This is a genomic window from Clostridium sp. AM43-3BH, assembly GCF_003479985.1.
In the GTDB taxonomy this organism is placed as follows: domain Bacteria; phylum Bacillota; class Clostridia; order Lachnospirales; family Lachnospiraceae; genus Otoolea; species Otoolea fessa.
In genome coordinates, this window is sequence record NZ_QUIH01000002.1 from 403,548 (window position 1) to 461,218 (window position 57,671).

Genomic DNA, 57,671 nt, shown 5'->3' on the forward strand with positions numbered 1-57,671 from the left:
CCTGTTCATCCAAATCATGTAGATACATCCAGAGCGCCATGCATAGAATCCTCGCCTCGGCTTTCGCCCGCACTTCCTTCGCTTTCTGTACCTGTCCGGACATGATCGGGATCGAAACTGCAACGAGAATCGCCACAATCCCGGTCACGATCAGCAGCTCTGCCAGCGTAAAGCCTGACCGTGCCCTAGCGGAACTGGTTCTTTTCTCTGTCATAGGTATATCCCACCGCCTGCAGCTTCTTCTCAAGCTCCGACCGTTCTGTATCAAACGCACTGCATAATTCATCTAAATCCGGGTAAAAATCTCTGAGCTGTGTGTTCACAAAGCTCAGGCACATAATCGGATCGTTCGGTATTTTTCCTGCCATCTTTTTCCCTTTCTGTCCTTTTATTCATACTCAAACGTAACCGTCACATAGTAACCGCGGTCATTTTCCTCGATCGCCTTTACCACGCCGTGATCGGCGGGAATCCGGTCATTCAGCTTAAAAAGCCCCGACATCGCCACCGCCGGTTCAATCATATAATTGACATTAAACGGCGTCACCGACTCCGTCACCTCTACTGTCTGTCCGACTTCTACCAGTCCCGGACGTTCCATTTTAAATACAACATCTCTTGTCACGCCGTTTTTCCTCTTCTTTCTGGTCTGATCCCCAATTCTGGCTGCCGGCATATCCTCACGCCGTGCCTCTGATTTCAAATTTTTTTTACACGAACCATAACCGCCAGCTTACCAGTTTTCTAGTATACGGCACTTTTTTCCTTTTATCAACTGCACCCACATAACCTACCGTTCGTTTTTTTCACGCGCCATCCGCCGCAGCTGCCGAAATCCAAGCCATGCCAGTAAAAGCAGCAGCAGACTTACACTGATCGTCAGTCCGTAGTGAATCCACCGTCTCCAGAACGGAAGCGGGAGGTTTTCCACCGGCGCAGTCTCTGTTTCCACCAGAGTTCCCGGATCCACTTCTATTTCTGTCATCTCTTCCACATCCAGTTCCGCTTTTTCATACTCCATCCGCCTCCGGTAACGCTCATATTCCGGAAGTCTGACCGTTCCCCCGTACACTGCCCGGCAATCCCATACGCGGCGTTTTGCCTGTACCGCCGCATTGCGGCACCAGATGCCAGCCTCATCCTGATAAGCATCTCCCTCCCAGCTTGCCGACTCAATCTGCACCTCATCCTCCGATAGCCCTGCACTTGCAAGCAGGTCTTCCCTGCACACCTCCAATGGCAGCACTTTCTCATCATGCATCACGGCAGTTCCACCCAGCCGGTATGTGTCCGCCCCGTATTCGTGAAATACGACCGAAATCTCAAATCCATCCTGCCAGTGTTCGTTCTCATAAGAGGTTCTTTTCAGATCCAGCATAACCGATACCGTCTTCCGGCTCTCCCGATCCTCCACCTCCATCGGCGCTCTCGCCGGGATCTCCTGTTCCCGCGTCACGGATGGATAGACCATCTCCCCCGAAACCTCCCGCGTTCTGCCGCGCACCGGCACCGCCTCTATCTCTGTCCCCACAAGCCGGTAGGTAATTTCCCCCTCTTCCAGATATTCTTCCGGCGCTTCTGGTATCTCAGCCTCTTTCAAATAGGAAGAAGAATAACGGATCCGCCGTTCTCCCGCCTTATCTTCCTGTGCGTAAGCCTGTCCGCCGGTGCCCTGCAGGCACAGCACAAATGTCAGCACTGCCAGCCTCCAGCCATATCTTCTGTCTTCTCTTTTCCCCATACATTCTCCCTTTCTGCCATTCCCCGGCAAATGTCTCCTGCCAGCCGAACCGCATTCTTTCGTAAGCACGTTCTAAATTTCCGTACTCCTCTCTCAACCTTCTCCATCCTTTCTAAAATTGTTATTGTTCACGCATACGTGCCCCGTAACGGAATTTGCCGTGGCTTCGCATTTAAATACGGCAAATTCCTGCTGCCACCACGTTTTCTTACGGCACTTTCGGTTCCAAAAGTGCCTACCTGTGAACAGTAACGATATGATACTTATATTCAGCACTGCTCAATCATATGACTGCTATTTTTTTGTTTCATAGGACGCAGTTTCCCCTGAAACAAAAAATGCATTATGAAATTTCATAAATACCCGGATATTTCTGTGAATCACAGATGCCCTCTTTGCGGGCAGAATCATCGAATGCCGTCCGGAACCGGACTTTGAACTGCATTGTACCTTTATTATAGTCTGCCCTATCTCAAAATACAATTTATAAATCGCTCCCGCGGCATTTTCTACAAAAACACCTTTTTATCCATCATTTACTTATAAGTGTTATACAAAAAATCGAATACGACTTTCTGTTTGGTACGGCAAAATGACTTGACTGGACAGCAGATTTTAGGTATACTTGCATATAGGTACATTTTACAAAATAAGAGCGGAGGAAATTAAACTATGAAGTGTCTTATCATTGACAAAGTATACGCTGGTATTGCTGAAGAACTCAGCAAATACATGGAAGTTAAAACTGCAGAGAATCTGCCGTCCACCAAGGATCAGTTATTAGCTGAAATCGGTGACGTAGACGTTCTGATCATGCGTGTAGATCCGAAGATCGATCAGGAGATCATCGACGCTGCTAAGAACCTGAAGGTTATCGGCGTTTGCTCCGTTGGTCTGAACCACATTGATATGGACTATGCAAAATCCAAAGGAATCCAGATCTTCAACGCACCGGGCTTAAACGCTAACGCAGTTGCAGAGCTGACCATTTCCAAGATGTTAGATATCTCCCGTGGTACTTTCACAGCTAACTACGATGTAAAAGTAAAACACGAGTGGAACAAATATAAATTCGAAGGTCGTGAGCTTCGCGGCAAGACTCTGGGTGTTATGGGCTTCGGTCGTATCGGTAAGAGAGTCGGCGAACTTGGTCGTGCATTTGGTATGACTGTCGTTGCTTACGATCCATTCCTGAAACCGGAAGATTTCGAGAAAGAGCATGCAACTGGCATGTCCGTAGACGAGATGTTAAAGGTAGCTGATTTCGTATCTATCCACGTACCGCTGACACCAGAGACAAAGGATCTGTTCAACGCTAAGTCCATCGCTGAGATGAAGGATGATGCAGTTGTTCTGAACATGAGCCGTGGTGGTATCGTAAACGAGAAAGACATGTACGAGGCTCTGAAAGCTGGCAAGATCGGCGGCTACGCAGCAGACGTTATGGAGAACGAGCTGGCTGGCAGCGGTCTGACAGGTGATGATACATTCGCAAGCCCGCTGTTCGAGTGCGACAACTTCATCGTTTCCCCGCACATCGGCGCTCAGTCCGTAGATGCTTCCAGAGACATCGGACTTCACATCATTTCCAAGGTAAAAGAGGCTCTTTCCCTGTAATCAGGAAACCAGTCTTATACTCATATAGGAAATCCTGCGGAAATCGTTCTGCAGAAACTGCATAAAGACAGGAACCGGATGATACTCTCGCCGGTTCCTGTTTTTTTGTTTCATAGGAAACTACTGGAATACCACTGGTTCCTCCAGCAGTTCCGTCCGCAGCACAATATACGGATACGACGGCTCTTCCCCGGTCGGCTCGCTTCTCTCCGGTCCTTTTAACTCGGTCTTGACGATGATCGAATTGTCCGTCAGGTACAACTCCGGAACCGTAATGCTGTAACCGCCGGTCTCCTGCTTGCCGTACCCGGCAGCTATGTAGAGGTCATTTCCGCTTGTGTAAGTCAGGCGGAAGGAATCGTTCTTCTTTTCTTCTATGATCTGCGCCAGCTCCTGCGGCGTCTCATCGGGACCTATGACGGCAAATTCCAGATCCCGCAATTTTTCTGCCTGTTTTTCACCGCCGCATGCAACCGCATAGACCCCCGCCAGAAAGATTCCCATCACAACCATAAGGCTTAGAAGCCATTTTTTCCTGCTTTTCTTACTTTTCATCAAATAAAAAACCTCCCGCTCCCCTGCACGCAGCCACGCGGCAAAATGCTTTGATTTACTGCATTTTATGAAGCGGAAGGTTGTGATATTCAATCTTTTTTCCTTTTTCCCTGGCATACGCCAGCAACCGGTCGTTCGCCGCCGCCCAGCCCCCATACTGCCTGCGGCACGCAATCACGCACTGGCACGCATCCAGACATTCTCTGGCTTCTTGTTCCTTTTCCTCTGATATTTCTTCAAATGCGGGGACTGCAATCAATCTGGACGCCAATGTACAAGCCGCCGGATAATCTAAGTCGGCTTCCGATACGATCCCTGCCGCAAACGTGGTTCCAGCTCTCTGAAGCTGCCAGAAGACAGCGCGCCCGCTTCCTCCTCCTGCCAGCACAAACACCTCTGGTGCCCCCTCCGGACGCGGAAGCTCCATACTGCCGCCTGTCTGACGGAAGCGCCCTTCCTCGACCTGGAAAAGCTCGGAAAGATGTTCTGGAGTCAGCATCTCTTCCGGGCGTCCAAACCGGCTTTCCTGCCCCGGGCTGACGCACAGCACCCAGTCAGAGACGCGCTCCGCCAGATCAAGTTCATGAATGGATAAAATGACTGCCACCTTCTTGCGGCGCGCCAGCTCCTGCAAGACCGACATAAATTCCAGCTTATAACGGATATCCAGATAGGAAGTCGGCTCATCGAGAAGCAGCAGTTCCGGCTCCTGACAGAGCGCCCGCGCCAGCATCACCCGCTGCCGCTGACCGTCGCTGAGCGTCTGGAAGTCCCGCTCCCGAAGCTCTGATACCTGCACTGCCTCCATCGCCTCATCAACTGCCTTCCAGTCCTCCTCCGAGAGGACACCAAACCGCCCCGTGTACGGATAACGCCCGGCTGCCACAACATCCCGGCAGGTCATCCACTCTGCATGAACCTTTTCCGTAAACATGACCGCCATCCTCCGTGCGCGCTCCGTTCCCTTCATTCCCAGAAGGTCCGCGCCGTCCAGGTAAACCGCGCCTCCCAGAGGGGGAAGCTGCGCGGCGACACTCTTTAAAATGGTCGATTTTCCGGCTCCATTCGGTCCGACTAAAGTCAGGATCTCACCCTTCTTTATCCCGATCCGGACTGGATTTAAGATCTGTTTTCCACCGTATCCAACCTGTAAGTCCTCTGTATAAAAGTAGATCTTCTCCTCATTTTCTGGATTCATGGTATTTTCTCCTCCGCTGCTCTATGCTTCAGGTGCTCTTTCGATGTTTCCGCATCATCACAAAAATCACGACCGGCGCACCGAAGACAGCTGTTACCGTGCTGATGCTCAATTCCGTCGGGGCAAAGACCGTCCGCGCCAGCCAGTCGCTGAACAGGCAGAACACGCTTCCGCCCAGGAAACAGCCCGGAATCAGCACCAGCGGTCTTGTATCGGCAAACAGCCAGCGGATCAGATGCGGAACCGCGATTCCAACAAAGGAAACCGGACCGGCAAATGCCGCTACGCAGCCAGATAAGATGCTGGACAAAATCACCATAAAGAAACGCAGATGTGCGACATTGACTCCCATGCTTTTCGCATACGTCTCCCCCATCTGGTATGCGCCGATCGGTTTGGATAACAGAAACACCGCTGCCGCTGAGACAAAGGTCACGCCCGCCATGACTGCCACATTTTCCCAGGTCATACCAGAAAAACTTCCGCGCGACCAGTTATGCAGGTTGACAATATCCGCATCGCTGGCGAAGGTCACAACAAAATCCGTGATTGCCGAGCAAATATAGCCGATCATCACGCCCCCGACGATCAGCATTGCCATCTGTTCCATTTTCCGCGCGACCAGGAGCACAAACAGCATAGAGAGAAGCGCTCCGGCAAATGCCGCTGCCACCAGCATCCCCGAATTGATCGTAATATTCCATTCCAGAAATCCGACCATCACAAGTGCTACCAAAAGCTTTGAACCAGAAGAAATTCCCAGCACAAAGGGACCCGCGATCGGATTGTGGAAAAAGGTCTGTAACAGATACCCTGACAGTGCCAGCGCCCCGCCAAGGATCAGCGCCGCCAGCGCGCGCGGCAGACGGATCTCCCAGATGATCGTCCACGCCATTCCACGCAGCTTAGGCTCCCGCAGTTCCTGTAAAAATTCCATGATCGGAACCGATACACTGCCTGAACAGACACTCCAGATAAGCGACAGGAGCAGCAGCATAATCAGAAGCAGAAATGCGCCTGCGATCCGCACCTGTCTGCCTGCCTGCGCCAGGTTTCTTTGTTTTTTTTCCTGTTTTTGTCTGTTTGCTTCTGATACTGAACGCATCGTTTCTCCTATCTATCTTTATTACACTTTCCATCCTCACGACTGCAATTTATACAGATATGTCCCATCTTCCTGGCTTCCGCTGAAAATCGCATGGATATCTTCCAGCATCGCTCCAACTGACATAGATTCCTGATAGAGATTCTTCGTCGTACACCAGACATTTCCCGCCTGTACCGCCTTGAAATCCTTGAGAACCGGCGCTTTTGCCAAAAGCTCCGAAATTGAGTGAATCTCCCCGTCGATTGTACTGTTATAAATCAGATAATCGGATTCTTTCGCAGCTGCATAAAATTCTTCCATCTGCATATTGACGGTCGAAGACCTCTTTCCGTCATCCCCCAGATGCCCGAATATGTATCTGCCGCCCGCTAATTCTATCATTTTCGGTATATAATCAGAGGAACGGCGCACGTTCACGCTGCCCTGGTTCGTAATATAGAAAAATGCCGCCGACGGCTTTTCCGCCTGTGCCGTCTGTTCTGTTTTTACGCTCCCGCCTGCGTTCTCCGCATCCGAACCTTCTTCTGTAACACGCTGCAAAGCTGCTTCCTGCTTTGCAAATGCCGCTTCCGCCTCTTTTTCTTTACCGGTCAGCACTCCATACAGGCGGATCCATTCCGTCCGCCCCAGCGGATGTGCTTCGTAGCTGGAATGATCCACAAGCACCGGGATTCCGAAACTTTCCAGCTTTTCTTTTACCTCCGGCGAATGGAGAATCATCGTATTTTCTATTGCCAGACCGCAGCCCTCCGAGACAATCCGCTCATAATCCGGTTCGCTGTACTTGCCTGCGTAGAGAATTGACCCATTCTCCATCGCCTCCTTTGCCTCCGGGATGTACCAGCCCGACGCATCGGTTCCCGAAAACCGGATATCCGGGAGCGCTCCCAGCATCCGGAACATATCCATGGTCGCGGTCGCTACCAGATAAATCTGTTTGACCGGGCGCTTAAGCACCTGGATCGAATCCGGAAGATCTTCCGGCACCTTTCCGCCCTCTGGAATCAGAAGAAAACGGCTTCCATCCGCAACCGAAACTGCTTCGTACTGCATCCCGTCCGCATCCTCATAGGTATCGACCGCAAACTGGGTCGCATAGGCAAGCTCCATCCGCGATTTCCAGGCCAGGGACGCACTGATCGCCTCACCCGGCTGTGGAAGTGATGCCTCCGCCACCTGTGCATCCACGTTTTCTGCCGGCTGGGACACTTTCGTACCTTTACCCGCCTCATTGGATATCTCACTGGCGGATGTAGACGACGCTGCCGCCACCGCACTCTTTCCCGTATTTCCACAGCCACTCAAGAGCAGCACCCCCATAAGCGACAGCCCTGCCATCCTAAGTAACCTTTTCTTTCCCGTTATCCATCCTATTTTCTTCATTTTTCCCACTCTGCCTCTCTCACGTGCGCCACATACAGCTTCCGGATCGCCTCAACCTCTCCCAGTCCCCGGATGCGGCATTCCACCTGGTATCCGGCGCGTTCCAGGCGGCTCTTCCAGGAATCCTCCTCTTCACCTGCCATATCCTGATTCGCATGGTCGCCTGCAACCACCATGAGCGGCTGCAGTACTGCCCTCTGATAGTGTTTCTGCGCGCCCAATTTCTCGATCACCGCCTGTAAATCCGGCTGCGCCTCCACGGTTCCGATGTAATAATTTGCATAGCCGCCCGCGATCATCCTATCCTGCATCTTCTGATACACCTGATTGGAAGCCGCGTCCGTCCCATGCCCCATCAGGCAGAGTGCCGTTTTTCCATCGTCATATCCGCCCAATTCTCCTGCCATCGCCCGGATCACCGCATCCAGATCCGCTTCACTGGCAAGAAGCGGTGCTCCCAGCGCCAACCGTTCAAAACGCCCCTGATTCGCTTCCACTTCCGCTTTTACATCCATGTATTCAAATCCATCCATCAGATGGGTCGGCTGCACAATCAGACTTTTAATCCCATCGGCTGCTGCCCGGTCAAGTGCCTCCTTCAAATTGTCGATCGACCGTTGATCCCGCTTTTTCAATTTATCAATGATCCTCTGGCTGGTAAATGCCCGGCGCACCTCATATGCCGGAAATGCCTCCGCCACTGCACGCTCAACCGCTCCGATCGTCTTTTCTCGGCTGTCATTGTAGCTTGTCCCGAAGCTGACTACCAGGATTGCCTGTCTTGGTTCCATCTATCCATTCTTCCTCTTTGTTTTTTATCTTTCAATTCAGAATTTTCCCGTTCCTCCTACGCTGCCATATGCCTGAATCTGGCTGACATATAGCTTTATGAATCGAAGCTACTATAGCATATTTTGAAATAGTTTGCAATGAAGCAGAAAAAATGGCACTCCGCCCGTCCAGGCGGAATGCCCCTTTTTCTGCTTTCAGCTTCAATTTTACCAGCTTTTCTATTTCTCGTCCCGGCTGCACGCGCGCAGCTGGTGCTCATGCTCATATTTTTCTTTCGTCGCCATCCCGCCCCGGATATGGCGTTCCGCTTTGTTGATGTCCAGTACCACACGCGCCCGGGATGCAAGCGGCGGATTGATATGGGAAAGGCGCTCGGCCACATCTTTATGCACGGTAGATTTACTGATCCCAAATTTCCGGGCCGCCTGCCGCACTGTCGCATTGTAGTCTATGATGTAATTAGCGATCGCAACCGCCCGTTCCTCGATATATTCCTTCATGGGAGTTCCCCTGAGAACGTTTTTTACATCTTATTACATCGGTTTCCGGTTTATGCAAATTCCCTTTCCCAAACAAAAACACTGCCGATTAGTAGTTCTCCGCACGGCGGTGTTTCCGCAAGTCGTTTCTCTTCACGCCAGCTTCCCACTCTGCCTTCTCCTCATCGGTCTCGACAAGCAGTCCCGGAACTTCCATCGGATGCTCGTTTTCATCCAGCGCTACCATAACCACATAAGCGGTATTAACCAGTTTACGTGCGCCGCTTAAAGACTCTACGAATGTATCGACACGCACTTCCATGGAGGTTCTTCCAACGTAAGTCAGCTTACCCTCGATAATCAGGGTATTGTTCAGGTGGACTGCCTCTTTGAACTGCAGGTTATCAACCGATGCAGTTGTCGGATTGCAGTGCGCGTGGCGGCGCGCAACAACGGTCGCTACAACGTCGATCCATTCCATCAGCTGACCGCCAAACAAACGACCAGCACCATTTAAGTGACTATTTAATACAAGCTGTGTCTGGATAACAGCTGAATCCGCTACGCGGCGCATAATTCTTTCTTCCATAATTTATTTCTCCTTTCGAGAAGGATGCCTCTTCCAATCTCCCGCTTTCGAAGGACTTCCCTGTGATATGGTACCTAGTATACTGGCTTTCCCTCAAATTTGCAAGTATTCCGCTGCAAAAATTCTGAATCTTTTTAGTTATACATCCTATTGGCAGTAAACTATAAATGTAAAAAAACGACCGAAGAATCTGGGGGCAGCGTCTGTTGTCTTTCGCTGACTCCCATCATCTTCAGCCGTTCTCTTATTTATCCTCTTCCCGCGCCGTGATCATCCGATAGATGAAATCCACGGTTCCATCGATACCGTAGCTGGCACTGTTGATACAGAGATCATAATTGTTGGAATGTCCCCAGTTTCGGTTTGTATAGTAATGATAGTACTGGCTGTGGACATGATCCAGATGCTTTAACATATGGCGTGCCTGCTTGACCGTCAGGGAACTGTCAATCTCCATCGCACGTTTGATACGCTGCTCAAACGGCGCCGTGATGTAGATACTGATATGCGGGATGTTGTTATTTGCCATGATGGCATCTCCGCATCGTCCCAGAATAACAAAATCTTCCTTCTTCGCCATGTCAACCAGAAGGTCGCTCTCGTTGAAGAAGACCGCATCACGCTTCGGCAGTCCATGGAAACGGCTGAACTCGCGCATGCGCTGGCGCAGGGTCAGATGGCGCTCCGGGATGAATGCCTCACTCGGGTTTACATTGGCATCCTGATCGTGCGCCGGCTCTTTCTTGATTCCCGGCTTGATTCCGTAGCTGACAGAATCCTGTATAGAATCCTTCTGAGCCTCGAGACGTTTCAGAACCGCTTCAAAGATCTCCGCGTCGTAGAAATTGATTTTCAGCTTATCTGCCAGCTTAAATCCGATATTTACACCGCCGCTTCCGTAGGTCCAGCTGATACATACGATCAGGTGGTCATTTTCGGAGAAACGGTTTTTCAGGTTAAATGTATTCAGCTTCGCCAGCTCTGCGTTGATAACGTCGCCGCTCGCGAAACTGGTCGGCAGACTCATGACTTCGGTCAGAATCCGGTTGTACTCGGTCATGACGAGCTTCCGCTCTTCCTTATTCTCGATGGTACGCGCCATGTTTCCGATCAGGGCAATCTCACTTCGAACCAGGTTACCCTGCGGGCGTGTCAGCATCAGATGAGTCAGCTCATCCACGCAGCGCTTCCGGTCACGATTGAAAACACGTCCCAGAGAAGAACCTAACTGTGCATAAACCTCCGCATCCAGATCGTAAATACTCTCCGCCAGTTCACGGATTCGTTTTTCATCTCTTCCAGGCACCGTGCTGCCCGGCTTCTTCCCTGCTGAATCCTTTTCGGCTGCATTTTCCGCACCCGTTACTTCATTCGCATACTGGGCGCTGTCCTTTTCAAGCGCCTGCTGCGTCTGATTTTCCATATTATCTGTATTGGTATGTTCCTGATTGTTGCTCATCGTCACTCACCCCCTATAAAAAGAATAACAGCATATCAAGTGCAAAGACCGGAACCAGAATACCGAACGACCAGAGCAGATATCCGAAGAAGGACGGCATACGCACACCGTTTTCATCCGCAATCGACTTAACCATGAAGTTCGGTGCATTTCCGATGTAGGTGTTCGCACCCATAAATACCGCACCACAGGAGATCGCCATCAGCATCTTGATCGGAACCGTTCCTAACGTCGTCACCATGCCCTCCGTAAATCCAAGCGCACCTGCCGTTGTTAAAAATACCAGATAGGTCGGCGTGTTATCCAGGAAGCTGGACAGCAGACCGGTCGCCCAGAACATTTCAAACGGCTCGGAGATGCCCAGATTCGCGCCATTTGCTTTCAGAATCATCAGGGCTGGCTGCATCGTGATGAAAATACCGATAAACAGAACCGCAACCTCCTGAATCGCGCCCCAGGTAAAGTGGTTCTCACGGCGGATCTCAACCTTCGTGGTCTTGAAGGACAGGAAGGCCGCCACCAGAATGATCACAATCTCAATGATGGCCGGATAGCTTAATTCTACCTCTCCAAACAGATGGATGCCAAGCACCTTTCCGGCTGCATCCTGGAACTGCGGCATGGACGGTAAGGTACCGCTTAAAATAACGGCTGCCACGATCATAACCAGGAAAATCAGGTTGTGCGCGCCGCGCAGCTTTACTTCGGTACCCGGTTTGCTGATATCCGGTTTCAGACCGCTCGCGATATCCTGACGATATGCCCTCTTATCAATAAAATAGAAGATTGTCAGCAGCACCAGCATATTGAAGAATAAGATCGGCGCCAGATGTAAGCTCCAGAAGAACGGTACGCCGCGCATGAAGCCCATCAGCAGAGGCGGGTCACCGATCGGGGTCAGACATCCGCCGATGTTGGATACAAGGAAAATAAAGAAGATAATGATATGACGTTTCTTCTTTCTCCATGCATTCATCTTGACAACCGGACGAATCATCAGCATACTGGCACCGGTCGTACCGATCCAGCTTGAAAGCAGGGTTCCCAGTGCCAGTAGTCCTACATTGACACGCGGAGAACCTGCCAGGTCACCGGACATCGTGATATTACCGGCAACGCAGAAAAGTCCAAATAACAAAATAATAAAGGTCAAATAGTCATTGACCAGGCATTCCAGAACCGTTTCCAGTGCTGTCCCCGCACTGTAACGCATCGCAAACGGAATGATAAAAAGAATTGACCAAAGAGCAACCGCATGAGGCTGGTGCTCTTCCCACCATTCTGCCTTCACAAGCGGCAGAATCGCAATACAGAGAAGCAGTCCCGCAAATGGAATACACATCCAGAGCGGCACAGAGGATGCCGATGCACCGCCTTCCTGTTCTGCTGCCAGAGCCGTCATCGGATTTGCCATCAAAAATAATCCCAGGCTCGCGCAAAACGCACTCAATCTTTTCACCTTCGTAACCTCCCAACTTTTTTCTTTTTTGTTTTACATTTTCCATTTCAGCCACTCATTATAACAAGTTTATTTCCTAAATACAACCGTGTTTTTCACGTTGTAAGCGTGATTTTCCGTGAATTTTTCGTTAAAAGTACCTTATATTAATTCTTATTAATAAGTGTTGTAAGCCTGTGCTCATAACATAAACAAATACCTCTTTTGTGTATAGAAATTATGTATAATACTGTAATTTCACGTTAGTGCCTTTTTGTGTAATAGGGGATTCCAAGGAATTTCCTATTACACAAAAAACCGCCCGCCGATATCCCGACAGACGCTTCCTACATTCACATATAACTTTCTCTTGAACTATACTCTCTTTCCAGAGTTCATATTTCAATTCCATATCTTCCCCGCCATCTTCCATCTTTTTCCTGCAGCTGTTTTCGCGCTTCATTTTAAGCCAGCCGCCCGATCTCTCGCGGTATTCCTTCGTGGTTTCTTTTTCGATATGTGCCAGTTGGCAAATCTGCCGCTGTATAACCTGCTCTTTCGCAGCGTTCACACATATTCTCTCTCGAACCTGTTTTATTATAGCGCTTTTTTGTAAAATTTATTTCCGCTTTTTTGTCAAATCTTTGTAAAAAAATCAAGCAGCAAATTGGAGAAACTGTCTCATTTACTTTTTATCTTCTTTATGCTATAGTTAGCCTGTATTTTGCATTCAGATGTATTACGAATCCATTCGGAAATTCCGGTGCCATCCCGTGCCGGAATTCTCAATGCCTTATCGTGTTTTATAAATATCAGAAGGATTTTCAGGAGTATTGTATTCATGCAGGCGAATATATTTAAGATCAAACGAAATGAATTGGCTGACGGTTCCGGGCTGCGGACTACGATTTATTTTAAAGGATGCCCCCTGCGCTGTGTCTGGTGTTCAACACCGCAGGCGCATGAGCGCCCGACCCGGATTCTCTGGGACAGCAAGCACTGTCTCTACTGCAATCTCTGTGTCAGCGAATGTCCCACCGGAAGTCTGGCATTTTCAGACAACCGTCTCACCTTTACCCCGGACACCTGTACATTCTGCCGTGCCTGTACGGATCACTGTCCGTCCCGAATGCTTCATTTCGTCGGTCAGATGATGAATATGGATGAAATCATGGAAAAAATTCTTGCCGACCGGGAGCTCTATGGAAATGGCGGCGTCATTCTCTCCGGCGGCGATCCGCTGATGCAGCCGGAAGCAGCCACCGCTGTCCTGAAAAAATGTAAAGAACACGGCATCCGCACCGCGATTGAGACGACCGCTTTCGCCAAACCGCTGGCCTTTTCCCGCTTCATCGCCAACGCAGACATGATTATCATCGATTTAAAACATTATTCTGAAAAGAAATATGTCCAGTTCACCGGCGTCTCAAATCATTCGATTCTGGAAAATCTGGACTTTGCCGTCTCTATCGGAAAAAAAGTGGCGGTCCGCATTACCATTACCCCCGGCATCAACGACACGCTCATCGATGCCCGCAGGTATGCCCACCTTTTGTCTGAGCACCACATCAGACATGTAATTCTGCTCTCCTATTCAAATCTGGGGATCATTAAATATGAAAAATACATGCAATCTCCGACGCTTGCCCGCGAGCAGACCTTCTCCGGCCAGGATATGGAGAATTATGCGAATATGCTGCGCGGACTGGGGTTTGATGTGCAGATTGAGCAGTAGGGAGGCGGCAGGATTTTTCCATTGCCGCCTCCCATACATTTTTCTATCGATTCGTTACTGTTCACGCATACGTGCCCAGTAACGGAATTTGCCGTGGCTTCACATTTCAATACGGCAAATTCCTGCTGCCACCACGTTTTCTTACGGCACTTTCGGTTCCAAAAGTGCCTACCCGTGAACCGGTAACATCTATTTCCTTGTTTCTCTATTTTTTCCCAAATTTTTCATTGATTTTTTTTCCACCCAATGCTATAATGTGTTCAATATTTAATTTATTTATCAAAAAATGAACATGAACCATTTGCAAAAATCCTCATTTTTACAAATGATTTAAAAGGAGGTTTCCCATGCAAAATCCACAATTCCAAACAGCGCCAGAGCCAAAACGCCTGGACTGGACCACGATGGTCGTCCCATTTCTTCTTATTATAATACTCTGTCTCTGCTTTCTGGCTGCGCCAGATGCATCCAAGGCAGTGTTGGAAAATCTCCGGAGCTTTCTCGGGGAAAACTTCGGTGTCGGCTACCTTGCCATCGGACTCGGCATTTTTCTTCTGTCAATCTACATCGCCTTTTCCCGCTACGGAACCATCCGGCTCGGAAAACCGGATGAGAAGCCGCTCTATTCCAATTTTGCCTGGGGTTCGATGATGTTTACCTCCGGACTTGCGGCGGACATTCTCTTTTACTCCCTGTGTGAGTGGGTTCTCTACGCCAATGACCCGCATCTGGCAGAAATGGGCAGTATTCAGGACTGGGCGAGCACATACCCGCTCTTTCACTGGGGTCCGATCCCGTGGGGCTTCTATGTCGTGCTCGCCGCTGCCTTTGGCTTCATGCTTCATGTGCGCGGCTGCCATAAACAGAAATACTCCGAAGCCTGCCGCCCGATCCTCGGAAAACACACAGACGGGCTTGCCGGAACTCTGATTGATCTGATGGCGGTCTTCGCACTGCTGGCCGGCACAACCACGACTTTTACGCTGGCGACCCCTCTGATGAGCCAGATCGTCTCCGAACTCTTCGGATTCGGCGACACCCGCCTCATCACCATCGCGATTCTGGCAGTCACCTGCCTGGTATATACCGTTTCCGTCGTGCGCGGCATGAAGGGCATCCAGAAGCTCGCGGCGTCCTGCGTCTACCTCTTCTTCGCTCTTCTGGCATATGTGCTGCTGTTTGGCGGTGAAGCACGCTATATCATCGAAACCGGCTTTTCCTCCATCGGAAATCTGGTACAGAACTTTATCGGACTCTCCACCTACACCGACCCACAGCGCACCACCTCATTTCCGCAGACATGGACAATGTTCTACTGGGCATACTGGATGGTCTGGTGCGTCGCTGCCCCGTTCTTCATCGGAACCATCTCTCGTGGGCGTACGATCCGGCAGACGATCCTCGGCGGCTACGTGTTCGGGCTTGGCGGCACGTTTGTGAGCTTTATTATCCTCGGAAACTACAGCCTGGGACTCCAGGTGTTCGGAAAACTGGATGTCATGGGGCTTTATGCCGCCAGTGGCGACCTCTATTCCACAATCACTGCCATCATCCGCACGCTTCCGCTCGCCCCGATGGTCCTCGTTCTGCTCGCGGCGGCGATGATCGCCTTCTATGCCACCAGCTTTGACGCGATCGTACTGGTTGCCTCCGCCTACTCCTACAAGAACCTGACAAGCGAGGACGAACCGCACATGGCGATCAAAACCTTCTGGTCCCTGAGCCTGATTCTGCTGCCGATGGTCCTCATTTTCAGTGATAATTCAATGGCAAACCTGCAGACCGTGTCCATCATTGCAGCATTTCCGATCGCGTTTATCATTCTCCTGATCGTGGCGGCGTTTTTTAAAGATGCGAAGAAATATCTTTCAAGCTACCATGGTATTTGAACGAATTGATTGAGTGTTGTTAAAAATATCCCGAATGCACTTTCCGATGCATTCGGGATATTTTTCTTTATCTATAAGCTCTCCCGCAGATACTCCCGCGTCACACTCCGCTCCGCTTCCAGCATCTCCTTCGGTGTCCCGGCAAAGAGCAGACTGCCGCCTGCGAGTCCGCCGCCCGGTCCAAGCTCCACGATATAGTCGGCGTCCTTCATCATATCCAGGCTGTGCTCGATGATAAACAATGTATTGCCCTGATCGGTCATCCGGTTGAAAAGCTTCATCAGACGGCGGATATCGTCGAGATGCAGCCCGTCGGTCGGCTCATCCAGAATGAATATCTGTCCCCGCTCATCCAGCTTGCTCGCCAGCTTCACACGCTGCAGCTCGCCGCCGGAAAGCGTCGTCATCGACTGATTCAGGTGCAGGTAACCGAGTCCGACCTGTACCAGCGTATCGAGTTTCTTCACAAAATCCGCATCTTCAAAGAACTGGATCGCCTGACGGACGGTCATATCCATGACTTCCGCAATATTTTTTCCCTTGTACTGATAGTGCAGCACTTCCTCCGAATACCGCGTTCCGTGGCAGACTTCGCAAACCGTCTCAATCGAATCCATATATGCCATATCCGATATAATTACACCTTTTCCCTGGCACGCCGGGCAGGCGCCCTTGGAATTGAAACTGAAATATGCCTGTGCGACATGGTTCGCTTTCGCAAAAAGCGCCCGGATCGCATCCGCGATATCCAGATACGTCGCCGGGGTCGAACGCAGATTGATACCGATATCCTTCTGCCGGATCGAGATCACCTCGCCTGGATACTGGCTCGTAAAATATTCCATCAGGGAGCTTTTTCCCGAACCAGCCACACCAGCGATGACCGTCATCACGCCAAGCGGCAGTTTTACGCTCAGATCTTTTAAGTTATGAAGCTTCGCGTGCTCAACCTGATACCATCCGTTCGGCTTGCGGTACTCCATCTTCATCGGCGTTTTCGTCCGCAGCATCCGCCCGGTCACAGTGTCCGCTTTCAAAAGGTTCTCGTAGCTTCCCTGATACATGATCTGTCCACCGTTTATGCCCGCTTCCGGTCCCATATCCACAATGTGATCCGCCAGAGCGATGACTTCCCGGTGGTGTTCCACAATCATCACGGTATTTCCGTGCTCTTTCAGCTTGATCAGCGAATTTTTGAGATTCTGGATATCGCGCGAATGCAGTCCGACGCTTGGCTCATCAAGCACATACATCATATCGGTAAGCGGCGAATTGATGTAACGCGCGATCTTGATACGCTGCGCCTCGCCGCCGGAGAGAGTGTCTGTTCCACGGCTTAAAGAAAGATAGCTGAGTCCGATCTCAATCAGCGCATTCATCCGCTTCAGGATCTCGGTCTTGATATCGCGCGCCAGCGGATCGTCGATCTGGCGGATAAACTCTGCCGCCTCCGGGATCGGCATATCCGAAACCTCGCAGATATTTTTTCCGTTAATCAGGCAGCTCCGGATCTTCGCATTCAGTCTCGCCCCGTGGCACTCCGGACACGTAAAGGTGCTGACAATGCGATCCAGCTCTTTCTTGTGAAGCTGTCCTTCCTTAGATGTAATGATACTGCGGTACATACGCGGATAAATGCCCTCGTACTTCGCGGATTTCGGCCAGTTTGCCGGCGGATTTTTCAGGCGGATCTGCGGCGAATAGAGAAATAAATCCATCTCCTCCTTCGAATAATCCTTGATCTTCTTGTCCAAATCAAACAGACCGCTGTACGCGTACCGCTTCCACCGCCATGCGCCGGTCGTGAACGCCGGCCACTGGATAACGCCCTCATCGTTTAGGCATTTATCAAAATCCACCAGCTTGTGGATGTCCAGCTCCGTCACAACGCCCAAGCCCTCACAGCGCTCACACTTGCCGCTCGGATGGTTGAAGGAAAAGCTGTCCGAATAGCCGACAAACGGTTTGCCCACACGTGAGAAGAGCAGGCGCAGCAGCGCATAGATATCGGTGTATGTGCCCACCGTTGAGCGGGAGTTTGCCACCGGCTTTTTCTGATCGATCACGATCGTGACCGGAAGATTCTCCATGCGCTCAACCTCCGGACGACCATATTTCGGCAGAAACTGCTGGACAAAACTTGGAAATGTCACATTCAGCTCCCGCCGCGACTCTGCCGCAATCGTATCAAGGCAGAGCGATGATTTACCCGAACCGGACACACCGGTAAAAACCGTGATTTTCTTTTTCGGAATTTTCAACGACACATGTTTCAAATTGTTTTCCGTTGCATTCACAATGCTTATGTACTCCTGATTTTCTCGTTCCATCTGGCATTTTTCCTTTCTTAAGCTGCATTTTCCCGTCCCAGGTTCCTTTATTTTAAAGGTACTCAATGCTATCCTGATCTGTACGCGGCTATCACGCACAAAAGCAGACAGAAAATACCCCTAAGAAGCATTTTCCGTCTGCTTTTTTATTTGACTTCCTGCTTTACACGCACTCCGCCGAACAGCAGAGGCATTGTCTTTCTTGTATACTCTCCAAGCGCATAGCCACCGTCTGAAATGCAGTAATCATAGATGATTGCCCTCTCGCAGAGTGCATACATATGTGCAATCTCGTAATATGGCATACTGCGGGTAATCTGCCCCCGGCGCTGCCCCTCATCGACCAGCTGATTTACCATCTTATAGTAAAAACGGTTCTGGTTTAAAAGATGCTTATCCCCCTTTGTCACCACCTGTGAGGAATAGAGTGACGCCAGAAGCCCTACCGGGATATCCGACTCTATCAGATCATGTACACTGAAGCAGAGCGTCATAAGCTTGTCAAAGCTGTCCATCTCCGGATCCAGCGCCTGCATTACCTCTTCATACTTTGCATCAAAGATCTCTGGAAGAGATGCCAGAAGCTCATCCTTTCCGCTATAATAATGATAGAAGCTTCCCTTTGATGTTCCAGACTGCAGGATAATCTCATCGATCGTCGTCTCCTCATATCCCTTCTCATGAAACAATTTCCATGCAACACGGGCAATTTTTGCTTTTGTGTTATTACCCTTCGCCATTTGCCTTTTACCTCTTAACTTCTCAATAATCGTAATTTCAGGGAAACATTCCTAGTCATCTAATTTACCTTTTTGTTTACCTGAATCCAGCCGAAAGCAGAGTGGATAATCTTCCTCATCTGCTTTCGACAATTTAATTTATTTTATCATTCTTTTCCTGTGAAGTAAAGAGATTGTTCCATATGTCTATTTTTAATACCGTTTTCACATCCGGTGAACTTTGGTATGTGCATGGCAGCTGCACTGGGGATGCACCGGAACTTCTATCAGATCCGTGGACCACGTTTTGGCATCAATGAACAGCATTTTTCCAATCAGCGGCTCTCCCTTGCCCAAAAGAAGCTTCAATACTTCTGCCGCCTGCATACACCCGATCATGCCGGGAATCACGCCAAGCACACCATAAGCAGCCGAATTCGGGTTTCCGGATGGGTCCTCTGCCTCCGGACAGAGACAGCGCAGACATGGTCCGTCCGATGCGAACACGGTAACCTGTCCCGCAAATTCACAGATAGCTCCATATACATCCGGCTTTCCCAGCTTCATACATGTGTCACTCAGCAGATAGCGGGTTGGAAAATTATCCGAAGCATCCACAATCACATCAAACTTTGCAAGAATTTCTTCTGCATTTTCATCTGTAATCCCCTCTGGGTATAATTCTACCTGCACCGAATGATTCCGGCTCTGAAGCTGCTCCGCCGCCAGTTCTGCTTTTGCCTTTCCAATGTCCTGTTCCCGGTAAAGGATTTGCCGCTGCAGATTGCTGACATCCACCCGGTCAAAATCAGCAATCCCGATCGTACCGACTCCTGCTGCTGCCAGATAGAGGCTGACGGGAGATCCAAGTCCCCCCGCCCCGACTACCAGCACCCGGCTTTCCGCCAGCTTTTTCTGTCCTTCTTCTCCTACCTCCGGCAGGAGAATATTTCTTTTATAGCGTTCTTTGTCTATCTCCAAACCAGCGTCTCCTTTCTGAATCAACCGCCCCCCAGTAAATGATAAATCTTCAAATCATCTGCTTCTTCAAGTGTTACTTTATCATAGTCTTCTGGCCAGACCAGCTGCCCATTTACCTTCACGACCAGCTTGGGCCAGGTAAATTTCATGTGTTCCATCACACCCCTGATTGTCAGTCCTTCATGCCAGTCCGGATATGGACGGTTATTCAGTACCATTATATCCACTTCCCTTCTGCAACGTATTAATGAATAGTCTTACTGAAGCGGCTCAACTACTTCCAAAAGCTCCGGAAGATCCATGCCAAGCTCTTTCAGATGTGCAATTGTCGGAACACCGTTTAAATTCCAGCCGCGCTTCGGATATACCGCATCAATCAGCTTCTCATATTCCCCTTCTCTGTGCTTTCTGGTCGCAGCCATCTTTTCCTTTAAGGACATTTTTTCGACTTCTTCTTTTGTAAAACCAACCAGCTCTACCAGCTGACCATCGTAGCGCTCCTGACGGGACAGATATTCTTCTTCCGTAACCGGTCCCTGGGAGCGGTATGGAATCGCATCGTTCGCACGCAGTCCCTTGCCCAGACGAATGTTGAAAACACGCTGGAAATTGTAGATACGCTCGGACATTTTAATCATCTCATCCCTATCAATCTTGACCCCAGTAACACCATAATAAAGATCCAGATAGTTATCTACGTGCTCCGGTACCTTCGCCGGTTCATCGGTCAGGCTGTTGTCAGCCGGTACAATATCATTCCACGGCAGCTTGCAAAGTCCCAGAAGACCAAACCAGGTTCTAAACATCGGATAGTAATACAGCGCCTCCGCCTTATCCTCAAAGGTAGGAATCTGGTTATTTACCTGATCCATGAAAATCAGCCATGCCTCATCATGCTGCGGTCCCTTATTGGTCAGACCATAGCCGCCCTGCTGCGCCAGGGATTCTTTGGAAGCATACTCTGAATATTCAAGTCCCTTCTGTTCCATCGCGATATCATTCATGAAATCCATATCGCCCCAGCCCTGCGCTGCAAAATACTCTTTCTGCTTGTGGCTTCCAAGTGCCGCAATCTTGCCAAAGCCTTCGTTTCGCGCCATCTGGTGCAGCAGCTCCAGCTCCGCCTCTGCATTGCCCCATACAAGCTCCAGACCGCCGGTTCTCTCCTTATTCAGGATACCATTTTCATAGCATTCCATCAGGAAGGCAGTCATGGTGCCAAAGGAAATCGTATCAATGCCATATGTATCACAGTAGAAATTCACTTCCAGGATTACCTGCGGATCGGTTACACCGCAGTTCGGACCAACACCGGCTGCTGTCTCATACTCCGGACCATCCACACATACTTTATGTCCCTTATACGGACCTGTCTTTAATTCAAACTGATCGGCTGTTTTAGCACACGCCATCGAACATCCATACCAACATCCGTCCGCTCCGCCCTGGGTCAGCCATTTATTTCTCCATACCTCCGGTGCCATCTCATCGATCTTATCCGTTCCGCCATATTTATAATTGCGCGTCGGCAGAATATCATAATCGCTCATGATACGCAGGGAGTATGCTGTTCCGGATTTACGCATTGAATTCTGTTTGTCATCCTGTGTCGCCACCTCACGATGGAATTTCAGGCCATCCCGGTTCAGGATACTGATATCATATACATGGTTCAGATTTGCTTTTACGCCTTTAAAATGGCATACCAGCGCTTTAATGTGCTTGTCCGCAAAGACACGTCCGATACCACCACGTCCAGCCTGTTTTAAGCGGACTACATTTCTTTTCGGATCATAGAATGTAAAATTCAACATAGAGAGGTTGCAATGATCCGCCGCCGAACCGGAGCATACGACCGCCACGTTTTTGCGATCATTGTCATCCTCCGCATACATGGTTGTCAGCTCTTCGCCCAGTACATGTGCATCTTTATGCTCTAACGGTGCTTTTTCAATTGAAACGGTTCCCTTATTGCCATCAATGACAATAATCACGTCTTCCTCCGCTTTTCCAGTCAGCTCGATCACATCAAATCCGGAGAATTTTAAGAATGGGCCAAAATATCCGCCGACGTTTGAATCAATCGGGATATCTGTCATCGGTGAAATGCTGCATACCAGGCATTTTCCGGTACCGCCGTACTGCGTAATTCCGGCAATCGGTCCTGCCGACATGGTGATGGCATTTTCCGGAGAATTCCACTTTGTATCCGGATTCGTTGCATCCCACAGATAACGCAGGCAATAACCTTTTCCGCCGGTAAATTTTTCTTTGACCTCCTGAGGAATGTCGATCATATCGATGGTGTTATCTGTCACATTGATTCGAAGACGCTTATCCGTATATCCATGATACAGCGGCTTTGGCTCATATGTAACCTGATTGAGAACCGTGTGGGCCTCTTTCATTTTTTTGATTTCTTCCATATCTGCGTCCGCATAACGCGGAAGATCACACATTTTAATCATGCCTTTCTCCTCCTTTTACTCTTCTACCAGACGGATCGCTCCGGTCGGACATGCTTTTACGCACAATCCGCACGCCGTACATTTGGACGGCTCCAGATAATCATCACACTGTACCATAACATTCTCCGGACAGAATCCAACGCACATCAGACAGCCGGCACATTCTTTCTTATTCAGCCGGTAAACGCCTCTCGCATCCTCCGTAATCACACCTGTATTGCACACTTCAGAACATTTTCCACACTGTGTGCACACAGCAATATGATGGCTTCCATCCTCCTTGTCGGTAATGCGGATGCAGGATTTCATTGGATCCGAAACCTTGTAAAATGCCTTCGAACAGGCTTCTTCGCACTGGTGGCAGCCAATGCAGAGTGATTCATCTTTCTCTAATCGTCTCATCACAGTTCCTCCTTTTTGCCTAATTTCATTATTTCATCCGAAACAGATACATATCCGTCCCGAATCACTTCCAAAAATATGGCTCCTGCCGAAAGGCGGCAAAAAACTCCTTTTTCATGGTAAATACACTCTGGAAAACACTTTTTTCCATACCCGGAGACGCGGAACACCGCCCCTCCCACCGCCAGAAGATCCCCCGTATTTAACTGGGTGGTATCTATTCCCTCCGTTATCAGGTTTGCCTTGTAGCGGCGGAAGCAGAGTCCCGGTTCTGTCTGCTTCTCCATCCAGTCCCGGGTTTCTCCCGCCAACAGCGAAGTCTGCCTTTCACCTCCCGCTGCATGCCGGTCACCCTCCATTCCGATCCCCCTTCGGAACCAGGCGCTCTCCACGGCTTCTCCCGGCTGTCCCCTCTGCCGGAACAGATATAATTCACGCACAACTGCTCCCATCTAATCCCCTCTTTTATAAATATAAAATTTCTCCGGTTCTTGCCAGCCCATAACCACCGAGCTTCTCCACTCTCTCTGCAAACTCCCGGCTTTTCAAAACCGCCAGGAAATGCTGTACCGGTGGAAAATCCAGAAATCTGACTGGAATCGCAAAGTCATACTCTTCCCGTCCAATCTCAATAAAATCAAGTCCCATTGCCCTGGCTGCCGACTGGATTCCCATGCCCGCGTCTGCATCGCCGCCGGACACGGCAGCCGCCACTGCCATATGCGTTGCCGCCTCTCTGTCATATCCGTGAATCTCTTCCGGTGAAATACCGGCTTCCTTCAGCTTATAATCAAAAAGGACTCTTGTCCCCGCTCCTCTCTGTCGGTTGACATAATTCAAACCACGTAGATCTTCAATTTCATGGATTCCAAGCGGATTTCCTTTTTTTACGATAATTCCCTGAATTCGCTCAACACCTTTGACAAGTGCCATTTTTTCACCCGCAAACAGTTTTTTCAGGATCGCAATATTATATTCTCCTGTCTCTTCATCCAGCAGGTGGGTCGGAGCCAGATGCGCCTCTCCCCGCTTTAATGCCATTAAACCGCCCATACTGCCTACATGCGTACTGGAAAGGTAATTACCCGGGTACATACACGGCAGCAAATCTGCCATCACATCCAGAATCAGATCATGGCTTCCGATTGCCACTGCCGTACTTCCAATTTCCTCCAGGGAACGGTATAGCTCTACGTCAACGGTATCTCCCGCCTCGACCCCCTCGCTGTTCTGAGGAATCACACAGAATCCGTCTGCCCGCACCAGGCTCATTGCTGCTCCCGCCCCGCGCGCCAATGGAGAAGCGACGAGCTTGTCACCCACTTCTCCTACCTTCACCCGCACATACTCTTTATGTTTCAGGGATGATACAAGGCGTTTGGATATGACAGCCCGCACCGTCGTGCCGCCTGTTTCTGTACGTCCTGCCAGTTTCTGCAGCACAGGAATTACAAAATTTTCAAAGTTGATATAGGCGGATACCGGATATCCCGGAAGTCCGATCACCGGTTTTCCATTGACAATCGCCAATATTACCGGTTTTCCCGGCTTGATTGCCACCCCGTGTACCAGAACCTCCCCCAATTCCCGAAGTACATGAACCGTAAAATCTTCGGTTCCTGCACTGGAGCCGGCATTGACAATCACCATGTCATATTTTTCAACTGCCTCTGCCACCTTTTCTTTCAATGTTTCATACTCATCCGCAATCGGCGGAAAACGATGGGGCGCACCGCCATGTTCCGTTACCAGTGCCTCAAACACTCTCGAATTCGATTCGATGATGTCCCCATCCCTGGGTTCCTGTCCCGGCTCTATGATTTCGGTTCCCGTCGGAAAAATCGCTACCGACGGCTTTTTCAACACCTCAATCTCTGTAATTCCGCCAGACAGGAGAACACCTATATCAATCGGGCGTATCTCATGATAACCGGGCATCAGCATCTCACCCGCTACGATATCTTCTCCGATCGGGCGCACATGCTGCCATGATGCTGCTGCATCCGTAATCTGCACCGATCCATCTTCCTGCTCCAGCAGATCCTCCGCCATGATAACTGCATCGCATGGTGCGTGAATCGGATCACCCGTATCCACCACTGTAAAATCTGTACCTGGATATAGGGTAAGTGGTTTCCGCTCCGATGCTCCTTTTGTTTTCTCTGCCTCAACCGCGATTCCATCCATCGCTGCCGCATTGTAAAGCGGAGAACAATATTTCGCATAGACTGCCTCTTTTGTAATCCGGTGCAGACTTTCCGTCACGGGAATCCATTCTGCCTTGGGTCTTAATAATTCCCCCAGTGCTTTCTGGTAAAGGGCTTTTGCCTCCTCCACCGGTGTATTATTCAGATATAAATTTCTCTTTCCCATCTCTGCCTCTATTCTGTTTCCACCAGGCTCTGCCGATCCTTTATTCTCCGCCGCTCTTCTGGAAACAATTCATTTTAAAAACGGTATACTTTCACCTGCTCACCCTTCTTCAGACCCTCCTGATTCATATCAATCAGAACGTAGCCGTCTGCCTCTGCCATCGTCGAAATCAAGCCTGATTTTCCAAATACCGGTTCTGCCTCCAGCCCCTGGGGAGCCATCTGAAGCTTTACCAGCAGGCAGGTTGTTTTTCCGGGTGCACCCGCCAGGTTCGTTGTCATAAAGGCTTCTAACGGAGGTTGATCCGGCTGACCGGTTACCTGCTTCCAGAGCCACACAAATAATAAATGGAAAACGGCAAGCGCTGCTGCCGGATGCCCAGGAAGTCCTCCTAACAGCGTATGTTTCTCTTTATCATATCCCAGAATCGTCGGTTTTCCCGGTTTCAGTGCCAGCCCATGGGTAAATACTCCCTCCTTGGAGATGCGGTTTAATATCTCCATAGTCATATCTTTCTTTCCCTGGGAACTTCCTCCGGAGATCAGAATCAAATCACAGGCTTTGACCGCCTCCCTGATTTTCTCCTCTAAAAGTACTTCTTCATCCTTCACTGCCTCTGCCGAAACAAGCTCCAGACCTGTCTTCTTCACATAACATGACAGCGCCCATGTATTAATATCCCGCACCTGCCCCGGTCCAGGAACCTGATCGATCCTGACCAGTTCGTCGCCCGTCGATAGAACTGCCACCTTCCACGGTTTAAAAACCGGCACCTGCACCACGCCAAGCGCTGCCAACGTTCCCGCCTGCGCCGGGCCAATCCGGGTTCCCGCTTTAAGGACTATATCCCCGGTTTTTACATCTTCTCCCGGAAGCACGATGCATTTTCCATACGGAACATTTTCATACAGGGCAACCTCATCTGTTCCGAACCGTTCACTGTATTCTACCATCACCATGGCATCTGCCCCTTCCGGAACCATGCCGCCGGTCGGCACATAGGCACAGGTACCCGGTTCAATCTTTGATACCGCCGGATGTCCTATCTCTACTTCTTCCAGCACCTTCAGAAAAACCGGGATACTTTCTGTTGCGCCCGCCGTGTCCTTTGAACAGACTGCATACCCATCTACACTGGAACGGCGGAATGCAGGAATCATTTCCTCAGAGACAATATCTTCTGCTAAAATGCAGCCAGATGCATCTGCAAGCGCAACCCGCTCCGTCTCTGGCAGGCACTCTTTTGCCGCTTCAAGCAGACGTTCCCGCGCCTGCGCCAGCGTATCAACTTTCAATAACTTCATAGTTCCTCCCTTGCGGCATGATTCTTCTTCGCGAAGGTATGCATCCATGCGAAGTGCTTTTGATTCATGGACCGCCTCTCCGAATGAAACAGAAAAACGAATACAGAAAACATTCCGCTCTCTGTATCCGTTCCTGATAATGCAGTCTGCCTCTTATGGCTTTCTGCTGATATGCACTTATCTACATCAGGCTTTGCTTGGGCTGGCGGAATTTACTGCTCTTTTCCAGAACTTCCGGGGCTTCATCCCGGTCATCCGAGAGCTATTCCTTTCCAATGCATCGTCTGATGCGGGGAGGCACCCGCGTTTCCCCGGATACCCATTGGCTTTTCTTCCATCCTGTCAATCGGTTCACAGCTTAGGCAGAAAAGCTCGAAATCAACTCTGTATAACTGCCGCTCTCGTGCGACAATTCTCTTTCTCATGATTTTCTACCAGAAATTATACCACATTTTCACAAACTGTGTCAATCATCCCAAGCAAAACTCTTTCCATTTTTTTCATATTTAGCGCAATCGCCTCGCATTTTTATTCATATTTCTGAATTTTTTTCATTTTCACGATATGAAACCTCTGTATCAGCCAGATATCGGCGGATGGACGGGTGAGACGGGTGAAGAAGGATTTCTTCCGGTGTTCCAGACACCAGAACATTCCCCTGCTCCATAAAATGTACCTGGTCACAAATCTTGCGGACATGCACCAGCTGATGGCTGATTAGCAGCCATGTCATCTTATTTTTCGTCTGCTGCTCCCGCATCAGCTGTTCAAACAATTCTGTACTGTCAGGATCCAGATTGGAAAGCGTTTCATCAACAATCACAAACGCAGGGTCAAATACCAGCGCCCTGATAAATGATAATTTCTGCTGTTCCCCGCTGCTCAGGGAACGGGCATACTGATTTTTTTTCTGCAGAAGCCCGCATCGTTCCAGCCAGGCATCCATCTTCGCCTCATCTGGGCGGATTCCCCGTATTTTCAGCGGATAGATCAGGTTCTGATACACCGTATCATGCAAAAGATACGGTCTCTGTGTTGTCATCGTGATATCCCGGGGTGTCAGTCCCTCGTAATCAATCCTCCCGCCATCTGGAACCAATATCCCCTGTATCAGCTTGGAAAGTGTTGTTTTTCCGCAGCCATTGGTTCCTATCAGACCATGAACCTTCCCGCTCTCCAGATACAGTTCCTCGATTTGAAGCGTAAACTGACCCATCTTCTTTTGCAGCTTAGAGATTTTCATCCGGTGTCTCCTCCTGTCTGAAATGTTCTGCCAATGTCTGTACCGCAAATGCCAGAAGCATCAGGATCACTCCCAAAAATACCCCTTCATAATAATCGCCTGCACCTTTCAGGGTTGAAATCGCAGTCGTCATTGTCCGGGTGCTGTTTTTTATATTTCCACCTACCAGAAAGACCGCCCCGACCTCACTGATGGAACGCCCATATCCAGACACAACCGCAAAATAAATTTCATTTTTCATTTCACGCAGCAGAAGCCGCGCGGTCTGATGCCGGTCAGCTCCCATCGTCCTGGCAAACGCCCGGATCGAAGGCGCCGTGCGGACCGCATATGAATATACCATTCCACAGACGATCGGAGTGATGATCAGAACCTGGGCTGCCACCATTCCTTTGATCGTAAATACCCATCGAAGCGCCCCAAACGGACCTTTTTTTCTCAAAAGCATATATGTGAGCAGTCCGATGACAACCGGAGGTGCTCCCATCAAGGTCCGGTTCACGCGGACTACCAGCTTTTTTCCTGGAAATTTCGTCTGCTCCAGCACAAGTCCCAGAAAAATTCCAAGCATGGACGCAATCAAGGTTGACCAGAAAGACATCACCAGCGTTACCCGGATAGAATCTATCACTCCGACCGTACCAAAAAATTTTGAAAACAGGTTTCCCATATTTTTTCTCCCAGCATATCCACTGAAACACCTTATGTTCTGCAGGCGTTCTCATTTTCTCAATTCTTAATGACAGAAAACCGGAAAAAGTGCATCCTCCCTTCTCCGGTTTCCTGTTTATACATTATAAATTCTGCAAGGTTCAACTGCCTGCTTTATTCGTTTAAATACGCTAATCCCAGCACTGCCGCATATCATCCGGCAGTATTCTATTTCTGCTCTGCATTCGGGAAGAATAACGGCTCGCCGTACTCCTTTACGCCGTATTCACCGATCAGCGTCTGGATTTCCGGAGAACAGATCCACTTGATAAACGTATTCGCCGCCTCGTTGTTGACATCCGGATATTTCTCCGGATTTACTGCGATAACGCCGTACTGGTTTAAAAGTTCCTTGCTGCCTTCACATACAATATCCATATCCGGGAAATCTGCCTTCTTGGCAAGCCAGGTACCGCGGTCAGACAGGCAGTAGCCACCTTTTTCATCTGCCATCGCCAGTGTATCAGCCATTCCAGCGCCTGCCGATACATAGTTTGGATTGCTCTCATAATCTGTAATTCCCAGCTTCTCCCAGATTCCGGTCTCCTTGTTATGGGTACCAGAGTTGTCTCCACGGGACACAAATGTCAGCTGCTCGTCCATGATCTGTTTAAATGCAGCGTTGATATCATCCGTCTTTGCAATCGGACCATCCTTCGGTCCTACGATCACGAAATCATTATACATAACCTGGAAGCGCTCTACACCGTAGCCGCTCTCCACGAATTCTTCTTCTTTTGCTTTAGAATGAACCAGTATCACATCGACTTCACCATCTTTTGCTTTCTGAATCGCATCACCGGTTCCTACTGCCGTCCACTGTAAGTCAATACCTGTATCCTCTAAAAAGATTGGCTTTAAGTAATCCAGAAGACCTGTATTATCGGTACTGGTCGTCGTTGCCATCAGAAGCGTCTCTCCGGATGCTTCCTTGGTCTCCTCTGCACTGCTTTCCTCAGCAGCCTCTGCGGTTGTCTCTGCGGCGCTTTCCGCCTCCGTTGTCTCTTTTGCGCTTCCGGAGCAGGCTGTCATAGACAATGCTGTCATGGCCGCCATTGCCAATGCAATGATTCTGTTTGTCTTCTTCATGAAATTGTTCTTCTCCCTTCTTTTGTTTAAGAATACGCTGAAAAACATTTCATCGGAACGAGACTCTGGCAGAGGATGCGCCGCCTTTTACCAGCTGCCTTTCTTCCTAAATAAGCAGCAGGTCCTACTTCTCTTTCCAATGCATTTCTTTCCAAATGCGGGAGGCATCCGAGTTTCCCCTGATACCCATTGGCTGTAAACCCTGACAATATACTGTGTTAGGTTTTTCAGCTCGAAATATAGTTTTCCTGGCTTCTGCTGTCCGGGTTCTTCTAATACTTCCCGAAACATCCTTATACATTTTTACTATACCATGGCAAAATTCCTCTTGTCAACCGGGCAACTTTCACATGAGCGAAATTTTTTCATTTTTTCAAGCTTCTTATTTATTTTGTTTTTTGTTTTCTACTGCTCTTTTCTACTGTTATTCTGGATTTTTAGTCTTTTTTCACTTCTATCTTGATTTTCCCTTTTCATATTTGTGCGATGCTCTTTTAACTGTGCTTAATTTTTTGTTTTTGTTTTATATATTATGAATATTCAAACCATTTTATCTTTTCTACAATTTTCACTTTCTTTTCACGCATAATATCCTCATTTTTGCCGATTGTAAGCCCCATTTTTCTATGGTATCTTATATGTTATATTAATTTTCTTTTATAGTCATTCCGCACTCCGCTTGTTTCAGCGTGATCGGATGATTATTTTTCAGATTCGTCTGTTAAAAATTAAATTAATACTTTTTTTTCAATTTACTCTTGTATTCTTGAGATGGTTGTAGTATTATAGACTCAGAACTAGAACACAGTCTAGTTTTTTGCAAAGGAGGGGGAAAGAATGGCAGAAACTCCTTACATATTTAACATCCAGAAATTTTCAACGCACGACGGCGATGGTGTCCGCACCACGATCTTCTTCAAGGGATGTCCCTTACGCTGCATGTGGTGCCACAACCCGGAGAGTCAGCATTATTATAAGGAACTGATTTTTCATCAGCACAAATGTACCACCTGCGGCCGATGCGTTGCAAAATGTAAACAGGGAGCCAATTCCATCGTAGACGGCAAGATTGTATTTGACCGTTCCAAGTGTACCGCCTGCGGCGTCTGTACCGACTGGTGCATCACAGAGGCCCGGGAGTTGGCCGGTAAGGAATACACGGTAGATGCACTTGTCAAGGAAGCGATGAAGGACAAAATCTTCTATGAGCAGTCCGGCGGCGGTGTAACACTCTCCGGCGGCGAGGTTATGGCTTCCCAGCATATGGACTATGTGGAAGAAGTCTGTCGCAAGCTCCACGAGAACGGTGTCAGCATTTTCATCGACACCAGCGGCTACACAGATTATAAGAATCTGAAGCGGATTCTTCCTTACGTAGATGTTTTTCTCTACGACATCAAGGTGATGGATCCGGAAGACCACAAGAAATATATCGGCGTTGACAATTCACTGATTCTTGAGAACTTAAAGAAATTAAGTGATGAGGGCGCTGGTCTTTACATCCGGCTTCCGATTATCCAGCAGGTCAACGCAACCGATGAACACATTGAAAGTGTCATCCATTTCCTGAAGGAAAATAATATTCACGCACGTCAGGTAAACCTTTTACCTTATCATGACATCGGAAAGGGTAAATACGCCAGCCTCGACATGGAGTACCATGATGATGAGATGAGCGTACCGGTGTCCGAGCTTATGGAACACTTTAAGTCCATGTTCGAAGAACAGGGATTCAACAAAGTCAATATAGGAGGATGATTTAAATGGCAGAGAAAATTGATACTTCATTCGTAATCAACACACCAGAAGGTCTGTTAAAAGACAACGACCGCGGATGTACCGAGAGAATTAAAAGACTGAGAAGAATCAGCCATTCCACCCAGCCGCATCTGGATCTGGAAAGAGCAAAAATTGAAACCGATGTTTACAAAGAGTACGAAGGTTCCGTATCTGTACCGGTTTTAAGAGCTCTCGTTCTGAAAGAGTACTTCTCCAGAAAAACTCTTTACTTAGGCGAGGATGAGCTGTTAGTTGGTGAGAAGGGCAAAGACCCGCAGTGTTCACCGACTTTCCCGGAGCTGTGCTGTCACACCATCGAAGATATGCACATCATGAATGATCGTAAACTGGTTAACTTCACTGTTACCGAAGACGATCTAAAGCTTCAGGAAGAAGAGATCATTCCGTACTGGAAGAACCGTGCAGTCAGAGAGCATCTCTTAAAAGCTATGACCCAGGAATGGAGAGACTGCTATGAGGTTGGTATGTTTACCGAGTTCATGGAGCAGCGTGGACCGGGCCATACAGCCGGCGGCAAGAACTTCTACATCAAGGGCTACGGCGATTACAAGAAAGAGATCGCGCAGGCTATCAAAGATCTTGACTACTTCAATGATCCGGAAGCTTATGACAAAGAGCAGGAGCTTCGCGCTATGGATATCTGCTGCGATGCTATCATTATCTTAGGTAAGAGATATCATGATCTGGCTCTTGAGAAGGCTGCTGAGGAGAAGGATCCGGTCAGAAAAGCAGAGCTTGAGCAGATTGCAGCTAACTGTGCCGTTGTTCCGGAGCACAAACCGGAGACCTACTGGCAGGCACTTCAGATGTACTGGTTTACACACCTTGGCGTTACAACCGAGTTAAACCCGTGGGATGCATTTACACCGGGCCGTCTGGATCAGCATCTGATTCCGTTCTATGAGAAAGATACCGCTGCAGGTACTCTGGATGATACCAGAGCTCTTGAGCTTCTTGAGTGTCTCTGGGTTAAACTGTTCAACTCTCCGGCTCCGGTTAAGGTTGGCGTAACCTTAAAAGAGTCCGGTACATACGTAGACTTCGCAAATATCAACTCCGGCGGTGTGAAGGAAGATGGTACAGACGCAGTTAACGCTGTTTCTTACTTAATCCTTGACTGTATGGAAGATATGAGACAGAACCAGCCAAACTCCAACGTACAGATTTCCAAGGTTACTCCGGATAAGTTCTTAAAGAGAGCTTGCGAGATCGCTCGTCAGGGTTGGGGCCAGCCGGCATTCTACAATACCGATGAGCTGATTCAGGAGCTGGTAAATCAGGGCAAATCCCTGGTAGATGCAAGAAACGCTGGATGCTCCGGATGTGTTGAGACCGGTGCATGGGGAACCGAGGCTTATTGGCTGACCGGTTACTTAAACATCCCTAAGTGCTTACAGCTCGCTCTGTATGATGGCTACGATGTAATGTTCAAAAAACAGATCGGACCGCACACCGGCAAGGCAGAAGACTTCAAATCCTATGACGAACTGTGGAACGCATTCAAGACACAGCTTGAGTACATCATCGATGTTAAGATGCGCGGCAACCTGGTTATCGAGAGAATCTACTCTCAGATGATGCCGGCTCCGTTCCTTTCCATCTGTACCGATGACTGTATCAAGAAAGGTAAAGACTACAACGCAGGCGGCCCGAGATACAACACAAGCTACATCCAGGGTGTTGGTATCGGTACTATTTCCGATGCACTCTCCGCTATCAAGTTCAACGTATTTGACAATCAGAAGTTTACCATGAAAGAACTCATCGACGCTATGAACGACGATTTCAAGGGCCATGAGGACATTCTGAACCTGGTTAAGAATAAAACTCCGAAATACGGCAACGATGATGATTATGCAGATGACATCATGGTAAGTGTATTCAATGAGTACAAAGATTATATTACCGGCAGACCGACCACCAGAGGCGGTGTATATCATGTAGATATGCTTCCGACCACCTGCCACGTATACTTCGGTGATGTTATGATCGCTACTCCGAACGGCCGTCTGGCTCATAATCCTCTGTCTGAGGGTATCTCTCCTGAGAAGGGTGCTGATATCAACGGACCGACCGCAGTTGTTAAATCCTGCTCCAAGATGAACCACTGTGAGACCGGCGGTACTCTGCTGAACCAGAAGTTTACTCCGGCTGCTATCGCAGGCGAGAAGGGTATTGACAACCTGGCTGCTCTGATTCGTTCCTACTTTGCTATGAACGGACATCATATGCAGTTTAACGTTATCGACCGCCAGACTCTGATCGAAGCTCAGAAGAATCCGGAAGAATACAAGGAACTGATCGTCCGCGTAGCTGGATACAGTGACTACTTCCGCAACCTGGATAAACCGCTTCAGAACGAGATCATTGAGAGAACCGAGCAGAGCTTTGGAGGCTGTGGCTGCTGTTAATTGCTCGCAACAGTTTGACAACTCTAAAAGTCTTAAGTTCAACATATAATGCCTTCTATGAAAATGATATAGCCCCAAAAGGGCGGAAAGCCCCGGCAGCGAAACTGCCGGGGCTTTCTTATTTCTTTATCCTTATCTCAATATCAGATATTCCGCTCTACTCTGTTATCATTTTTGACCTTCTCATACAAATAACCGCCAGGGCAACTGCCAATCCGCCTGACAGCACCTTGCTGATCATATAGGCTGTTACCCAGTTTCCCGGTATCAGGGACGCTACAAGGGTCATCTGACCGCCTACTACATAGGCACCTGCCACAGAGAAAGCGGCATTTAATACTTTCCCGCGCTTATCCATCTTGGAAAACAATGGCAGCATCGCAAGGCTCTGTATAAAGGAAAGGAACAGTCCGACAACTGCCTCCTCATTGATACCCAGGATCGCCCCGATGCGCTGGATCGGCTTTTGGAGACGTTTTAACGCCACCTGCGACAGCACCAGACCGCCGCACGCTGCGATGACCATGCGGAGTACCATAAAAAGCATTTCCTCAATCAAGGCATCCTCGACAACCGCATACTTCGGCATGAAAATTCCGAAGACCGCCACACCAAACAGGAGAAAACTAAAAATACGGATCGCATTTCCGATGAAAATCATGATCTTCATCGTCAGCTTCGGAACCAACACAAATGCCGCAATCAGCACCACGCACAGCACCAGCACCGGAATCATATTAAAAAAGAGCTGACGGACAGGCAGACCCAGCATCAGACCTCCGACCGCCAGACCAGACGGTATGGCAATCAGTCCGAAGATGAACCCCCGCATCAGCTCTCCTATTTCATCTTTTCGAACGGCTGCCAGAAAAACCGGCAGCTGGTATCCGACCGTCATACCCAGACTGCCTGCTACCATCGCACCGGTAAATGCCGCCAGCGCTGGTGTCGCCGCCAGCTTCTGTGCCATGCCAAGCGCCCCCATATCCGGCGCCAGAAGGCAGCTTGGAATGAGCGCCGGATCAAACGGCATATGCTTTGCCGCCTCTGCAATCGATTCCGCGTGGGTCTGCACATATGTAACTCCGATCGCAAAAAATCCGACCGTGGACATCGCCAGACCGCCCATGGTGGCAAGCCCCTTTTCAAAATTCGGCATCAGCCCCAGCTTTCCTCCCAGCATCTCATCCACAAGACCGGCTGCCGCAAACACCAGCATGATCGCAATGAATATGTTCATAAGCCGTACCTCCCAGCTTTTCCCTATTTCTCTGTTTCCACTTATTTTCCCTCTATCAGGTACATTTCTCTGTCAATCACCGTTCTTTTTCTACCTCGCCAGCAGCTGTATCAGCACACCCCCGATCGTCAGCATCAGTGCCCCGCAGGAGCGCGTCACAATCTGTGCAAATGGAAGCAGTTCCATCCGTTTCGAACTGCTGAGCACCGCCACATTTCCGGAACCGCCCATGTTCGTCGTACACATCCCCGCTGCGATCGATGATTCCAGCGGATAAAATCCCATCTTGATGCCGATCAGTCCGGCGGTCAGTGTGATCGCCCCGACAATCAGCACGACACTGAGCAGATAAAATGGAGTGATGGTGTGCAGAATCGTCTTTAAATCAATCAGCGTCGCTCCGATTCCAGTCAGCGCCGCCGCCGTCCAGCTGTGGATCGCGAACTGTCCCCACTCTCTCGCCGCGTCCTCCAGGCGATCTGAAAGGATTCCCGTTCCCTTCACAATCACAACTGCCACAATCATCCACGCATATGTCGGTACAATCGAAATAAAATGATGGCAGAGCGCCCCCAGTTCATAAAATGCCATCGAAATGATAAGTCCCGTACATAAGAGTGCGAAGGTCGGTTTCATCGGAGGCTGTTTCTTCACTTCGTGACCGTCATTGACAAGGCAGCCATTTCCGGTCAGAGATGGCTTTCGCTCGCCGATATTATTGGCTAAACCGCCAAAAATGATCGCCACACAATTTCCCAGCACCGTCGCCGGTGCGATCCGCGTCAGGATCTGTCCGGCGTCCGTCCCCAGAACCGACGAATACATTGCCGACAGAGGCACTGCTCCCGCCGTCATGCCGCCGCTCGTCATCGGAATACCGATATACAGGATGCCTTCCAGAAAACTCTCCCCCATCACCATACCGAGCAGACCTGAAAGTATCACGCCGACTGCCAGCGATATGACAGCTGTCGGAAGCAGTTTCACCGTTGCGCGGATCAGAAGCCCGCGGTCGATATTGAAAAGACTTCCTGTGATCAGCGCTGAGATATAGAAGACCAGAAATCCTTCTTTGTTGACAAAATTGTCCAGGATCTCATGCGTCTGCTCCGGAATCAGCCCCAGTGCCTGGATGACCGCCGCCCCCAGAATACAGATGACCGAGCCGCCCAGGTACGTTTTCACAACCGGTGTATGATTTCCTAAAAAATTGAGTCCCTCGCCCAGCACCATCAGCGCAATCATGCCGCCGACCAAGCCTGCCGGAAGACAGTCCATATACATACAGACCACCACCAGCGCCAGGATGCCTAGATACAGAGGGATGGAAAAACCAGCGATCGTATTAGCTTTGCCAGATATTTCTTTCCTCTCTTGCTGCATTTTTCATTTCACCTCTGAGTATTAATTTCTTCCACAACACTTCTTATATTTCTTCCCAGATCCGCAAGGACACGGATCATTCGGATAAATCTTCTCCACCTTTTTCGCGGTTACCGGTGCTGGCTGGGACATTTCCGGCACCATCGCCGGCATGCCGCCGATCATACCTCTCTCACTTAATTCCCACGGTTTATTTCCGCGGTTTTCTTTTGTTCTCGTATTGTTGAACGCATCCATGAGAAGTCTTAAAAATTCGCCCATCTGCTGCTCGCTCTGGAAGACAATCCCTTCTTCATGCATCTTATTCATCAGTTCTGCCGGTGATTTTCCTTCATAACTGCTGGCCCACGTCTCAAAGCACCATCTAGCCGCTTTCTCATACGGCACATCCAATTTTTTTATGAAATAGGACTCCAGCTCCTTATAAGCCAGTACCCCTGCCTCATACCCTTTCTGACAGATTTCATCCAACTGCTGTGCAGACGGAATATAGAATTTTTTATTCTGCTGCTGTTTCAACAAAGCAGTGAGTCCATCACCCTCAAAAACTGGAAGATGTACATACAAGCCCCTCTCGGAATAAAGCGGATTCTCTTTCGGCAGGTCCTGCATTCCCAGTTTCTCCATCGGGAAAATGCAGGATTCTGTGATGTCCTCCGGCATTTCCTCCAGCATCCCGATCATTTCTTCGATCGTGCCTTTCACCTTCAATTTGTACAGTTCATACAAAATTTCCAGCGGCGCAATCTCATAATAATCGATAAAGAAGCTGATACACTTCATCAGCCAGCCTTTTTTGCTCTGAACCGCCCGGAATGCCTCATCGTCAATCCCGCTAAAACCCTGTGCAATCTCTTCAAAGACAGTAAAGCAGTCACTCACTTTCTCAAAACTTCCAAGTATGTATTTATATAACTGCATTCCATCCATAATCTCTTCTGCAGAAATTTTCTGTGGCTCGGTACAGGCTTTGCAAAAAAGCACCATCTGCTCTTTCGTCAGGCATGAAAGTCTACCCCGGAGTGCCTCTTCCGTCGTTAAATATTCTACAATTCGGTCAATCAGGTCATCCTTTTTAAGTCGGGAACAGTTCTTTAACTCGTAGCTTCTTGCTTCGTTTAATAAGTCTTCTTTGGTCCATTCTTTTAAATATTCTCTTAATAACATACAATTTCCTTTTCTCATCTTACATCGTTTCATGCTTCTCTTCATATTTTTTTATTATACTTTTAAATGCACATGGATTGCAAGATATATCGTTACATATTTCTGCTTCGCGCGAGTGCGCATCATTGACATTACACAAAAATACAGCCTGTCTCCAAACTTCTCAGGAAACAGACTGTATCGATTAAGGATTATGGTAAATAAAGGATTGTCGTAACTGTTCAGTAGGTCTGCGCATTTACTGCGCTGACCGTACGAAAACATGGGCCAGCAGGCAAAAATCCCATTGCCGCAGGCAATTTTTAATGGATTTTTGCGCGTGACTGTGAAGGTACTGAATAGTTACGGATTGTCTATATTTTACAGAAATACCGCCAACTCTTCTAGCGGCTTGCGATCTGCATGCAGCCTGGACGGATGAGCTGTCTCTGCCGGATATCCAAGCGGCAGATAGGCCGTCGGCTGTAAGCCCTTCATCTCTGGGAACTGCTCCAGCAATTTTTCTGGATTAAACATACCAACATACGTTGTTCCCAGTCCCAGTTCTGCTGCCTGCAGCATCATCTGGGAAACCGCCAATGTCACATCGATCTCTCCATGGTTTTTCCCGTCCTCTTCCCGTTTCCAGGAAATCTCTGGATCATAGGCTGCTACAATCACAACCGGCGAATGAAAATGACACGCCGTACATGCATCCGCTTTCGCCAGAGCCTCCTCACTCTGCATCACGAAAAAGCGCTGTGGCTGTAAGTTATGTGCCGTCGGGGCTTTGCGTCCTGCCTCCAGCACTTTCTGTAATTTTTCCGCCTCAACCGGGCGGCTGTCAAATTTACGAAGTGAATAACGTGCATCACATAATTCTTCAAATTTCATAGTAATCAAAACTCTCCTTTGTATTGCAACTAATAACTACGAATCCGATCCGAATCCTCTTCTCCCGTTTTCTCGATCTTCCGGATCTCCACCACATAGCTGCTCTTATCGTTGACCTTCACTTCCACCTGGTCACCCACATGGTGTCCTTCGATCGCTTTTCCGAGCGGCGACTCGATGCTGATCCGGTTTTCCAGGGAATTGCCCCGGATGCTCGTTACCAGACGGTATACTTCTTCCTCGTCGTCATCCTCAAAATACAGAGTAACCGTATCATTCATTCCGACCTCATCCGGGCGGGATTCTTCCGATACGATCTTAGCGTGCTTCAGCATATTTTCCAGATAGCGAATACGGCTTTCATTCCGGTTCTTATCCTTCTTAGCAGCATAATATTCGAAGTTTTCGCTCAAGTCACCCTGTGCGCGCGCCTCCTTGACCGCCTCGATCGCCTCTTTGCGGACCACCAGCTTCCGATGGTCGATCTCTTCCTGAATCTTCTTTACATCACTTTCTGTCAGCTGCTCTCTCATGTCTTACTCTGCCAGTCCCTTTTTTTCTATCATTTCTACAACCTGTGCTACATATTTTCCGCAGATTTCATCCGTCGGTGCCTCGACCATCACGCGGATCAGCGGCTCTGTACCACTCGGACGAACTAAGATTCGACCGGTATCGCCCAACGCATCCGATACCTTCTGAACCTCCGCCTGCACGTCGCGGTCTGCCTGCGCCGCCTCTTTATCCTTGACTCTGACATTTTTCAGAACCTGCGGATAAATCTGCACCTCATCAGCCAGCTTTGCAAGTGTCTCTTTCTTCTCCAGAATCACTTCCATCAGCTTTAATGATGTCAAAATGCCATCTCCGGTCGTCGCGTGCTTGCTGAAAATGATATGGCCCGACTGCTCGCCTCCCAGACAGTGACCGTTCTGGGACATATTTTCATAGACATACTTATCGCCAACCGCCGTCTTCTCATAAGAAATGCCCTCGCGCTCAAATGCCTTATAAAGACCGAAGTTCGACATAACCGTGGTGACAACCGTATTGTTGACCAGCGTGCCCTGCTCTTTCATGTATTTTCCACATACATAGAGGATCTTGTCGCCATCCACCAGCTTGCCCTCACTGTCCACTGCCAGGCAGCGATCCGCATCTCCATCATAAGCGAATCCAACGTCCAGATGATTTTCAACCACATATTTCTGCAGTCCCTCGATGTGGGTGGAACCGCAATTTGTATTGATATTCAGACCATCCGGCGTGTTGTTGATGACGTGTGTCTCCGCGCCCAGTGCGTCGAATACGTTTTTCGCAATCGCGGAAGCGCTTCCGTTTGCACAGTCAAGACCTACCCGCATATTTTTGAAAGACCGTGTTGCCAGGGAAATCAGATAACCGATATAGCGGTTGCGTCCCGCCGCATAGTCAACGGTGCGTCCGATCGCATCGCGTTTGGCAAATGGAATTTCGCCCATCTCGCCATCCAGATACGACTCAATCTTCTCGATCGTCTCCTCCTCCAGTTTCTCGCCGCGTCCATTAATGACCTTGATTCCGTTGTCATAGTATGGATTGTGGCTTGCGGAGATCATGATACCGCAGTCAAACTCCTCGGTGCGTACAACATACGATACACTCGGAGTAGTTGTCACGTGAAGCAGATAGACATCTGCGCCGGAAGCGGTCAGTCCCGATACCAGTGAATACTCAAACATATAGCTGCTGCGTCTCGTATCCTTGCCGATCACAACCCGGCAGCGATCTGCTTTCGTCTTCTGTCCATAGTACCAGCCCAGGAAACGACCTACTTTATAGGCGTCCTCCACGGTCAGCGTCACATTTGCCTCGCCGCGGAATCCGTCTGTTCCAAAATATTTACCCATTTTGAGAGTTCCTCCTACATCATCAAATACAGAGTCCAAAGGTCATGTACATTTATGGAAATCCCCCACTAACATACATGACCTTCTACGATTTTGATTCCAACCTGAAGAAAATCCTGCAGCCAACGGCGCTTCACACTTTCTGCCGCTGCTGCTTTCTATGTCTGATTGCACATCTTTTACTGAATTTCTTTCAGATAGCGACCTACCGCATCCTGCCAAGACGGAAGGCGCTCAAATCCGTTGTCCAAAAGTTTTTCTTTGCTGATCCGGCTGTTCATCGGGCGTTTTGCCTGACCCGGATAAGCAGCTGTATACTCAGCAGTGCTGACCGGCGTCACCTTGACATCCATGCCCGCCTGCTTAAAGATCTCAACTGCAAATTCATACCAGCTGCAAAGTCCCTCATTCGTCGCATGGTAACGACCATATTTGTCACTCTGAATCATATCAACCAGCAGACGCGCCAGATCGTATGTGTAAGTCGGGGAACCGATCTGATCATCCACAACACTGACTGCCCCGCGCTCTTTGCCAACGCGCAGCATCGTCTTGATGAAGTTCTTGCCGTTCACGCCAAATACCCACGCGATACGAACGATGAAAAACTTCTTTACCAGCTCCTCGACTGCCAGCTCGCCTTCATACTTCGACTGACCGTAGGCGTTGAGTGGTTCCCGGTGGTCATCCGGCTCCCACGGGCGGGTGCCCTGACCGTTGAATACATAATCGGTGCTGATGTACATCATTTTGATGTCCAGACCTTTGCAGACCTCAGCGATATTTCTCGTTCCATCTGCATTGACTTTACGGCAGAGTTCCATGTTCTGTTCCGCTGCGTCTACTGCAGTATATGCAGCGCAGTGGATCACTGCATCCGGCTTTGCCTCGGTGATCACGCGGCGGCATGCCTCTGCATCGGTAATATCCATCTCATCGACATCCACACCGATGCCAGTAAGACCCTGTTTTTTCAGCTCATTCATCACGTCATAGCCAAGCTGGCCTTTAACGCCTGTCACTAATACTCTCATTATAATCTATCTCCATACATTTTTTCGAAGTACTGGCTGTACTCACCGCTTAAAATGTGTTTCCACCAGTCCTGATTGTTCAGATACCAGTCGATCGTCTGACGAATGCCGGTGTCAAAATTGTATTTCGGCTTCCAGCCAAGCTCTGTCTCGATCTTGGTTGGATCGATCGCATAACGGCGGTCATGACCCGGACGATCCTTGACGTAACGGATCAGGCTTTCCGGCTTGTCCAGCGCTTTCAGGATGGTTTTGACAACCTCCAGGTTGGTCCTCTCATTGTGTCCGCCGATGTTGTAAATCTCACCGACGCGTCCCTTGTGGAGAATCAGATCGATCGCCTCACAATGATCGGATACGTGCAGCCAGTCGCGGACGTTCGCGCCGTCGCCGTATACCGGAAGTTCCTCGTCTGCCAGCGCACGGCTGATCATCAGCGGAATCAGCTTCTCCGGGAAATGATATGGACCGTAGTTGTTGGAGCAGCGGGATACTGTCACCGGAAGTCCGTAGGTTCTATGGTATGCCAGTACAAACAGATCCGCACTCGCCTTGGAAGAAGAGTACGGGCTGGAGGTATGAAGCGGGGTTGTCTCCGTGAAGAAGAGATCCGGGCGGTCTAACGGCAGATCGCCGTATACCTCATCGGTCGATACCTGATGATAACGTTTAATTCCATAGGTGCGGCAGGCATCCAGCAGGGTGGTCGTTCCCATGACATTGGTACGGACAAATGCCTCCGGGTCCGTGATGGAACGGTCTACGTGGCTCTCTGCTGCAAAGTTTACTACGATGTCCGGCTTTTCTTCCTCGAAGAGCTTAGACACGAAGTCGCGGTCTGCGATATCGCCGTGTACAAACTTGTAATTTGGTTTGTTTTCAACCGGTTTCAGTGTCTCTAAGTTGCCCGCATAGGTCAGAAGATCCAGATTGATGATCTGATACTCCGGGTATTTATTTACCATATGGTGTACGAAGTTTCCGCCGATGAATCCGGCTCCGCCTGTCACGATAATCTTCATTGTTTTAACTCCTTTTAATTCTGATGTATTTTATCAACATATTTCCCATCCAGTACGTCTTTCAGATATTTGCCATACTGGTTTTTCTTGTATACCTCGTATGCCTCCAGCACTTCTTCCTTGCTGATCCAGCCGTTTAAGTACGCAATCTCCTCCAGGCACGCGATCTTGCGGTGCTGATGGGTCTCTACTGTCTTAACGAAATTGGTTGCCTCAACTAAGGACTCATGTGTACCGGTATCGAGCCAGGTAAAGCCCTGTCCCAGAAGAATGACATCCAGATCGCCATTTTCCAGATAGATGCGGTTCAAATCGGTGATCTCAAGCTCGCCTCTGGCAGACGGTTTTAACTGTTTCGCATACTCTACTACCCGGTTGTCATAGAAATACAGACCCGTTACACAGTAATTGGACTTCGGTTTCTCCGGCTTCTCCTCGATGGAGATCGCCTTGCCCTGGTCGTCAAATTCTACGATACCGAAGCGCTCCGGATCATCGACATAGTAGCCGAATACAGTCGCGCCCTCTTTCTTGGCAGAGGCAGCACGCAGGCGTTTCACAAGTCCCTGACCTTGGAAAATATTGTCACCCAGAATCATCGCTACGGAATCATCCCCGATGAACTCCTCGCCGATGATAAATGCCTGTGCCAGTCCATCCGGACTTGGCTGCACGGCATAGCTTAAATGTAAACCAAACTGATGTCCATCGCCCAACAATTCCTTAAAACGCGGTGTGTCATCCGGTGTCGAAATAATCAGAATATCCCGGATTCCCGCGTTCATCAGAACGGAGATCGGATAGTAAATCATCGGTTTGTCATAAATCGGAAGCAGCTGTTTGGAAGTTACGCGTGTCAGCGGGTAAAGGCGTGTGCCTGAACCGCCTGCTAAAACGATACCCTTCATATCTTGTTCTCCTCATATGTTTTATTTTCACGCCTCTTTTCTAAAAAAAGGCAGATCTCATCACTATAAGTAATATACCACATTTGCCTGCTGCTTGCAAATTTATTTGCCTTACACTTCTTTCTTGCATTGTACAATCGTAACTGTTCACGGGTAGGCACTTTTGGAACCGAAAGTGCCGTAAGAAAACGTGGTGGCAGCAGGAATTTGCCGTATTTAAATGCGGAGCCACGGCAAATTCCGTTACTGGGCACGTATACGTGAACAGTAACGTACAATCTATGAGCATCACTCATCCACTGCATACACAATCGTCCGCGCATCCGCAAATTCATAACTGCACGTCACAAAGGAATACAAGTGGGAAACCTCCCCGTCTGGCAGTTCGCGAAACCGGCATCCCTCCGTCATTTCTTCTATATAAGAATTCATCTCCGACCGATCCGCAAATTCCGTCCTACGCCGTTCCCCCTGACTGCCCGCAGTGAGCGCTGCAATCAGACGGAGTGTCCGCCTTTTCCCATCTGGGAAATAGAGATAAGCCGTCCGATGCTTCTGGAAGAAATCTTCGTCTTTCAGGCGGATCAGCTCGGAAAACCGACTTCCGTCCTTCATATGATGCCCATAAAAAATCGAATGAAAATCCGATGCATCCGGTGCACTCTCGCAGTCCAGAAAGACAGTCCCGGCTGGATCTGGTTTTCCATCCAGCCCGATGCTGCGGTACGATTCATTGTCGGTTGTCTGGACAATCGGTTCGTCGATGTGAGTACCGGGAATGCGAATCCAGGCGATGACGTCGGCATTCTGGCATTTTAAGGCTGCGAAATCTGGCTGCCATATCGGCTCTGACGCATCTGAATCAGATTTTCCAGATAAATTCTGCTCTACATTTCCTTCAGATTGTGAATCTCTGTTTTCCGCCCTTCTAACCGCATCCCCCACACCATCCGCCAAAACCAGACATCCAATCACGATCAAAAAAGCACAGAAGATGCGGCGTGCCCAGCGGGCAGCGCCGTCTCCTGTGCGCTTCTTAGTACCCAAATTTTCCTTCCAGCGATTCATCTTCGCGGATCCAATCTTCTACATCGACTTTTCGGTACTCATTTTTCGTATCACGGATATAGACATGTTCAATTCCGGCATTGATTACCATGCGCTTGCACATCGAACAGCAGCTCGATTTTTCCACATACCCGCCGGTTCTCGCATCGACACCGGTCAGATACAGCGACGCGCCGATCATGCGCTCTCTGGAGGCACTGATCAGGGCATTTGCCTCGGCATGGACACTGCGGCACAACTCGTACCGCTCGCCGCGCGGCACATGAAGCTCCTCGCGGATGCAGCGACCGATATCGGAACAGTTTTTCCGTCCGCGCGGGGCGCCCACATAGCCGGTCGAGATAACCTCATCGTTATTCACAATCACTGCCCCGTAGTGCTTTCGCAGACAGGTACTCCGCTGCGAAACCATTTCCGCCAGATCCAAATAATAATTGACTTTATCTCTTCTTTCCATATAGGATCCCCCTTCCGTTTTCTCTAATTCTTTAGATGCCCTCATTCATCTTCGCCAGCTTCGCCGCCTGATCGGCTGCAATTAAGCTGTCAATGATCTCATACAGATCGCCGTCCATGATCGAATCGATCTTATACAAGGTCAGTTTGATGCGGTGCTCGGTCACACGTCCCTGCGGGAAGTTATAGGTACGGATCTTCTCGGAACGGTCACCGGTACCGATCTGGCTGCGGCGTTCTGCCGCTTCCTCGTTCTGGCGTTTCTCCAGCTCCAGATCATATAGCTTGGAACGCAGAAGACGGAACGCCTTTTCCTTGTTCTGTAACTGCGATTTCTCAGTCTGGCTGTAGATCACGATACCGGTCGGAATATGGGTCAGACGTACCGCGGAGTCAGTCGTGTTGACACACTGTCCACCGTTTCCGGACGCACGCATAACGTCAATACGGATATCTTTATCATCGATGACAACGTCCACATCCTCTGCCTCCGGCATCACGGCAACCGTCGCGGTCGAGGTATGGATACGTCCGCCGGACTCGGTCTCCGGCACACGCTGTACACGGTGGACACCGCTCTCGTACTTCATCTTGGAGTAAGCGCCCTGGCCGGTAATCATGAAAACGACCTCCTTGAAACCGCCGATTCCATTTTCACTGACGCTGACAAGCTCAGTTTTCCAGCGGTTGCGCTCTGCAAAGCGCACATACATACGGTACAGTTCGGACGCAAATAATGCCGCCTCATCGCCGCCTGCACCTGCACGGATCTCGACGATAACGTTCTTTTCATCGTTCGGATCCTTCGGAAGAAGCAGAATTTTTAATTCCTGCTCCAGATCTTCAATGCGCTTTTTCGCAGCATTTAACTCTTCCTTCGCCATCTCGCGCATCTCCTCGTCGGATTCCTCATCCAGAAGCGCCAGACTGTCCTCTACGTCCTGTTTTGCCTTCTTATACTCTTTATATGCCTCCACAATCGGAGCCAGATCCGACTGCTCCTTCATCAGCTTGCGGAAACGATTTGTATCGCTTGCCACTTCCGGGCTGCCGAGCTCTTCCATCAGCTCTTCATAACGGATCAGCAAATCATCCAATCTGTCAAACATGATATCCTCCTCTATCGTCTAACGGTTCCACCGTGCCTTTACCACGCGGTTAAGCCCCGGCTCATCCTTTATCACTTCTATCTCCCGATACCCGGCGATGGTCAGTATCCGGCTGACCGCCTCCGCCTGGTCATATCCTATCTCAAAATATACGCAGCCGCCCTTGTTCAGATGTTTGCTGCACTCCAGCGCCAGAACCCGGTAAAAATACAGACCGTCCTCGCTGCCGTCCAGCGCCAGCCGCGGCTCATGGTCGCGTACCTCCGGTTCCAGACCGTCGATCACCGCCGATGGGATATACGGCGGATTCGACACAATCACATCGTACATGACATCCGCCTCCACCGCCTGAAACAGATTGCTCTGCAAAAGTGTCAGGCTGTGTTCCTCGATCTCTGCCTGCAGGCGCGGTCCCTTTGCCAGCCACGTTTTCAGGCGGATGCACCACGGATCCTCCGATACCTGAAACGATTCTGACCGCGCAGTTCCCTTCTGAATCAAAAAGAGACGTCTCGCATTTTTCTTTGCCACGCGCAGCGCCGCCTCGGAAATATCCACCGCCGTCATGTTCTGGTAGCCGCCAAGCACGGCAAGGCTGATCGCGATACAGCCGGATCCGGTACACATATCCAAAAGTTTCAGATCCTTTTCCGGGTAATCCCGAAGAACCCGCTCAACTAACGTCTCCGTATCCTGGCGCGGAATCAGGACATTTTCATCGACAGAAAATGTCATTCCCATAAAATCCTGCATTCCCAGAATCTGCTGCAGTGGAATGCGCTCTGCCCGTTTCTGAAGCATTTCCTGATAGCGCCCATAGCCCTTTTCCAGGCGTTCCGCATGGATCGGACGGTTCTGATCCAGATAATAATGCACCCGGTCAATCCCGAACGCCGCTTCCATCAGATACCAGGCATCCGTCCCTGCGTCCGGCACACCCGCCTCACTTAAGCGCGCGCCGCCCTCATCCAACAGTTCTCTCCAGGTCAGGTCTGTTCTTCCGTTTTCCTCGCTCATCGACTCATCCCCTCTGTCGTACCGTGTTCTATTTATGACTCTTCCAGCTGCTTTTCCCAGCCTGGGAAATTCTCCGTCAGGTATTCTCTCCAGTCAAAAACTGCCTCGGTCGCCGCGATCGCCACCTCAATCATCGAGTCATCCGGCTCCTTCGTCGTCAGACCCTGCATCCACATACCCGGACGGCTCACCAGATCCATAAACTTCGAATTGCTCCGTCCGGCGCACTGCAATACCTCATATGATATACCCGCAATGACCGGAACCAGAATAATACGGCTCAGCATCCGCATCCAGATCGTATCGACCCGGATCACCATAAACATCAGAATACTGATCACCATGACAATCAATATGAAACTGGTACCACAGCGCTTGTGCTCCTTCGAGCTCTCGCGCACATATTTTACCGTCAGCGGATGTCCGTGTTCCACACAGTTGATGCACTTGTGCTCCGCCCCGTGGTACATAAATGTCCGTCGGATGTCCTCCATCCGCGAAACGAGTTTAATATAGATAATAAAAATCGCGATCCGGATCACACCTTCCAGCACTGCCATCAGATGATCCGATGTGATAACTCCCTTAAACAGGTTCGCAATCCCCAGCGGCAGGAGCATAAAAATACCAATTGCCAGGATAAACGAAATTACCAGCACTGCTGCCATGATCGCACTCTCCAGCTTCTCGCCGAACACACGGTCTAAAAGCTGTTCGAATTTTCCCGGCTCTGCATCCTCATCATCCTCAAAAAAGCTGGCGGAATACGACAGACTCCGCATGCCGATGATCATCGAATCTGCAAACCGGAACACGCCGCGCACAAACGGGAGCTGTAAAATCTTCGCTTTTTTCGTGATACTCTGATATGTGTCTTTTTTTACTTCTATCTCTTTGTCAGGTCGGCGGACTGCCACTGCATAGTCCTCGCCTTTCATCATCATGATTCCTTCAATTACCGCCTGACCGCCAATTCCTGAATACTTCATGCTGTCCTTTCAAAATAAAAAAAGAAGAAAACAAAAAGGCTGAGTTTAATGTCGCCACTAAAACCCAACCTTTACATGGTTCAAACTTATTTGCCTGCGTTGATGCCGTACTTGCGGTTGAACTTATCGATACGTCCGCGGGCAGCGGCTGCTTTCTGCTGGCCTGTGTAGAATGAATGACACTTGGAGCAAACCTCTACGTGAATGTCTTTCTTGGTAGAACCAGTTACGAACTCGTTACCACAGTTGCAAACTACTTTTGCCTGATAATAGGCTGGATGGATTCCTTCTCTCATTTCTTTCACCTCTCTGAATTTTTCATTGCGATTTCCGACCGCTTTTTTAATTGCAAGCCGTCTTAAAACGGCTCTATATAAAGCTCCGCACATCCAGGCACGCTATTCCATCATTTAAGCGTTCCTTCCACTCGTAAGGACGACTCACGCAGATGTCAGAACTACCGTCTGTTAATACAGCCTTATAATTATATCATGGTGTGTACTTTTTAGCAAGCAATTTTATCTATTTTTCAATACTATTTTTCTTCTTACAGTCCTGTTTTCCTGCCTGGGAGAAAGTCCTCACAGACGCGCTATTGGTGAAACATGATTTTTAGTAAAATGACCCCTTTTTCCGCGTGATCTCCACAAATTCCGTATTGTTCTTCGTCTTGGCAAACAGATCCAGAATCCGCTCGACGGTATCCTCCGGTTTCTGCGTGTTGGTCGCCTTGTGGACGATATCGACCGCTTCCGCCTCGGCGGACGAAAGAAGCAGATCATCTCTTCGCGTACCGGAACGCAGGATATCGAGCGCCGGGAAGATGCGCTTCTCGGAAAGTTTGCGGTCAAGCACCAGCTCCATGTTGCCGGTTCCCTTAAATTCCTCGTAAATAACATCGTCCATACGGCTGCCCGTCTCAATCAGCGCGGTCGCCAGAATCGTCAGGCTGCCGCCCTCGCGTATATTTCTCGCCGCACCGAAGAAGCGCTTCGGCATATGCAGCGCTGCCGGATCCAAACCACCTGAAAGAGTTCGTCCACTCGGCGGAACCACCAGGTTGTAAGCCCTCGCCAGACGGGTGATACTGTCTAAAAGAATCATAACGTCCCTTCCGTGCTCGACAAGGCGCTTCGCCCGTTCTACTACCATCTCCGACACACGTTTATGACGCTCCGGCAGCTCGTCAAACGTCGAATAGATGACCTCGACATTTTCTCCCGTTACCGTCTCACGGATATCTGTCACCTCCTCCGGACGCTCATCGATCAGAAGGATGATCAGGTGCATTTCTGGATGGTTCTTTGTGATGGTCGTCGCCACCTGCTTTAACAGGGTGGTCTTTCCGGCTTTTGGCGGGGATACGATCATGCCTCGCTGTCCTTTTCCGATCGGGGACAGCAGATCCATCACACGCATCGCCATGGAAGTCTTAACCCCCGGATATTCCAGGTGCAGGCGTTCATTTGGGAAAATTGGCGTCAGATTTTCAAAATTCGGACGTTTTTCCACCACGCTGGTCGGGTATCCATTGACCGAATTAATATATAATAATGCGGCAAATTTCTCCGTCGCCGACTTCACACGACGGCTTCCGCGCACGATATCACCAGTTTTCAGATTAAAACGGCGGATCTGGGACGGCGCCACATAGACGTCATTTTCACCCGGCAGGAAGTTTTCACAACGGATAAATCCAAATCCATCCGGCATAACCTCCAGGATTCCGTTCGCCTCGATGCCGCTGTCCAGCTCCTGAAATTCATTTTTCAGATCCTCCATGCGTGCATTTTCCACCTCGGTACGGGTGCTTTCCATCTGCTGCACCGGCGCGGTACGTTCCGGCTGACTGTACTCGGAGGCTGCTTCTGCCATCTGCGGTGCCGGTGCGGTATGTTCCGGCTGGCTATACTCGGTTCTTGCGCTCATCGCTTCATTGTAATTGTTACGCGGCACATAGGAATTTCTCTGATACCCCTCTCGCTGCGTGTACTCGCGTCTGCGGTTATCCTGATAACGGGTATTATTATTCTCACGGCGTGTATAGGAGCCGTATTCATTCCGGCGGTATCCGCCTTCGCTGCGGCGCTCATAGCTGGAATTCTGCCCTCCCGCAGCCCGTTCTCCGTTGGCAGATCTCCGCGGCTGCGAATACGTCTGTGCCGATGTATTCTGCCCTGCATCAGTTCTGCGCGGCTGCACGTGCATTTCCGTTCTCTCTGCCGGTTCCGCCGATCCGGCCGGATGCTCACTGACAGAAGCCTGGGGCGTTTCTTCTTTCTGTCCCCCTTCCGCCGGCTTCTCAAGTTCGCACAGCCTGTCTATGATCTCCGCCTTTTTCAGGGTGCTGATCCCCTTTAACCCCTGTGCCTTCGCCATTTCCCGAAGCTGCACCAGAGGGAGTGTCTTTAATTTTTCTCTCATATAATTCTCCTTACCCTGTTTAATTGTGTCATATTCTCTGGGATTCAAAAATCAGAAATAAGAAACGTGTGGATGTCTTCCAGGTACTTACACGAAACCGGACAGGCAGATACCTGCCCGGCATACCTTTTTAACATAGCCTTTTATGCTGTGACTGCTCTTTATCCTGCAGCCACCTTGGTTTTATTATAAACGGTTTTCATAAAAATTCAAGTAGACATTTTCTTCATACATATCAATTCAGGAACATAGTAACTGTTCACAGGTAGGAATTTTCTGAACTGAAAATTCCGTACGATACAGTTCCGGCAGCAGATTTTGCCGATTTGGAATGCGTAGCATCGGCAAAATCCATCTGAAAAGAAGCTTTTCTCATTCAGAGCCCTTCAGGAAGCGCAGCCACTCCCCCATCTTCTTCTCATACCCATTTTCTGACGGGCGGTAAAATGTGCTGCCCTCCAGTCCATCCGGCAGGTACTGCTGCTTCACATAATGGTTCGGATAATCGTGTGCATACTTGTACCCGTCGCCATGCCCCAGCTTCTCCGCCCCGCTGTAATGGCGATCGCGCAGATGGGACGGCACCGTAAAGTTTCCCTTTAACCTGACCGCCTCCTGTGCCTCATCGACCGCCACATACGCCGCGTTGCTCTTCGGCGCGCTCGCCACATAGGTAGCTGCCTGCGACAGGATAATCCGCGCCTCCGGCAGACCAATCCGTTCCACTGCCAATGCCGCGCTGACCGCAACCTGAATCGCCTGCGGATCCGCATTGCCGACATCCTCCGACGCACAGATCATGATACGCCGCGCAATAAATTTGATATCCTCGCCTGCATCCAGCATCTTCGCCAGATAATAAACTGCCGCATCCGGATCGGTACCGCGCATACTCTTGATAAACGCTGAGATCGTATCGTAATGGTTATCCCCCGTCTTGTCATACTTCACGGCACGGCGCTGGATGCACTCCTGCGCCACATCGAGTGTAATGTGAATCAGCCCATCTCCACTCCGTTCCGTTGTGAGAATACCAAGCTCGATCGCATTGAGCGCCGCGCGCGCGTCTCCGCCTGCCATATCGGCCAGAAAATCCAGAGCCTCGTCCGTCGCCTCCGCGCGATAGCTTCCCATGCCCTTTTCCTTGTCATGGATCGCCCGCTCTAAAAGCTCGCGGATATCCGCATTTTCCAACGGTTTCAGCTCAAAAATACGGGATCGGGAAATCAGCGCCCCATTGACCTCAAAATACGGATTCTCCGTCGTCGCACCAATGAGCAGAATCGTCCCGTCCTCAACAAACGGCAGAAGATAGTCCTGCTGCCCCTTATTAAAGCGGTGAATCTCGTCGATAAACAGGATCGTGCGCTTTCCGTACATCCCCAGCGCATCCTTGGCATCCTGCACGACCTGTTCCATATCTTTTTTCCCCGCCACCGTCGCGTTGAGCTGCTCAAAACGCGCGCTCGTCGTGTTGGCAATCACGCGCGCCAGCGTCGTTTTGCCCGTTCCGGGCGGTCCATAAAAAATCAGCGATCCGAGCTTATCTGCCTTGATCGCCCGGTACAAAAGCTTATCCTTTCCTATGATATGCTTCTGTCCCACCACCTCGTCAAGCGTGGACGGGCGCAGCCTGGATGCCAGCGGCGCCTCCTGCTCGATCGTATTTTTCCGCATATAATCAAATAAATCCATCGTATCCTCTCAATCAATCAGACATTCTTCTATTGTAACAAAAGTATATCCCTCCGCCGTCAATGTGTCAATCGTCTCAAGCGCAGCATCGACCGAAGTCTGATATGCATCATGCATCAGCACCACCGTGTGAACCGCCGCATTTTTGCAGATATGCTTCACAATCCGCGCCGTATTCCGGTTTTTCCAGTCCAGCGTATCGACGTCCCAGAACACCGGCGTCATCGACACTCTCTCCTGAAGCTCCGTACTCCATGAACCATACGGCGGACGTATGTATTCCGGACGTTTTCCCGTGACCGCCTCGATCCAATCGGCCGTCTCCCGAATCTCCTCCACGCTCTTTTCAATCGGCTGGCGCGCCAGATCCACATGTGCCATGCAGTGAACCCCGATGAGATGACCGTCTTTAGCCATCTGTTGCACCAGTTCCTCATTACCCGGAATATTTTCCCCGACCAGAAAAAAAGAGGCTTTCACGCCCCTCTCGCGCAAGCCGTCCAGCAGCTTTTTCGTGTACACCCTGTGCGGTCCGTCGTCGAAGGTCAGCGCCAGCTCCCCGCCGGAAAAGCATTCCGGGGAGGAAACCGTCTGGTCCGTCTGGTCCGCCTGCTCCACTTCCGCCAAATCTTCCCACTGCATCCCCACTGCCAGCCTGCACACGATTCCTAAGAAACACAGATCCAGCAGCACTGCCGTGCACAGGCAGAGCAGTTTTTTCCTCATGGAACCCTTATTTTGAATGATCCGATTTACCATTTTAGACGTGTCAGCCCTGAACTGTGACAGGGCATCCCCTTTATATTTGCGTTTCCGCTTCCATGTATTATATGAACGCAAAAAAGGATCCAGACCTCCGCATTTCTGTCAGGTCTGAATCCTCTTTTTCTATTTAATGTGCTCTCGGAATCTTTCCGCCAGCCGCAAAAGCAAGTGCAGGAAAGACTCCGAGCGTACATTTTAACCTACTAGCGCCGAAATACCAAAGTAGGACAGCACCACGATACCAAGCACAATCCGATAATATCCGAAAAACTTGAAATCATGCTTGCGGACATATCCCATCAGGAACTTGATCGAGTACACGGACACGCCAAATGCGACCACCATACCAAGAACCAGATAAATGAACTCCGCGAAAGAAAATCCGCCGCCCTGAATGAAAAATTTCACAATCTTTAAAAAACTCGCACCGAACATAACCGGAATCCCAAGGAAGAATGAAAATTCTGCCGCCGCCGGACGTGAACAGCCGATCAGCATCGCGCCCAGAATCGTCGCGCCCGAACGGGAAGTACCCGGAATCATCGCCAGCACCTGGAAACAGCCGATCAGCGCCGCAGTCTGGAACGAAATCTGCGTCACGCGCTCAATCGGAAAATGACGGTGCACGTTTCGATTTTCCAGTACGATAAACAAAACGCCGTAGAGAATCAGCATCGCTGCTACGACATAGCCGTTCATCAGCTTATCCATGAAATGGTCAAGCGGAAGCCCAATCACCGCTGCCGGAATGCAGGCTATAATAATTTTTATCCACAAACGAATTGTACCGCGCTTCTGCGCCATCGATTTGTGCGGTGAAAACGGATTCAATTTATTGAAATACAGCACCATAACCGCCAGAATCGCACCCAGCTGGATGACAACCATAAACACTTCCCGGTACGCCTCGCTGACATCCAGATGGATGATCTCATCCACCAGAATCATATGCCCGGTACTGCTGATCGGAAGCCATTCCGTGAAACCTTCCACGATTCCCAGTACAATTACCTTTAAAATCTCAACAAAACTCATGTCTGCTCCTTCCTACACGTTTTCTATCTGCCAGTCGATCGGGGCAACACCATGTTCTTTTAAAAATTCATTGGTCTTGCTGAATGGCCGGCTGCCGAAAAATCCGCGGTACGCAGACAGCGGGCTCGGATGCGGTGCTTCGAGAATCAGATGCTTTGGATTATTAAGCATCGATTTCTTCGCTTGTGCCGGACGTCCCCACAGAATAAATACCATCGGACGGTCCTGCTCATTTAAGATCTTGATCGCAGCGTCCGTAAACTCCTCCCAGCCGATTCCACGGTGGGAATTTGCCTGATGCGCGCGAACGGTCAGAACAGTGTTCAGCAGCATGACTCCCTGCTTCGCCCATTTCGTCAGATAGCCATTGTTCGGGATGTAGCAGCCGAGATCATCGTGCAATTCCTGATAAATATTCACCAGGGACGGCGGGATTTCCACATCCGGCTTTACCGAAAAGCAAAGCCCATGCGCCTGTCCCGGACCATGGTAGGGATCCTGACCTAAAATAACCACCTTTACCTCGGAAAGAGGGGTAAAATCAAATGCATTGAAAATATCATTCGCATCCGGATATACAACATGCGTCTCATATTCCCGTTTCACAGTATCGTATAACTTTCTGTAATATGGCTTTTTAAACTCTCCGCTGAGCGGAGCCAGCCAGTCATTACTGATTGCTCCCATTGCCCTATCCTCTCGTCCATGTCATTTTCTGTCGTTTTCTGTCAAACGATGGTTCCATTTTAGCACAATCGAAGCGGTTTCTCAAGTTTTGCTTCCCAAATGTCCCCTCCGCAGATAAGTGGACGTTACTGTTCACGCATACGTGCCCAGTAACTAAGTGGACTCTCAATCGCAGGAAGGAAAATTGCGGATAAAGCCGACCGAATTCTGCGGAATCGATACGGTCCTCTCCTGAATATCTCCGACAATCTGGTAAAACTTCTGGTTTATCCGATACATATGCGATTTGCGGTTAAAAAAGACCGTCTTTTCAAAGGGCCAGCGGATGACGGTCGGCGTCTTGAAATCCACTCCCAGCTCGAGAATCAGAAGCGCATGGTTTAAGGTTCCAGCCAGCCATTCCCGGTAGAGATTCCAGCTTTTCAAATAACCTTCCTCGATATACGGATTCGCCAGAACTGTGTTTTCTGTCAGCGGCGCCCCACAGTGCGGGCAGATACCATCCGCCACCTCGCCGCGCTCCCAGATATCCTTCGTACAGCCTTTCGAACACTGAAGCCAGTTCACATTACCGCACGGCGCCGTGATTTTCGCTTCATCCAACGAACTTTCAAAGATGCGCGCATCCTTTGCGGTTGTCACGATAAAATAATCCTTCCCCTCTGTCATCGATGCCAGCGCCCGGTATGCCTCCTGTACCTCCGCGCCTCCCGCCTTCTCCCATTCGCTTCCAAGCCCAATCAGCAGAAATTCGCACGCCTTAAGCCGTTCCCGAAGCGTTTTAAGTTCCTCATCTGCTGCCGTTTCATTTCTTGTCTTCTCTGCCATCTTGATTTGATTCCCCCGTTTAAAAAAGAGTCTGCATCTTCGCGGAGCGTTTTTTTATTTCATAGGACGCAATTTCCCATGAAATAAAAAGAGCCCGGCATGCGCTCACGCACACGCCAGACTCTCCATCTGTAATGCAATTAGCTCTATGCGAAATTACTTAAATTACTTTAAGGTAACTTTAGCGCCTTCAGCCTCTAATTTAGTCTTGATGTCCTCAGCCTCTTCCTTGGAAGCGCCAGCCTTAACTACCTTCGGAGCACCGTCAACTACTTCCTTAGCCTCTTTCAGACCAAGACCTGTAGCTTCACGAACTACCTTGATAACTTTAACTTTGTTCGGGCCAACCTCTGTCAGCTCTACGTCGAACTCAGTCTTCTCTTCTGCTGCCTCAGCTGCACCTGCTGCTGCTACAACAACGCCTGCTGCTGCGGATACACCGAACTCTTCCTCGCAAGCTTTTACTAAATCGTTTAACTCTAATACGGATAATTCTTTGATTGCCTCAATGAACTCAGCTGTTGTTAACTTTGCCATTTTAATATTCCTCCTGTGATTGAATTTTAAATCGGCCTTATGCGGCCTCTTGCTTTACTATGCGGCTCTCACGCACCTTACACCCTGCTTTGCAGGTAAGGGTCTTATGCCTCCTGCTGCTCTGCGATCTGTTTGATAACACGAGCGAAGTTTGTGATCGGAGACTGCATGCTTCCAAGAAGTTTTCCAAGAAGAACTTCTCTGGACGGGATGGTTGCGATAACCTGCATGCCCTTTGCATCGTAGTAAGTATCCTCTACAACGCCGCCCTTGATCTCAAGCTTGTCTGCTTTTTTAGCGAACTCAGCTAAAATTCTTGCCGGAGCTGTAGCATCCTCTTTGGATACAGCCAGAGCGGTCGGGCCCTCCAGATTCGGCTCCAGAGCCTCGAACGCGGTACCCTTAGCAGCGAAACGAATCATGGTGTTCTTATATACTTTATAAGTAACACCAGCTTCTCTTAACTGCTTACGGAGCTGTGTGTCCTGCTCAACTGTCAGTCCACGGTAGTCAACTACTACTGCGCCCTTAGCGCCGTTGAATAATTCTGCGATTTCAGCAACAACCGGCTGCTTTAATTCAACTTTTGCCATGATTGGTTTACCTCCTGTTTTATTTCTATAACCGCCTGGTAAACGTTTTCTGTAAAATAAAATCCCTCCGTCACTCGCAGGACAGGGGGATAGAAATATACAACGATATCAGTTCCCTCGGCAGGCGTATTAACCTTATGCCTTTCGGCACCTGCTGTCTTCGGCAGTTAAACACGATAAGTACTATAACATAGAAGTCAAGGGTTGTCAATAGACCTATTAACTTTTTTTATTTTGTAAAAATGCAGCCGCAACCTCCATATCCTCCGGCGTTGTCACCTTGATATTCCGGTAAGAACCTTCGGTCAGGCGCACCTTGTGATCGGTCATCGTCTCGACCACCATCGCATCATCCGTCACTCCCTGCTGGTACTCTTCCCGACTCATCATCTTGTCATACGCCGCGCGGATCAGCGGATAAGTAAATCCCTGCGGTGTCTGAATCATCCAGACATGCGCCCGTTCCGGCGTCACAGAGGCAAATCCGTCCGCATCCACCAGCTTGACCGTATCCTTTGACGGCATGCCTGCCACTGCTGCGCTATAACTTCGTATATCTGATACGATACGTTCAATCATCGGCTCGTCCACAAACGGACGCGCCCCGTCATGAATCAGGACGCAGTCCCCCTCCCCATAGGAAAGCTGGCTGCCGAGCGCCTTTAACCCCTCGTAGACCGAATGGTAGCGCTCTTTTCCGCCCGCAACGATAGCGCGCACCTTGGAAAATCCATATTTTCCTACAATCTCGTCCCGGCAGTACGCGATCTCATCCGCCCCGGTCACCAGAATCACATCATCGACCCGGCTCTCCTCAAACGCGTGAAGTGCATACCAGATGACCGGCTTTTCCTCCAGAAGGAGAAACTGCTTCTGAATCTTGCTTTTCATCCGTTTTCCCTGTCCGGCTGCCAGAACGATAGCGGCGGTGCGGGTCGGATGCGGTGTAATTTTCTCTTTTCCAAATTGATCCAATGTATGTTCCATCTCGTTTCTCCTCCATGCCAGAACGATCTCTTAAAACACTCTTTTTCCACTTTTTGTCAAATCAATCTTTTAAAAAAACTAACCGCAAAACAATTCTTCCTAAAAAAATTTGTATTATCTCTCGCCCAGCTTCAAATTCGGCACCGCATTC

Annotated in this window: 55 protein-coding genes, 2 riboswitches and 1 other annotated feature (2 of these 58 cut by a window edge); of the genes, 5 read left to right on the forward strand and 50 right to left on the reverse strand. The window is 49.6% G+C overall.

The features are described 5' to 3' along the window. From DW931_RS05210 to DW931_RS05225, 4 genes are all read right to left on the reverse strand, one after another. Window positions 1-214: the start of a type II secretion system protein gene (locus DW931_RS05210; protein WP_118468373.1), read on the reverse strand. It extends 230 nt beyond the left edge of the window; the window shows 214 of its 444 coding nt (coding positions 1-214); the start codon lies at window positions 212-214; the stop codon falls past the left edge of the window. Next, window positions 186-368, reverse strand: coding sequence for a DUF4250 domain-containing protein (locus tag DW931_RS05215; RefSeq protein ID WP_022360303.1), 183 nt, complete (start codon window positions 366-368; stop codon window positions 186-188). Before DW931_RS05215 ends, DW931_RS05210 begins: the two co-directional genes overlap by 29 nt. 20 nt (window positions 369-388) lie before the next feature. After that, window positions 389-703: a hypothetical protein gene (locus DW931_RS05220; RefSeq protein WP_347559426.1), complete on the reverse strand. Its 315-nt coding sequence runs from the start codon at window positions 701-703 to the stop codon at window positions 389-391. An 87-nt stretch (window positions 704-790) separates the two neighbouring features. After that, the gene (locus tag DW931_RS05225; protein ID WP_118481933.1) at window positions 791-1,741 is read right to left on the reverse strand and encodes a hypothetical protein; all 951 of its coding nucleotides are present in this window, start codon (window positions 1,739-1,741) and stop codon (window positions 791-793) included. Between the two features lie 672 nt (window positions 1,742-2,413). Between DW931_RS05225 and DW931_RS05230 the strand changes: the two genes are divergently transcribed. Beyond that, on the forward strand, window positions 2,414-3,358 hold the full coding sequence (locus tag DW931_RS05230) for a D-2-hydroxyacid dehydrogenase (RefSeq protein ID WP_022360306.1): 945 nt from the start codon (window positions 2,414-2,416) through the stop codon (window positions 3,356-3,358). 120 nt (window positions 3,359-3,478) lie between these two features. Here DW931_RS05230 and DW931_RS05235 read toward each other — a convergent pair whose 3' ends face one another. From DW931_RS05235 to DW931_RS05275, 9 genes are all read right to left on the reverse strand, one after another. Further along, window positions 3,479-3,913 (reverse strand): protease complex subunit PrcB family protein, encoded by a 435-nt coding sequence (locus DW931_RS05235; RefSeq protein WP_107001425.1) that lies wholly within the window; start codon window positions 3,911-3,913, stop codon window positions 3,479-3,481. Between the two features lie 55 nt (window positions 3,914-3,968). Further along, window positions 3,969-5,111: an ABC transporter ATP-binding protein gene (locus tag DW931_RS05240; protein ID WP_118468376.1), complete on the reverse strand. Its 1,143-nt coding sequence runs from the start codon at window positions 5,109-5,111 to the stop codon at window positions 3,969-3,971. A 28-nt stretch (window positions 5,112-5,139) separates the two neighbouring features. Beyond that, entirely contained in the window at window positions 5,140-6,216 is a 1,077-nt protein-coding gene (locus tag DW931_RS05245; RefSeq protein WP_181357239.1) for an iron ABC transporter permease, read from the reverse strand. Between the two features lie 36 nt (window positions 6,217-6,252). Then, window positions 6,253-7,602, reverse strand: coding sequence for an ABC transporter substrate-binding protein (locus DW931_RS05250; protein ID WP_118522444.1), 1,350 nt, complete (start codon window positions 7,600-7,602; stop codon window positions 6,253-6,255). Further along, window positions 7,599-8,393 carry a sirohydrochlorin cobaltochelatase gene (locus DW931_RS05255; protein WP_118481931.1) on the reverse strand — a complete coding sequence of 265 codons (795 nt, stop codon included), beginning with the start codon at window positions 8,391-8,393 and terminating at the stop codon, window positions 7,599-7,601. The genes DW931_RS05250 and DW931_RS05255 overlap by 4 nt, the downstream gene beginning before the upstream one ends. 219 nt (window positions 8,394-8,612) lie before the next feature. Next, window positions 8,613-8,894 (reverse strand): sporulation transcriptional regulator SpoIIID, encoded by a 282-nt coding sequence (gene spoIIID, locus DW931_RS05260; RefSeq protein WP_117796058.1) that lies wholly within the window; start codon window positions 8,892-8,894, stop codon window positions 8,613-8,615. An 88-nt stretch (window positions 8,895-8,982) separates the two neighbouring features. Next, window positions 8,983-9,462 (reverse strand): acyl-CoA thioesterase, encoded by a 480-nt coding sequence (locus tag DW931_RS05265; protein WP_107001412.1) that lies wholly within the window; start codon window positions 9,460-9,462, stop codon window positions 8,983-8,985. Between the two features lie 244 nt (window positions 9,463-9,706). Beyond that, on the reverse strand, window positions 9,707-10,921 hold the full coding sequence (locus DW931_RS05270; protein ID WP_022360314.1) for a cytidylate kinase-like family protein: 1,215 nt from the start codon (window positions 10,919-10,921) through the stop codon (window positions 9,707-9,709). 13 nt (window positions 10,922-10,934) lie between these two features. Next, on the reverse strand, window positions 10,935-12,380 hold the full coding sequence (locus DW931_RS05275) for a sodium:proton antiporter (RefSeq protein ID WP_227589679.1): 1,446 nt from the start codon (window positions 12,378-12,380) through the stop codon (window positions 10,935-10,937). Between the two features lie 820 nt (window positions 12,381-13,200). Here DW931_RS05275 and DW931_RS05285 point away from each other — a divergent pair. Further along, the gene (locus DW931_RS05285; protein ID WP_118481930.1) at window positions 13,201-14,094 is read left to right on the forward strand and encodes a glycyl-radical enzyme activating protein; all 894 of its coding nucleotides are present in this window, start codon (window positions 13,201-13,203) and stop codon (window positions 14,092-14,094) included. A gap of 347 nt (window positions 14,095-14,441) precedes the next feature. Beyond that, window positions 14,442-15,983, forward strand: coding sequence for a BCCT family transporter (locus DW931_RS05290; RefSeq protein WP_117796061.1), 1,542 nt, complete (start codon window positions 14,442-14,444; stop codon window positions 15,981-15,983). Window positions 15,984-16,054: 71 nt separating this feature from the next. Here the strand turns inward: DW931_RS05290 and DW931_RS05295 are convergent, their stop codons facing one another. The 12 genes from DW931_RS05295 to DW931_RS05350 form a co-directional block, all read right to left on the reverse strand. After that, on the reverse strand, window positions 16,055-18,313 hold the full coding sequence (locus DW931_RS05295) for an excinuclease ABC subunit UvrA (RefSeq protein WP_117796062.1): 2,259 nt from the start codon (window positions 18,311-18,313) through the stop codon (window positions 16,055-16,057). A gap of 146 nt (window positions 18,314-18,459) precedes the next feature. Then, on the reverse strand, window positions 18,460-19,053 hold the full coding sequence (locus DW931_RS05300) for a TetR/AcrR family transcriptional regulator (protein ID WP_107001407.1): 594 nt from the start codon (window positions 19,051-19,053) through the stop codon (window positions 18,460-18,462). A gap of 204 nt (window positions 19,054-19,257) precedes the next feature. After that, window positions 19,258-20,013, reverse strand: coding sequence for a HesA/MoeB/ThiF family protein (locus DW931_RS05305; RefSeq protein ID WP_182430022.1), 756 nt, complete (start codon window positions 20,011-20,013; stop codon window positions 19,258-19,260). A 20-nt stretch (window positions 20,014-20,033) separates the two neighbouring features. After that, window positions 20,034-20,231: a sulfur carrier protein ThiS gene (gene thiS, locus DW931_RS05310; protein WP_022360324.1), complete on the reverse strand. Its 198-nt coding sequence runs from the start codon at window positions 20,229-20,231 to the stop codon at window positions 20,034-20,036. 39 nt (window positions 20,232-20,270) lie between these two features. Continuing rightward, the gene (locus tag DW931_RS05315) at window positions 20,271-22,481 is read right to left on the reverse strand and encodes an aldehyde ferredoxin oxidoreductase C-terminal domain-containing protein (protein ID WP_207663584.1); all 2,211 of its coding nucleotides are present in this window, start codon (window positions 22,479-22,481) and stop codon (window positions 20,271-20,273) included. A 15-nt stretch (window positions 22,482-22,496) separates the two neighbouring features. Then, entirely contained in the window at window positions 22,497-22,883 is a 387-nt protein-coding gene (locus DW931_RS05320) for a 4Fe-4S binding protein (protein ID WP_022360326.1), read from the reverse strand. Beyond that, window positions 22,883-23,335 carry an MOSC domain-containing protein gene (locus tag DW931_RS05325; protein WP_118481929.1) on the reverse strand — a complete coding sequence of 151 codons (453 nt, stop codon included), beginning with the start codon at window positions 23,333-23,335 and terminating at the stop codon, window positions 22,883-22,885. The genes DW931_RS05320 and DW931_RS05325 overlap by 1 nt, the downstream gene beginning before the upstream one ends. A 13-nt stretch (window positions 23,336-23,348) precedes the next feature. Further along, on the reverse strand, window positions 23,349-25,256 hold the full coding sequence (locus tag DW931_RS05330; protein WP_118468389.1) for a molybdopterin biosynthesis protein: 1,908 nt from the start codon (window positions 25,254-25,256) through the stop codon (window positions 23,349-23,351). 74 nt (window positions 25,257-25,330) lie between these two features. Beyond that, window positions 25,331-26,560: a gephyrin-like molybdotransferase Glp gene (gene glp / locus DW931_RS05335; protein WP_118468391.1), complete on the reverse strand. Its 1,230-nt coding sequence runs from the start codon at window positions 26,558-26,560 to the stop codon at window positions 25,331-25,333. A 249-nt stretch (window positions 26,561-26,809) separates the two neighbouring features. After that, window positions 26,810-26,950: riboswitch (molybdenum cofactor riboswitch) on the reverse strand. Between the two features lie 142 nt (window positions 26,951-27,092). After that, window positions 27,093-27,803 (reverse strand): ABC transporter ATP-binding protein, encoded by a 711-nt coding sequence (locus tag DW931_RS05340; RefSeq protein ID WP_107001403.1) that lies wholly within the window; start codon window positions 27,801-27,803, stop codon window positions 27,093-27,095. Next, window positions 27,790-28,473 carry an ABC transporter permease gene (locus DW931_RS05345; RefSeq protein WP_022360331.1) on the reverse strand — a complete coding sequence of 228 codons (684 nt, stop codon included), beginning with the start codon at window positions 28,471-28,473 and terminating at the stop codon, window positions 27,790-27,792. Before DW931_RS05345 ends, DW931_RS05340 begins: the two co-directional genes overlap by 14 nt. 209 nt (window positions 28,474-28,682) lie before the next feature. Further along, window positions 28,683-29,603 carry a substrate-binding domain-containing protein gene (locus tag DW931_RS05350; protein WP_022360332.1) on the reverse strand — a complete coding sequence of 307 codons (921 nt, stop codon included), beginning with the start codon at window positions 29,601-29,603 and terminating at the stop codon, window positions 28,683-28,685. A 128-nt stretch (window positions 29,604-29,731) separates the two neighbouring features. Next, a riboswitch (molybdenum cofactor riboswitch) is annotated at window positions 29,732-29,853 on the reverse strand. A gap of 587 nt (window positions 29,854-30,440) precedes the next feature. Between DW931_RS05350 and DW931_RS05355 the strand changes: the two genes are divergently transcribed. Together DW931_RS05355 and hypD are read left to right on the forward strand one after the other, a co-directional pair. Continuing rightward, window positions 30,441-31,361: a trans-4-hydroxy-L-proline dehydratase activase gene (locus DW931_RS05355; protein ID WP_118468393.1), complete on the forward strand. Its 921-nt coding sequence runs from the start codon at window positions 30,441-30,443 to the stop codon at window positions 31,359-31,361. 5 nt (window positions 31,362-31,366) lie between these two features. Beyond that, window positions 31,367-33,814, forward strand: coding sequence for a trans-4-hydroxy-L-proline dehydratase (gene hypD, locus DW931_RS05360; RefSeq protein ID WP_117796067.1), 2,448 nt, complete (start codon window positions 31,367-31,369; stop codon window positions 33,812-33,814). Between the two features lie 157 nt (window positions 33,815-33,971). Here the strand turns inward: hypD and eutH are convergent, their stop codons facing one another. From eutH to tsaD, 25 genes are all read right to left on the reverse strand, one after another. Next, window positions 33,972-35,054 (reverse strand): ethanolamine utilization protein EutH, encoded by a 1,083-nt coding sequence (gene eutH / locus DW931_RS05365; RefSeq protein ID WP_107001400.1) that lies wholly within the window; start codon window positions 35,052-35,054, stop codon window positions 33,972-33,974. A gap of 90 nt (window positions 35,055-35,144) precedes the next feature. Continuing rightward, window positions 35,145-36,437, reverse strand: a complete 1,293-nt coding sequence (locus DW931_RS05370) for a 2-hydroxycarboxylate transporter family protein (protein WP_118468395.1) — start codon at window positions 36,435-36,437, stop codon at window positions 35,145-35,147. A 21-nt stretch (window positions 36,438-36,458) separates the two neighbouring features. Then, on the reverse strand, window positions 36,459-37,622 hold the full coding sequence (locus DW931_RS05375; protein WP_207664439.1) for an SEC-C metal-binding domain-containing protein: 1,164 nt from the start codon (window positions 37,620-37,622) through the stop codon (window positions 36,459-36,461). A gap of 342 nt (window positions 37,623-37,964) precedes the next feature. After that, window positions 37,965-38,477, reverse strand: a complete 513-nt coding sequence (locus tag DW931_RS05380; protein WP_117796070.1) for a nitroreductase family protein — start codon at window positions 38,475-38,477, stop codon at window positions 37,965-37,967. Window positions 38,478-38,506: 29 nt separating this feature from the next. Beyond that, window positions 38,507-39,010, reverse strand: coding sequence for a transcription elongation factor GreA (gene greA, locus DW931_RS05385; protein WP_022360596.1), 504 nt, complete (start codon window positions 39,008-39,010; stop codon window positions 38,507-38,509). A gap of 3 nt (window positions 39,011-39,013) precedes the next feature. Further along, complete coding sequence (gene glmM, locus DW931_RS05390) at window positions 39,014-40,366, reverse strand: phosphoglucosamine mutase (protein ID WP_107001396.1); 1,353 nt, start codon at window positions 40,364-40,366, stop codon at window positions 39,014-39,016. A gap of 179 nt (window positions 40,367-40,545) precedes the next feature. Continuing rightward, on the reverse strand, window positions 40,546-41,400 hold the full coding sequence (rfbD, locus tag DW931_RS05395; protein WP_118468397.1) for a dTDP-4-dehydrorhamnose reductase: 855 nt from the start codon (window positions 41,398-41,400) through the stop codon (window positions 40,546-40,548). Then, on the reverse strand, window positions 41,400-42,422 hold the full coding sequence (rfbB, locus tag DW931_RS05400; protein ID WP_118468399.1) for a dTDP-glucose 4,6-dehydratase: 1,023 nt from the start codon (window positions 42,420-42,422) through the stop codon (window positions 41,400-41,402). Before rfbB ends, rfbD begins: the two co-directional genes overlap by 1 nt. A 14-nt stretch (window positions 42,423-42,436) precedes the next feature. Further along, on the reverse strand, window positions 42,437-43,330 hold the full coding sequence (gene rfbA / locus DW931_RS05405; RefSeq protein WP_022360600.1) for a glucose-1-phosphate thymidylyltransferase RfbA: 894 nt from the start codon (window positions 43,328-43,330) through the stop codon (window positions 42,437-42,439). Window positions 43,331-43,618: 288 nt separating this feature from the next. After that, complete coding sequence (locus DW931_RS05415; protein WP_118468403.1) at window positions 43,619-44,398, reverse strand: class B sortase; 780 nt, start codon at window positions 44,396-44,398, stop codon at window positions 43,619-43,621. After that, complete coding sequence (locus tag DW931_RS05420) at window positions 44,367-44,855, reverse strand: deaminase (RefSeq protein ID WP_022360603.1); 489 nt, start codon at window positions 44,853-44,855, stop codon at window positions 44,367-44,369. Before DW931_RS05420 ends, DW931_RS05415 begins: the two co-directional genes overlap by 32 nt. 31 nt (window positions 44,856-44,886) lie before the next feature. Next, window positions 44,887-45,963: a peptide chain release factor 1 gene (gene prfA / locus DW931_RS05425; RefSeq protein ID WP_118468405.1), complete on the reverse strand. Its 1,077-nt coding sequence runs from the start codon at window positions 45,961-45,963 to the stop codon at window positions 44,887-44,889. Between the two features lie 18 nt (window positions 45,964-45,981). Next, window positions 45,982-46,980 carry a HemK/PrmC family methyltransferase gene (locus DW931_RS05430; RefSeq protein ID WP_118468407.1) on the reverse strand — a complete coding sequence of 333 codons (999 nt, stop codon included), beginning with the start codon at window positions 46,978-46,980 and terminating at the stop codon, window positions 45,982-45,984. Between the two features lie 32 nt (window positions 46,981-47,012). Further along, entirely contained in the window at window positions 47,013-47,969 is a 957-nt protein-coding gene (locus DW931_RS05435) for a DUF1385 domain-containing protein (protein ID WP_118468409.1), read from the reverse strand. Between the two features lie 86 nt (window positions 47,970-48,055). Next, window positions 48,056-48,265, reverse strand: coding sequence for a 50S ribosomal protein L31 (gene rpmE, locus DW931_RS05440; RefSeq protein ID WP_022360607.1), 210 nt, complete (start codon window positions 48,263-48,265; stop codon window positions 48,056-48,058). A 316-nt stretch (window positions 48,266-48,581) separates the two neighbouring features. After that, window positions 48,582-50,393, reverse strand: a complete 1,812-nt coding sequence (gene rho, locus DW931_RS05445; RefSeq protein WP_118468411.1) for a transcription termination factor Rho — start codon at window positions 50,391-50,393, stop codon at window positions 48,582-48,584. A 372-nt stretch (window positions 50,394-50,765) separates the two neighbouring features. Beyond that, the gene (locus DW931_RS05450; RefSeq protein ID WP_107001387.1) at window positions 50,766-52,088 is read right to left on the reverse strand and encodes a replication-associated recombination protein A; all 1,323 of its coding nucleotides are present in this window, start codon (window positions 52,086-52,088) and stop codon (window positions 50,766-50,768) included. Window positions 52,089-52,097: 9 nt separating this feature from the next. Continuing rightward, window positions 52,098-52,814 carry a polysaccharide deacetylase family protein gene (locus tag DW931_RS05455; protein WP_181357236.1) on the reverse strand — a complete coding sequence of 239 codons (717 nt, stop codon included), beginning with the start codon at window positions 52,812-52,814 and terminating at the stop codon, window positions 52,098-52,100. A 234-nt stretch (window positions 52,815-53,048) separates the two neighbouring features. Continuing rightward, window positions 53,049-53,888, reverse strand: a complete 840-nt coding sequence (locus DW931_RS05460) for an undecaprenyl-diphosphate phosphatase (RefSeq protein WP_022360611.1) — start codon at window positions 53,886-53,888, stop codon at window positions 53,049-53,051. A 12-nt stretch (window positions 53,889-53,900) separates the two neighbouring features. Further along, entirely contained in the window at window positions 53,901-54,575 is a 675-nt protein-coding gene (locus DW931_RS05465; protein WP_022360612.1) for a uracil-DNA glycosylase, read from the reverse strand. Between the two features lie 165 nt (window positions 54,576-54,740). Further along, on the reverse strand, window positions 54,741-55,403 hold the full coding sequence (locus DW931_RS05470) for a hypothetical protein (RefSeq protein ID WP_118293362.1): 663 nt from the start codon (window positions 55,401-55,403) through the stop codon (window positions 54,741-54,743). A gap of 165 nt (window positions 55,404-55,568) precedes the next feature. After that, complete coding sequence (gene rplL / locus DW931_RS05475) at window positions 55,569-55,940, reverse strand: 50S ribosomal protein L7/L12 (protein WP_107001383.1); 372 nt, start codon at window positions 55,938-55,940, stop codon at window positions 55,569-55,571. Between the two features lie 104 nt (window positions 55,941-56,044). Further along, entirely contained in the window at window positions 56,045-56,533 is a 489-nt protein-coding gene (gene rplJ / locus DW931_RS05480; RefSeq protein WP_022360614.1) for a 50S ribosomal protein L10, read from the reverse strand. Between the two features lie 47 nt (window positions 56,534-56,580). Then, window positions 56,581-56,715: a sequence feature (ribosomal protein L10 leader region), on the reverse strand. Window positions 56,716-56,752: 37 nt separating this feature from the next. Beyond that, complete coding sequence (gene ispD / locus DW931_RS05485) at window positions 56,753-57,520, reverse strand: 2-C-methyl-D-erythritol 4-phosphate cytidylyltransferase (protein WP_118293361.1); 768 nt, start codon at window positions 57,518-57,520, stop codon at window positions 56,753-56,755. Between the two features lie 114 nt (window positions 57,521-57,634). After that, window positions 57,635-57,671, reverse strand: partial view of a tRNA (adenosine(37)-N6)-threonylcarbamoyltransferase complex transferase subunit TsaD gene (gene tsaD, locus DW931_RS05490; protein ID WP_227589677.1) — the 3' end only. It continues 1,133 nt past the right edge of the window; the window shows 37 of its 1,170 coding nt (coding positions 1,134-1,170); its start codon lies off the right edge, out of view — the gene reads right to left on this strand; it ends in the stop codon at window positions 57,635-57,637.

What these genes read in the sequence shown, in the direction of transcription:
- DW931_RS05380 (WP_117796070.1), bottom strand. Translation starts at nt 38,477, where the DNA reads ATGAAATTTGAAGAATTATGTGATGCACGTTATTCACTTCGTAAATTT.
- DW931_RS05455 (WP_181357236.1), bottom strand. Translation starts at nt 52,814, where the DNA reads ATGAGGAAAAAACTGCTCTGCCTGTGCACGGCAGTGCTGCTGGATCTG.
- DW931_RS05245 (WP_181357239.1), bottom strand. Translation starts at nt 6,216, where the DNA reads ATGCGTTCAGTATCAGAAGCAAACAGACAAAAACAGGAAAAAAAACAA.
- DW931_RS05330 (WP_118468389.1), bottom strand. Translation starts at nt 25,256, where the DNA reads ATGGGAAAGAGAAATTTATATCTGAATAATACACCGGTGGAGGAGGCA.
- hypD (WP_117796067.1), top strand. Translation starts at nt 31,367, where the DNA reads ATGGCAGAGAAAATTGATACTTCATTCGTAATCAACACACCAGAAGGT.
- DW931_RS05370 (WP_118468395.1), bottom strand. Translation starts at nt 36,437, where the DNA reads ATGCAGCAAGAGAGGAAAGAAATATCTGGCAAAGCTAATACGATCGCT.
- DW931_RS05290 (WP_117796061.1), top strand. Translation starts at nt 14,442, where the DNA reads ATGCAAAATCCACAATTCCAAACAGCGCCAGAGCCAAAACGCCTGGAC.
- DW931_RS05340 (WP_107001403.1), bottom strand. Translation starts at nt 27,803, where the DNA reads ATGAAAATCTCTAAGCTGCAAAAGAAGATGGGTCAGTTTACGCTTCAA.
- DW931_RS05315 (WP_207663584.1), bottom strand. Translation starts at nt 22,481, where the DNA reads ATGATTAAAATGTGTGATCTTCCGCGTTATGCGGACGCAGATATGGAA.
- DW931_RS05350 (WP_022360332.1), bottom strand. Translation starts at nt 29,603, where the DNA reads ATGAAGAAGACAAACAGAATCATTGCATTGGCAATGGCGGCCATGACA.
- DW931_RS05435 (WP_118468409.1), bottom strand. Translation starts at nt 47,969, where the DNA reads ATGAAGTATTCAGGAATTGGCGGTCAGGCGGTAATTGAAGGAATCATG.
- DW931_RS05430 (WP_118468407.1), bottom strand. Translation starts at nt 46,980, where the DNA reads ATGAGCGAGGAAAACGGAAGAACAGACCTGACCTGGAGAGAACTGTTG.
- DW931_RS05450 (WP_107001387.1), bottom strand. Translation starts at nt 52,088, where the DNA reads ATGGATTTATTTGATTATATGCGGAAAAATACGATCGAGCAGGAGGCG.
- DW931_RS05250 (WP_118522444.1), bottom strand. Translation starts at nt 7,602, where the DNA reads ATGAAGAAAATAGGATGGATAACGGGAAAGAAAAGGTTACTTAGGATG.
- glmM (WP_107001396.1), bottom strand. Translation starts at nt 40,366, where the DNA reads ATGGGTAAATATTTTGGAACAGACGGATTCCGCGGCGAGGCAAATGTG.
- greA (WP_022360596.1), bottom strand. Translation starts at nt 39,010, where the DNA reads ATGAGAGAGCAGCTGACAGAAAGTGATGTAAAGAAGATTCAGGAAGAG.
- DW931_RS05230 (WP_022360306.1), top strand. Translation starts at nt 2,414, where the DNA reads ATGAAGTGTCTTATCATTGACAAAGTATACGCTGGTATTGCTGAAGAA.
- DW931_RS05225 (WP_118481933.1), bottom strand. Translation starts at nt 1,741, where the DNA reads ATGGGGAAAAGAGAAGACAGAAGATATGGCTGGAGGCTGGCAGTGCTG.
- rfbA (WP_022360600.1), bottom strand. Translation starts at nt 43,330, where the DNA reads ATGAAGGGTATCGTTTTAGCAGGCGGTTCAGGCACACGCCTTTACCCG.
- DW931_RS05295 (WP_117796062.1), bottom strand. Translation starts at nt 18,313, where the DNA reads ATGGAACGAGAAAATCAGGAGTACATAAGCATTGTGAATGCAACGGAA.
- DW931_RS05460 (WP_022360611.1), bottom strand. Translation starts at nt 53,888, where the DNA reads ATGAGTTTTGTTGAGATTTTAAAGGTAATTGTACTGGGAATCGTGGAA.
- DW931_RS05355 (WP_118468393.1), top strand. Translation starts at nt 30,441, where the DNA reads ATGGCAGAAACTCCTTACATATTTAACATCCAGAAATTTTCAACGCAC.
- rfbB (WP_118468399.1), bottom strand. Translation starts at nt 42,422, where the DNA reads ATGAAGATTATCGTGACAGGCGGAGCCGGATTCATCGGCGGAAACTTC.
- prfA (WP_118468405.1), bottom strand. Translation starts at nt 45,963, where the DNA reads ATGTTTGACAGATTGGATGATTTGCTGATCCGTTATGAAGAGCTGATG.
- rpmE (WP_022360607.1), bottom strand. Translation starts at nt 48,265, where the DNA reads ATGAGAGAAGGAATCCATCCAGCCTATTATCAGGCAAAAGTAGTTTGC.
- thiS (WP_022360324.1), bottom strand. Translation starts at nt 20,231, where the DNA reads ATGGTACTGAATAACCGTCCATATCCGGACTGGCATGAAGGACTGACA.
- DW931_RS05255 (WP_118481931.1), bottom strand. Translation starts at nt 8,393, where the DNA reads ATGGAACCAAGACAGGCAATCCTGGTAGTCAGCTTCGGGACAAGCTAC.
- DW931_RS05470 (WP_118293362.1), bottom strand. Translation starts at nt 55,403, where the DNA reads ATGGCAGAGAAGACAAGAAATGAAACGGCAGCAGATGAGGAACTTAAA.
- DW931_RS05235 (WP_107001425.1), bottom strand. Translation starts at nt 3,913, where the DNA reads ATGAAAAGTAAGAAAAGCAGGAAAAAATGGCTTCTAAGCCTTATGGTT.
- rho (WP_118468411.1), bottom strand. Translation starts at nt 50,393, where the DNA reads ATGAGAGAAAAATTAAAGACACTCCCTCTGGTGCAGCTTCGGGAAATG.
- DW931_RS05300 (WP_107001407.1), bottom strand. Translation starts at nt 19,053, where the DNA reads ATGGCGAAGGGTAATAACACAAAAGCAAAAATTGCCCGTGTTGCATGG.
- DW931_RS05240 (WP_118468376.1), bottom strand. Translation starts at nt 5,111, where the DNA reads ATGAATCCAGAAAATGAGGAGAAGATCTACTTTTATACAGAGGACTTA.
- eutH (WP_107001400.1), bottom strand. Translation starts at nt 35,054, where the DNA reads ATGAACATATTCATTGCGATCATGCTGGTGTTTGCGGCAGCCGGTCTT.
- rfbD (WP_118468397.1), bottom strand. Translation starts at nt 41,400, where the DNA reads ATGAGAGTATTAGTGACAGGCGTTAAAGGCCAGCTTGGCTATGACGTG.
- ispD (WP_118293361.1), bottom strand. Translation starts at nt 57,520, where the DNA reads ATGGAACATACATTGGATCAATTTGGAAAAGAGAAAATTACACCGCAT.
- DW931_RS05215 (WP_022360303.1), bottom strand. Translation starts at nt 368, where the DNA reads ATGGCAGGAAAAATACCGAACGATCCGATTATGTGCCTGAGCTTTGTG.
- DW931_RS05420 (WP_022360603.1), bottom strand. Translation starts at nt 44,855, where the DNA reads ATGGAAAGAAGAGATAAAGTCAATTATTATTTGGATCTGGCGGAAATG.
- DW931_RS05415 (WP_118468403.1), bottom strand. Translation starts at nt 44,398, where the DNA reads ATGAATCGCTGGAAGGAAAATTTGGGTACTAAGAAGCGCACAGGAGAC.
- rplJ (WP_022360614.1), bottom strand. Translation starts at nt 56,533, where the DNA reads ATGGCAAAAGTTGAATTAAAGCAGCCGGTTGTTGCTGAAATCGCAGAA.
- spoIIID (WP_117796058.1), bottom strand. Translation starts at nt 8,894, where the DNA reads ATGAAGGAATATATCGAGGAACGGGCGGTTGCGATCGCTAATTACATC.
- DW931_RS05265 (WP_107001412.1), bottom strand. Translation starts at nt 9,462, where the DNA reads ATGGAAGAAAGAATTATGCGCCGCGTAGCGGATTCAGCTGTTATCCAG.
- glp (WP_118468391.1), bottom strand. Translation starts at nt 26,560, where the DNA reads ATGAAGTTATTGAAAGTTGATACGCTGGCGCAGGCGCGGGAACGTCTG.
- DW931_RS05270 (WP_022360314.1), bottom strand. Translation starts at nt 10,921, where the DNA reads ATGAGCAACAATCAGGAACATACCAATACAGATAATATGGAAAATCAG.
- DW931_RS05345 (WP_022360331.1), bottom strand. Translation starts at nt 28,473, where the DNA reads ATGGGAAACCTGTTTTCAAAATTTTTTGGTACGGTCGGAGTGATAGAT.
- DW931_RS05465 (WP_022360612.1), bottom strand. Translation starts at nt 54,575, where the DNA reads ATGGGAGCAATCAGTAATGACTGGCTGGCTCCGCTCAGCGGAGAGTTT.
- DW931_RS05320 (WP_022360326.1), bottom strand. Translation starts at nt 22,883, where the DNA reads ATGAGACGATTAGAGAAAGATGAATCACTCTGCATTGGCTGCCACCAG.
- rplL (WP_107001383.1), bottom strand. Translation starts at nt 55,940, where the DNA reads ATGGCAAAGTTAACAACAGCTGAGTTCATTGAGGCAATCAAAGAATTA.
- DW931_RS05375 (WP_207664439.1), bottom strand. Translation starts at nt 37,622, where the DNA reads ATGAGAAAAGGAAATTGTATGTTATTAAGAGAATATTTAAAAGAATGG.
- DW931_RS05285 (WP_118481930.1), top strand. Translation starts at nt 13,201, where the DNA reads ATGCAGGCGAATATATTTAAGATCAAACGAAATGAATTGGCTGACGGT.
- DW931_RS05325 (WP_118481929.1), bottom strand. Translation starts at nt 23,335, where the DNA reads ATGGGAGCAGTTGTGCGTGAATTATATCTGTTCCGGCAGAGGGGACAG.